The following is a 44446-nucleotide window of genomic DNA, read 5'->3' as shown; positions in this document are numbered from 1 at the left end:
TCACCAATACTTAATAACCGCATATAACAGTATTTTTAATTAAGAAATGGTATTAATAAATAATTAATCTAAATCCATTTTAAAATATGTTGAGTAACTCATGAAATTTATATTGCTCAAGTTAATACTATTCTAGAATGTTGACAATAAATGGTTTTAGCATAAAGCCGTATAGATTATGGCGTTAAAATGTATTTGATGGAGAAAGAGATATTGATTCATGTAAAAAATGATCCAGCCCTATTTTACAAAGTGCAGAAAAGCAGATACTTTTTTAGATAGAGATTGTTATTTAAAATAAAAACGATATTATTCAGTTATCTTTATCTTGTGAGTTTACAGTTTTCATGACATCTCATATTACATATAGTTCTCTAATAAATCAATACTTTTTTTATGGTTTATGTTATTTACAAGTTCTAAAGATGTAATGCCACTTTCCATTTCTATAATTGAAGGGTTAGCCCCGTTTACAAGCAATAATTCTGTTATTTCTAAATTATTATAGCGAATACTTTCTGATAGAGGAAGTGCCATAACTTCGGGATGTTGATAATTGGGATCTATACCCGATTTGAGATAAAATCTCACCAGCTCTACATCATTTTCCTGAACTTCTTTAAACATTGTTTTCCAATCTCCTCCTGACATTTTTAGTTTTGTTTTGAATGAAATATGTCTATAAGGTACTAATTATTAATGTTGTAGAAAGACTTACAATAAGATAATTAGCATTAGAATCATTTTACATAAATCATATTACTGTATAAAAGATAACAATGCATAATGCAGCTTGAAGTAATAATTGCTAATGTTGATAGTATTAGGAAGCCAGCAAAAATAAATTGCTAGCAATGCGTTTTTAAATTCGTTTTAAATTCCAAAAGTTTATTTTTCTTCTGGTTGTAAACCCTAATTTTTCATAAAGTCTGATTGCTCCAATATTCGATTCGGCAACGTGTAGATATGGTATTTTATTTTCATTAAATATTTGGTTGGCGGTGTGTGTTATTAATTGCTTTGCATAGCCTTTTCCTGTATGTTCTGGATGAGTTACAACTGCACTTATTTCTGTGAATGTATTCATTTTCATTCTTTCTCCTGTAACTGCAATTAATTCATCGTTTTTATATATTCCGAAATACTTCCCTAAATCCGATGTTTTATCATTGAAGTATCCGGGCTGAACCAAATTTACTAAATTAAACAAATCAGTTTTTTGATCTTTCGATTTTAATTCGATGATTTGCTCATTTGCTTCAATATTAATAAGCTTTTCAAGAATCATTTGATTGCAAACCAATTTTTTGTTTAAAGTTAGCAGATCACTATATGTAGGTTCTTCTCCAACGACATAAAAACTATCAATCAAGTTGGAATATTCATATATACCTTTTTCTAAATTGTTAGTTTTTAGAAAACCCCCAAAAGGACAATACTCAGGGACATAAAATTTAACTCCATTGTAGTCTATAGATAATTTTTTATGTGTTTCATTTAAAGAATTCCAAACAGGATTATCTAATTTGTTTTCCTCAGTCATTGCATTGTTTTTTGAGTTAAGTACTGAAATTCGTGTTACTGAAGCAACTCTCCTTTATTCAGAAACTCTATATGGTTTTAATTCTTCGAAGAAGATATCGTCATTAGGCACATCAAAATCTATAGTTGTTATCTTTAAGTTATTATCAGTATTAAACTTTACTGTCCCAAAACTAAACCAGGCATGTTTTTGATCCCATACAATCTCCCAAACATCATGATGCCAGTGTTTTAATGTAGCAGATAAATCCGGGGTATGTTCAAAATTCATACGTAACTGATCTTTTTCTAGCGAAATTTTGATTTCGCCGTAGATATCTGATTTATAATTTCCTGCTATCTGGGTTGGTGCAACAGAAGGTTTGGTGTTTAGTACTCTCTTTTCTTTTATTTTTGAGATACGAGTATCTTTTTTATTGTTGTTATTTGTTTTTTCTAAAAGTTTGGAAGACCAGTTAGTAACAGGTTTTGCATCCAAAAACTGGTCCAGCGCATAATATGTTGCTGCAGTAATTGGGCTTTTCATGCCATTGGTTAATACGACAACACCCAGATTTTCATCAGGGATCAAGGTTACTGCTGTAATCATCCCATCAAACCCACCTGTATGCGAGACTTTAAGTTTTCCTCGATAATCACTTAATCCCCATCCTAATCCATAACCACTAAAATGCTTGTTAAAATCATTTTTTGTAGTATGATCTACGGTATAATTGTTATGAGGTGTCCAAATTGTATTTCTGGTATTTTTGGTAAGCAAGGTATCTTTATCGATACGACCGTGGTTTAGATTAAAGATCATCCATTTAGAAACATCTTTTACACTAGAAATAAGCCCGCCCAAAGCTCCTATTTCTTCCCAATCTACCCAGTCGATTGGTATGTTGATGTCTTTTTCACGACCATGCGGGGTTGCATAATTCTTTTTTATATCGAGTTTTTTGTACGAGGTTATAGTTCTATCCATTCCCAGAGGATTTAGAATACGTTCTTGTACATTTTGCCCCCAACTTTTTCCGGTTACTTTTTTTATGATTTCTCCTGCGGTAATGTACATTACATTAGAGTATCCAAATCCAGATCTAAAATCATGGGTTTTAGGAAGGTGTTTAACTCTTTTTATAATTTCTTCTGATGTTAGATTTGCTTTATACCAGATCACATCTCCACTAAATGTACCTAGCCCTACACGATGACTTAATATATCTCTTATAGTAACTTCATTACTTACCCATGGATCGTATAGCGCAAAATATGGTAGATGTTTCTTTACCTTATCCTCCCAGTTTAGCTTTCCTTCCTGAACCAACATCCCAATAATGGTAGCGGTAAATGCTTTGGAATTAGATGCAATGGCATACAGTGTATTTTCATCAGGTTTTTCGTTTTTCCCTATTTCTTTTACTCCGTAACTACCACTAAAAACCAGTTGTCCATCTTTAACAATCCCAATAGAAACACCAGGGATATCCCAGTCTTTGGTCATTTTGGCATAGTATTCGTCTAACTTTTTGAGATCAACTGTAGTGCCTGTTTGGCTTACTATATTCGTTGTAGAAATCAGTAATACTGTAAATAACAGCAGTAATTTTTTCATATTATTAATTTTAGATAATGAACTTGTTTAAACTTTTTCAATTGGCTAAAAAATTGTCCTTTTTCACCCACTTTTTGCCTTTTTTTCGTTCCATAGCATTGCTATGTAACTCAAAAAAGTCTTTGATTGGGCAAAAAAATGTCTAATTTTCGCTTGAATCCCAAAAGTTTAAATGAGTTCAATGCTTTGTGTGTTTTGAAAGGTAAATATAATTTATTTTATGGGGATAAGAATGTTATATCCTTTCAGAATAATATTCAATGATAATTGAGGGTGTCTAAAAAGTCAATTCTTCTGTCCTCTCGAGCGGAGTCGAGAGATAATTACCCTTGATTATCCATGCATTTCGACTCCGCTCAATGTGACAGTTAGTTCTAAAATACACTTTTTAAACACCCTCTTGTTTGATTACTAATTATGATAAGGGTATACAGGCAGCTATTTTTTTAAAAGTTTTTTAAACTTTTTCGCATCTCCGTTAAATATATCATAATCCACTTTTTCTTTCATCCCTTCTAATTGTTTGCGATCTGTTCGTTGCCAGATCAGCCACCCTTTATTTTTCCATACTTCAGGAACTTTAGGAGACGTTTTTGTGTACTCTGCAACCCATAATTGGTATTTATTAAAGTCGGGATGGTCCAGATATTTATCCCCAAAAGATGGATCCGAATATATAATAGGTGTAACACCAAGTTCTTTTTCAACAATTTTTAGCCAGAGCAATGTATTTTTTTGATAGGTTTCTTTATCTACTTGGGTTTTTATACCTAATTCTTCCAGGTCTAATACAGGAGGCAGATCACCGGGTACTAATTTCCCTACTGCTTCGATAAAATTTCGCGCTTGTTTTTCGGGATCTTTACCGGTTTCATAAAAATGATATGCCCCCCTGTAGATGCATTCACTTTGTGCAGCTGCATGGTTTTTTTTAAAATTGGGATCTTTATAATGTGTGCTTTCTGATGCTTTGATAAAAACAAAATTAACACCATCTTCCTTGATATCTTCCCAGTTGATATCGTTTTGAAAATGAGAAATGTCCATTCCTAAAATAGAAGGTTCTTTTTCGAGTCTTTTATTTTCAGAATAACATGGATTGTTTTTGTCTGATCCACAAGAAAATAGTATTGTTAAAGTTATTAATAAAAGAAGGATAAATTTTTTCATTGGAAATTTTTGGTTAGGGTGTTACCGGTATTGGTCGTATAACTATTTATGGTTATTGGTTAGGTCTTGTGCAATTTTTTTCAGATTGTCTTCCTGGGTTTTTTCTATAGTACTTAACCCGGAAAAATGGAAGAATTTTTTGAGCAAAAAACTCATTATATAGAAGTACAGTAGGGGTAAGATTAAAAAAAGAACAATTAGATTGCTAATCATATTTATGATAAGTTTCATGATTTCTTTTTTACCTTCTTTTAATACTTCAAAAGCTTCAGAAAACCCTTCTTCTACATCTACGCCAATATCTTCGACTTTATCTACAACAGCATCTTCTACTTTTCTGAAAATACCAATGCCTTTATGACCTTGCTCTTTGGATTTTTCTAATTGTTTTTCTTTTCTTTCTTCTTGTTTTGTTTCTACTTTTTTTCTTTTTTCCTGATATTTATCTTTAATAGAAGAAAGGTGTTCGTGCAGGGAGGATCCCAGATCTAATTGCATGGTGTCCGACACATAGTGTATGCCATTTACATACAACGATAATCCCGGGTTGATTAGCAATGCGATGATTAGTAATTTTAAGGCGGTCTTATTATATTTTTTTAAAAATACTCCTATAAGAAAAACGAAGGGAAGTAATTTAAAAAACAAGGATTTTCCCATATTTACTAATATGGTTTGAACGGCAACAACAATATTAGCAAAGGTTAAATAACTAATTGCTCGTGTAAAGATATCTGAAAGCTCTGTTGCCACCCCTCCTACAAGAGGAATACCCGAACTATCGATACCGTAAACGATACTTTTTAGTTCCATCGCAACCCCCAGCCCCAGCATCATATTACTATTTATGTCTGACAAAAAATCTATTGCCGGCGTGACCAACAAATTACTAAATCCCAGAGAAGCAAGGATTAAAGTGAAAACAATAATCCAGATTTTATCTTTTTGAATTATATTGGATAACGTTTGGTTAATATCCATAGTAATACTACTTAAGTTGGTTTATACTTTTTGACTAACCTAAATATATTGTTTTTTTGTATAATTTCCCCGATACTTATCTCGAAAGAAGAATATATTTTCGGAACCATTATCATAAACACACTCTGGGGTTGATGATTTTTTCAAATCTAATTAACGTTGTTTATGGTACACCCGTATAATAATCGAAACTCGGGTTATAAGGCTTTTTTTATGAGGCGGTATTGAATATTGTAATGCAACCAAGTAATAATGCAGAGCGGTTTATTAGTGCCGCTATAAACAAAAGAGTTCAAAAGGGCATATTCAAAAACTAAATTGTCTGTCTTTGGATATTGAAAATTAGTATTAGTAAGATAACTTCGATACCCAGAGACAGACGAAAAAATATTTTTAATAGCACCTATCCGACTTTTACATCTTTAAAAATTGCCAGTCTGTCCAAGTTCCATTTTCTTTTCTTTTAAATTTTCCGTCTCGCTCCACAAAATTTAACTCATTATTAGTGTCAAATTCATATCTTCCTTCTCTCCACTCATATTCTGGCAAAGAAGTTCCTTGCTCTTTTAAATCAAAGTATATGTATATGGTTTTAGAAAGGATCTCATCATTGTTACCCAGTATTGCACTAGACTTAGCTAGTTTTTCGTTAAGGTATTCGTACTCTTTTGCATCCTTCTTGGTTTCATTGGTAGTTTTTACCCAGCTTTTTATCTTATCAAAATCGGTATATTGTATGTCGGTAACGGTATTTGTTTTTCTTCCTTTTCCAAAATTTAAAACCCTTTCGATCCTAAATTTATTCTCTTCTGGTTTTGATACGGTAATATTACGTTGTTTAGAGAACTCTTTGGATTTGTGTGGATACTCGCTCAAAGAGGCTTTAAATTTAGTAGGGGTACTCTCTAAGATAGTAGTTACTGTTTTTCCAAATTTTCCTTTTTTAAAGTATTTGGTTATTTCGCTCACTTTTCCGTTTTTATACACAAAATCAATCCATTGTATGTTTCCGTTAGAAAAAGGATTTTCGATTTTAGCTACATTACCTTCGGCATTTCTATAAAATGTGTAATCAAAGTTAGACAGGGATTCTGCACTTATTTTTTTTATAGCATCCCCTTCAAAAATTATATCTAATTTACTTCCTTCAGAATCTGCCCCGATAATTTTTCCTTCTTCCATTAGTAAGGATACTTTTTTGTATTTATCACCATCGCCTAAAGAATAGTATTTTTTTCCTGAGATCGTATTGTTTACTACAGTATATTCTCCTTCAAGCATAAAGCCAAAATCTCCAAATACAAGAAAAGCTGCTTCTATATCTTGTATTGCTCTTTTTGTAACAGGATTATCCTCGTAGCTTGAATCGCCTTCTGTACCAACTTGTGCTTTTTGTGAAAATACAGTGGTAGTGAATAAAAAAATAATAACAAAGTAAGGGGTAAGTAGTTTCATTGTATTCATATTAGTTTTAGTAGATAATAAAAAATTGAATTGTTTTGAATATTATCAAATGAGATTTCAAAATATTAAGTATAGTTTTTGGTATTTAATATATTAAAAAAAACTTTGTTTGCTTTTTTAGAAGAAAACCAAAATCAGGGTCAAATATAGTATATGGGTATCTTTTTGATCAAATATATTGGGTGATTTTTTCATCATATTAATGATGTTTGCGTTGGGTTTCTGTGGTAAAATGCTTATAGTAAATTAGTTGTGATTCTGTTTGTTGCTGATTATAGTAGTGAAGATTTATAAATATTGACTAATTTACATACAGTATTAAAACAAGCTAGCTTTCCTTATCTTTTATCGTAACTACATATTTTGATATTAAATACTTCAGCACTTCATGCCTGTATTGTGATATTCTTACTAAGTATGACCAGTATAGAATCTTAATTTTTTATAAAAAAATCATAAAGAATCATAAAAAAACACACAGTGTTAAAAAACGAAACTACAATAGTATATTCTTGTGTCATAAATAAATTATTAATTATAAAAACTAAGTACATTATGGCATTAGAAAATCTAATTAGCATTACATTTTCAGACGAAGAATTAAACAATCTTAATCAGTCTATTACTATGCTTAAAAAAGCATTGCATGGTAAAACGGTAAATCTTACTCCTGATCAGCGCGGGCAATATGGGCGAATTGCTAATCAAAACAAATTGATTGTAGACAAGGCAAAAAATTATATGGAGCAACATCCAGAGTGGATTCCTCGTTTTTTGGATAAAGAAGAGTTTGATCGCGATTTTACTGCCCGAAAACAAATAGAAACACAGGTGCAATTATTAGAAAACCTTTCGCAACAATTAATTGATACCAAAACTTTGTTGGATTATGATAACTATACAAATGCATTGAGTTTTTATCGTATGATGCGTTTTTTGGCAGGGGAGAATGAACCAGGAGCAAAAGCGGTATATCAGGACATGAAAGTGTTGTTTAAAAAAAATAGAGTGCAATCTATAGATGAAGGGGATACCGATTCTGAAGAATAGTACATCTAAGGTAAGAAAAAGGCTTTCTAAAAAGTGAATTTTTGTTATTCGCTTTGGTTTGTTCTCATAGAAAATCTAACTTTTATAGTATAGATACCCCATTAATCTTCGACAAACTCTGGTTAATAATTTAGTTTTGAATTTATTTTTTTAGATAGCCTCCTTTTTGACAGGGTAGTATTTACTAAAGTCTATCACTTCTTTTTTTGATATTAAAAAATTATATTCTTATTTGGTTTATTTCTGATAAGATAAACCTTTCAAATGATTCCAATAAGTTTCTAGCAGATATGGTGAAGGTTCTAGATACCTCTTTAGGTATTTCGAAGAGATAAAATTACCATTATAAGGGGTGTCGAGAGGGTTCGAAGCACCTACATAGGTGCTTCGAATTGATAAAATGACTCTTCGATCTGATAATTTATCAAACCGAAGCATAAAAATATCGAATGAAACAGATAAAATATCAACTCGAAACGATACTTTATCAAAAATAAACGCCAAGGTATCCTTTCGAAACGATAAACTATCTCCTCGAAGCTCCTCACGATCAATTAGAACCCTTGTTATATGGGGGGTACCCCTTATCGAAAGGGGGTGTTTGCTATTTTTAAAGGGTAAAGTTAAAGTTGCGTTAAATGGATATCATTAGGGATAGATTTTTTACATAAAAAATTACTGTTCTCCTTTCGTTAGACCGAATTGGTGTGATTTTATTGCGTCAAATTCAGGTTTGTAAATGCCATATTGCTAATGATGTTTTACCGGAATTTATTTTTAAAATTTCTATATTGCTTATTTAACCAGAACTACTAAAAATGGATAATATATCAACGATTATTTTAGCTATATCTCTTATTATAATAATGCTTGGTATGGGTTTATCTCTTGTTATAGATGATTTTAAACGAATATTTATTTATCCAAAAGCAATACTAATAGGATTAATAAATCAAATATTGATTTTACCAGTACTAGGATTTGCCATAGCGTCTGTATTTTCGATTGGACCAGAGATTGCTATAGGGATTATGATTTTGGCAGCATGTCCTGGCGGGCCTACTTCTAATTTAATATCTCATTTGGCAAAAGGAGATATTGCATTATCTGTTACTCTTACTGCATTAAGTAGTTTTGTTACCATTTTAACGATTCCGTTTATTATAAATTTTGCACTTCTTCATTTTTTAGAAAAAGAACAAACCATTAGATTAGATGTTGTTTCTACTATTATTCAAATATTAGTCATTACGGTTATTCCCGTAAGCATAGGTATGTTGGTAAGAAGATATAATCAAAATTTTGCTTTAAAGATGGCAAAACCGGTTAAAGTAGCTTCGGGAGTCGTTATTGTACTTGTTATTTTAGGGATTACTCTTAAGGAAAAAGATAATTTTGCATCCTATTTTCGGCAAGCAGGGCTAGTAGCTTTATGCTTAAATGTAGCTACGATGCTTATAGGATATTATTCTGCCAAATTATTTAAAATCAATACAAAAAGGGCTATTTCTATAGCAATAGAATCAGGTATTCAAAATGGAACCCTGGCTATAACCATAGCCGTTATTTTACTTAAAAATACTTCGTTTGCAGTTGCTCCGGCAGTATACAGCTTATTAATGTTTTTTACAGGAGGTATAGCCGTCTATTTTGGTATAAAAAGAAGCAAAGCTTCATAAATATATTCATCATACTTTGAATCCCTTATGGAGAGCCTGACCCCTCGGGGCTTTTTTCAAAATCAAAATATATTTTTAAGAATCTTACCTCATTATCTTACTCTGGGGTTGTGATTTTACCATTAAAAACAAAATGAACTGTTTTTTACTCTGGAGCAGAAATGGGAAAGGGTATTTTATTACGGTAAATTCATAATGTAAATCGTATAACTTCAAAAGTTTTTTTCATTTAAAATAGATATCTCTAAAGACATGCAGCCAATTTTTGTCAATCATTTTTCTGATAAAAATCAATCTTTGGGTTGATAAAATCAAGAATCTTTTTGACAATAAGAAAGTATCTTTGAAAGCTTTTGACCACAAAGCTATGACGAGTATTTTTAACGTAGAAATTCGATTTTTTACTAGAAAGATTAATGTTATTTTATGTTGATTTAGCCCTTATAGCCAAATTAAAAAATAAGGAAGTTTCTTTTGCAAAAATATTCTTGTACTGTTTTTATGATATGAATTTATTATAAAAAAAACAATTATTTGGATCTAAAAAAATATTCTTTAAACCTAATGTTTATAGTGTGTTTTGGTAAATAACATTTGATTTTTTATAAAAAAAAATAAAAACAACTAGGAGGTGATTCCATTTTATACGTCTTATATATTGTAAACTATATTTCTTGCTTATAGAACAAAATTAGAACTGCACCGCTTATCAAATTTCTTAAAATAAAAGACTACCATCTTTTATCAGATTATAATTTATTCTGATATAGAGTGATTTTTTGAAAAAAATGTAAACACAAAATCTTAATTAAACACAAACTCAACTTATGAAATCGAAGAAAAACTTATTATTTCTCGTCATTCTCATGTTTATGTCTATCATGCATATTGGATGGGCTCAAGAAGAACAATGTGGGGCAGAGCCTCCACAAAACTACAATAGCTTTATGCTTAACCGGCTTAAATCGATCGTTAATATTGGTAATCGTGCATTGTCTGCCCCTGTATCCTTACCGGTACAGCATCATGTATCCCGTAATTCAAACGGAAGTTCTCCATCTGTAAACAGTACAGAGATTCAAAATGTAATGGACGAACTAAACGCTACCTATGCGTCGATGAATATTTCATTTTACGAGTATTCTCCTGTTAAATATATAGATAACAGTAGTTGGAACTCTTCTTTTAATAAAGATTTGGACAACCAACTAGCTTCGTATGAAGTACCCCAGGCTATTAATATTTTTTATTTTTCTGGTGTACAAGGATCTGGTGGTTCGATATGTGGGTATGCAAAATTTCCGGGAACGGGTAATCGAGTAGTATTAAAAGTATCTTGTTCTCAAAATGGATCTACTGCATCACACGAACTAGGGCATTATTTTTCTGTTTTGCACACACATTCTACTACCAACGGAAGAGAACTTGTAAAAAGAACCAATTGTAATAATACTGGTGATTTTTTTTGTGATACCCCTGCAGATCCTAATATAAGCGGAAAAGTAAATAGTAGCTGTAATTATACCGGATCCTCGACAGACACTAGCGGAGATCGGTATACCCCAGATACACGTAACATAATGTCGTATACGCGCAAGTCTTGCCGTACCGGTGGTTTTAGTAACGAACAACAAAATGCAATTGTGGTATCTTTAGAATCAGACAGAGCATACCTTTTGGCAAACGATAAAGAAGCACCAAGTAATCCCACAGGGCTTATTGCTTCAAATACAACTACAAACAGTACAAACTTATCCTGGGCACCATCTACAGATAATATTGGTGTTACAGAATATGAAATATTTCAAGGAACTACCAAGATAAAAATATCAACTACCACTAGTGTTGTGGTTGATGGATTGTCCCCCGATACAGGATATAGTTTTACTATAAAAGCCAAAGATGCAGCAGGTAATATATCCGGAAGCAGTAATGTAGTAAATGTAACTACTCCGGGAATTATTTTGGACACAGAGGCACCTTCTTCCCCTACAGGATTAGTTGCATCTGCTATAACAGAAACCAGTGTTCATTTATCCTGGACAGCATCTACAGATAATACAGGGGTTACAGAATATTTGGTATTGCAAAATGGAATTAGTACCGGAGTATCTGCTACAACTAATTTTGAGGTAGCAGGTATTGCTCCTGATACCGTATATAGTTTTACCATAAAAGCCAAAGATGCTGCCGGTAATATATCCGAAAACAGTAATGCTGTAGAGATTACAACAGTTGCTGTTATTGAATATGTTTTGACAACAAATAGTGTTGGAAACGGAACTGTAAGTGGTGCAGGAACATATCCTAACGGAACAACAGTAGCATTAACAGCTACCCCGGGTACAGGATATTCTTTTATTGGATGGGGTGGAGATTTGAATGGAAATGCTAATCCGGCTTCTGTAGTTGTTCGTGCCAATACTTCGATTACCGCTACTTTTGCCGAAATAACAGAGCAGGTATTAACAGAAAACACCTCTGGTGGTGATAAAATAGAAGTTAATAAAGGGCAAAGTGGAGCCCAGTCTTTTCGCTATGATAATTCAAATTATAGTATAAGCAAAGTAACAGTATTCCTGTCCAGAGATTCAGAAGAACCTGCCTCAGGATTACAGTTTACTATAGGTACCGGGGTTAATTCTGGAGCAATTACAGGAAGTGATGTAATTATTCCACCTTCTCAAATTAAAAATACTTCTGAAGGAAGTAATTTTACTGCTTACGAAATTACTTTTGCTTCTCCTGTAGGTCCTTTGGATGCCGGGGTTACATATTATTTGAATTTTGAAAACAATAGTGCCAACGGTAAGAAATATTATTTAGAATATACAGGAGGCAATGCATATCCAAACGGAACGTATTATAAATCCGGATCCAATGATGGTAAAGATGCAAAGTTTCAGGTTTTTGGAAAAGAAATAAATAGTAACGCAGATACTCAACCACCTACCACTCCTTCTAAGTTAGAAGCAATAAAAGTAGAAAACACAAGTGTTACTTTGGCTTGGGAAGCCTCAGTAGATGACAGGAGCGCAGTTAATTATGAGGTTTTTAAAGAAGGATCGTTTATAGGGAATTCTTCTTCTACAAATTTTAGTATAGATGGATTATCTCCAAATACCACTTATAGTTTTACTATAAGAGCCAAAGATATAGCAGGTAATATGTCTGGAGAAAGTAACCAGGTACAAGTAACTACCCTTGGAGCTGCTATAGTAGAACAAGTATTGATAGAAAACACTTCTGGCGGAAACAAAATAGAAGTTACAGGAGGTTTAGACGGGGCTCAATCTTTTAAATATGGCACCAGTAATTATTTAATAAATAAAGTGAAGTTATATTTATCCAGAGATTCTGAAGCACCTTCGGCTGATTTACAATTTAATATTGGGACAGCTATAAATTCCGGGGCAATTGCAGGAAGTGATATTGTTATTACCTCTTCTCAAATAACAAATACTTCTGAAGGGAGTAATTTTACTGCCTACGAGATTGCTTTTGCTTCTCCTGTAGGTCCTTTGGACGCCGGGGTTACATACTATTTGAATTTTGAAAGCAATAGTGCCAACGGTAAGAAATATTATTTAGAATATACAGGAGGCAATACATATCCAAACGGAACGTATTATAAATCCGGATCCAATGATGGTAAAGACATCAGGTTTCAAGTATTTGGTACAGATATTAACACTCCGGATATTAAAGCACCCTCTATCCCTTCAGGTGTAGTTGCTTCTGCTATAACACATAATAGTGCAACTTTATCCTGGACAGCATCTACAGATAATGTGGGAGTAACAGGGTACGAGATATTTCAAGGAACTAACCGTATAGGAAGTTCTGCAACTACCTCTTTTGATATAACAGGTCTTACCGAGCTTACATCTTATAGCTTTACTGTTAGGGCCAAAGATGCAGCAGGTAATATTTCTGCGAGCAGTAATGTGGTTAATATAACAACAATACCCTCGCCGGATATACAACCACCATCTGCACCATCTTCATTGATTGCATCAAATACAACTACTAGTAGTACCGTCCTTTCCTGGACAGCATCTACAGATAACGTTGGTGTTACAGGGTACGAAGTATTTCAGGGAGCTACCAGTATAGGTAAAACAGCTACTACCGGTTTTAATGTTACAGGGTTATCCCCCGATACCGGATACAGCTTTACGGTAAAAGCAAAAGATGCAGCAGGCAATGTTTCTGCAAACAGCAATGTAGTTAATATTACTACATTAGCGCCTGTCCCGGATACACAAGCACCAACAATCCCCACGAATTTAATTACCTCTAACATAACTCAAACTACGGTAGATTTATCCTGGACAGCTTCTACAGATAACGTAGGAGTGACTGGATATGAGGTATTTCGTGATGCCACCAGTATCGGCACATCTGCTACTACCAGTTTTAATGTAACAGGGCTTACTGCCGAAACCAACTATAGCTTTACGGTAAAAGCAAAAGATGCAGCAGGTAATGTATCTGCAAACAGTACCGCTGTTACTATTACTACATTAGGCATTCCTGCTTGTACAGGTATCAATGGTTACCCGTATAGCGAAAGTTTTGAAACTAACTTAGGGGTTTGGACTAATGCTACTGGTGATGATATCGAATGGACAAGAGACTCCGGGGGAACACCTTCTACTGGTACAGGGCCTTCTACAGGACAAGATGGATCGTTTTATTTATATACCGAAGCTTCTACCAATGTAACTCCCGCAGGAAGCCCCAACAAAACAGCATTATTAAACAGTCCATGTATTGATCTTAGCAGTGTGCCCAATGGATCATTAGAGTTTGGATACCACATGCAGGGTACTGCCATGGGATCTTTGCAAGTATTGGTAAGCACCGATAACGGAGCAAGCTATACCTCTTTATGGTCACAAAACGGAAGTCAGGGAAATACCTGGAACCAGGCTAGTGTTGCACTTACTGCTTATGCCGGATCTGTAATCCAACTGCAATTTAAAGCTACTACAGGGTCAGGATGGAGCAGTGATATAGCTATCGACAATATAAAAATTATTTCTGTTGTTCCGGATACACAAGCACCTACAGTACCAACAAACCTAACAGCTTCTAATATCACAAATACTACTGCAGATCTTAGCTGGAATGCTTCTGCAGATAATGTAGGAGTGACTGAATATGAGATATTTCGTGGTACTACCAGTATCGGTACCTCTGTAACAACAAGTTTTACGGTAACAGGTCTTACTGCCGGAACAAGCTATAGTTTTACTGTAAAAGCCAAAGATGCGGCAGGCAATGTATCTGCAAATAGTACTGGTGTTAATGTAACTACCACCAATGTGGTACAATATACATTAACAACCAATACTACAGGTCAAGGTAGTGTTAGCGGTGGTGGTGTATATAACTCGGGGGCATCGGTTTCTGTTGTAGCAAAACCAGCATCTGGCTGGGAATTTGCAGGATGGACAGGAGATTTATCAGGCAACTCAAATCCGGCATCTGTTACCATGAGCTCTGATAAAACAGTAACGGCCAGATTTACCGAAACCCTTGTAATTAGTACTTCTACAGAAAAATACCGTTTAACATGGAGAGGAAACACCTCGACTACTATGGTAATAGGATGGAACCAAGTAAGGGGGACCAATCCTGTTGTACATTATGGCAGTATCGATTTTGGAAGCAATTATGCCTCTTATCCTTTAAGTAAAACGGTGGATAGAACGGTTTCTAGTAAAGGAATGAACAATCAATATGCACGATTAACAGGTTTGCAGCCAGATACTGCATATTATTTTGTAATAAAAGATAGTGAAGGGGTTTCTAAGAGATTTTGGTTTAAGACAGCTCCCAATGACCCTAATACCAGATTGTCTATTATAGCAGGAGGAGATTCCAGAAACAATCGTGTTCCCAGACAAAATGCAAATAGATTGGTGGCTAAAATACGACCCCATGCAGTATTGTTTGGAGGAGATATGACTAGTTCTTCTACAAGCTCTCAGTGGCAAAATTGGTTTGAGGACTGGCAATTAACCATTGGTGCCGATGGCAGAATTATTCCTGTAGTAGCAGCACGAGGTAATCACGAAAGTGCTAATGACATTCGAGATCTTTTTGATATTCCTACCGATGCAGGAGGAGAGTTTTATGCATTGAGTTTTGGAGGTAACCTGATTAGAACATATACCTTAAATACAGAGGTTACCCCGGCAGGTACACAAGGTAGCTGGCTTACAAATGATTTGGCAGCTAATTCTGCAAATCATACTTGGGCAGTAGCACAATACCACAGAGCAACCAGACCGCATGAACCAGGAAAAGCAGAGCAAAACGATCAATATGATGCATGGTCAAAACCATTTTATACCCACGCAGTACAATTGGTAATGGAAAGTGATTCGCACGTGGTAAAACGTACATGGCCAATCATTCCATCAACAGGAGCAGGAAGCGATCAGGGTTTTGTTAGAGCAGATAACGATCCTAACAGAGCAGTGTATGTAGGAGAAGGATGCTGGGGAGCCCCGTTAAGAAATGCCTCAGATACCAAAAGCTGGACAAGAGCAGCAGGATCTTTTAATCAGTTTAAGTGGTTATGGATAGATAAAACCAAAATCGAACTTAGAACTATCAAAGTAGATAATGCGGGCAGTGTTGGACAAGTAAATGATAACAACATGTTTGTATTGCCAATTAATATAGATGTCTGGAATCCGGCAGGAGGTAGTGTAGTAATAATAAATAACCCTCATTCGGCAACAACTACACAAAGAGCTACAGATATAGAGGATAGCAGTGCAAAAACAAAACTAAGTATCTATCCAAACCCAATAGAGTCCGGGGTATTACATATTAAATATCCAAACTATACAGAGGCACACAGATCAGAAGCTGTAATAAGAGATATGTTTGGGCGTGTTATTGATAAAGTCTTTTTTACTTCTAAAACAGTGACTTATGCTATAGATAAACTAAATGCAGGAGTTTATTTTGTAGTGATCAAAACAAGAAAAGGAGAAGTAAGCAAAAAATTTATTAAAAAATAGAAATATTTTTTTTAGTCCCCCCCTTTTTGGTTTTTCTGACTGCCCGAAAGAAATTTCGGGCAGTTAATCAATAACCTTGGGCAAGCTTGGGGATGCTTCCGAAAAGGTATTTTGTTTTTAAGTCAGGCCTTGTGGGAATTATACCCTAAATGAGGGATTAAAACAAATACCAGTATGGTAAATATTAAAACGGTACCAGTACTTGTAATTTTTAATTAATACTATATAAAGAAATCTGTTATTCCAAATTTTTTTCCCAGTATTCGTTTGCCTCAAAAGCATGAATACTGCATCCCTTTTTGTTGTAAAAACCACCTTGGGTATAATAGGTGAATTTTATACTCTGCAGGAATGTATTTTGGAATATAAATCAAATTAGTGAACATTTTTATAAATTTTAATAAACACAAATTCAACACATTATGAAACCAACTTTTTTTAAGTATTTAGTTGCTTCGGTTTTAATTTACGGGATAACCTCTTGTGAAAATGAGAGCACTGATATTCAAGATCAGGAAATTAATCAGGAGATGAATAAAAAAGGAGAAACATTTTTAGGAAATTCTTTTTACGGACGCTCGTCCGGATCAGATTGTCATTTTGAGTACGAAGGTTTATCAGGACCAGATTTTTGGGCAGATCTTTGCGGGGAGGACTGGAAAGATTGTGGCGGAAATTCACAATCCCCGATTAATATAAAGACCAGGGATGTAGGCGAGGATAACAATATTAATAACATTAATACTAATTATACAACCAGTACTACAAAGATTTTAAATAATGGGCATACCATTCAGTTTAATTATACACCAGGTAGTTCAGCTTCTTTAAACAACATTAATTATGATCTTTTACAATTTCATTTTCATACAGGTAGTGAGCATACAATAAATGGATACAGATACCCTATGGAGGTGCATTTGGTACATAAAGATCCAATTACAGGGTTGTTAGCGGTAATTGGCGTTTTCTTTACAGAAGGAGCAGAAAATCAGGTTTTAGCCCGGTTTATGAATGATCTTCCTGCACATGAAGGAAATCATTATATAAGCAATAATCAGTATCATATCAAAGACATATTACCTGATAATATGGATTTTTATACCTATAGTGGTTCTTTAACAACCCCTGCTTGTTCAGAGATTGTTACATGGTATGTGATCAAAAAACCAATTCAAGCATCAAGAAAGCAGTTAGAGAGATTTAAAGCTATTATGCATGAAAACTTCAGACCTGTTCAAAAATTAAACAATAGAGAAGTCAGTACCAATAAGAAGTAGATTTTAATGATTTTACTATCTGCTGCAAGTTTAATCCCCCAAGGTTATTGATTAAAACGAGAGCTGCCAAATGTGGCGGCTCTTCGTTGTTTTCTAATAAAATTTTGATACTTGAAAAACAAAACCTGTTTCAAAGTTAAAACGATATTAAACGGTATGATAATAAAAAAACAGTAAAACAGTATGATTAATTCAGATTCCCCCCATAAAAGGTATTTTTTTGACAACTCTAACGTTTTTGAAAAAATACCTGATAGTATTTATTCATTGTTAGAAGAAAACAAAATCCCGGTCAAGTTAAAAAAAGGGCAGGTGCTGTTTTACGAAGGTACGATTCCAAACGGGGTATATATATTAAAAAAAGGAAGAATAAAAAAGTACTCTAAAGGTATAAATGATAAAGAATATATTTTCCATCTGTTAAAAGAAAACGACATTTTTGGTCATCATGATATTTTGTGCAATGAGGTGTACTCTCACTCTGTGGCATGTTTAACAGATTGCTTGTTTTATTTGATCCCCAAAAATGTCTTTTTTTCTATTATAAAAAACAATCCTTTTATACTGGATAGTTTACTACAAAATATAAGCAGGGAGTTTGGGGTGTTTATAAATAATTCCAGAGTTTTGGCACAGCATAATGTTAGAGAAAGAACCGCTTTGTCGTTAATAAAACTAAACTATTTTTTTGACGATAACAACGAAATTATGTTATCCAGAAAAGATCACAGTAATATTATTGGCACATCAATAGAGTCATTAATAAGAGTGTTACATGATTTTAAAGAAGAAGGAATTGTAGAGGTAAGAGAAAGTAAGATCATCATTAAAAATGTAGAAAAATTGATTAAGATTTTTAATGTGGCATGAACAGGTATTTAATCAATTGAATAGTTGATATAAATCAATTTTTTGTTTGATAAATACACCAATTTGAATTGAATTTATCCAATACTTTTGTTACGTTAAAAACACAAATTCAAATTATTATGAAAACACAAATTTTTAAAGGCTTATTTATTTCAGCTTTAATTTTAGGTTTAGTTTCTTGTGAAAACGAGAAGATGGATGTTAAAGAACAAGAAATTAATCTGGAGATGACTCAAGAAATGACCAATAATGGCGAAACGGATTTAGGGAACGCTTTTTATGGAAAATCATCCAAATCAGATTGCCATTTTGAATACGAAGGTACTTCAGGACCAGAGTTTTGGGCAGATCTTTGCGGAGAAGAATGGAAAGATTGCGCAGGTAATTCACAATCTCCTATAGATATTCAAACAGGAAGAGTACAAAAGGACGGAGATATTAATAATATCAATACTAATTACACAAATACTACCATCAAGATTTTAAACAATGGGCATACTCTTCAATTTGATTATACACCGGGTAGTTATGCTAATTTGAATAATATTGATTATGATCTTTTGCAATTTCACTTTCATACAGGTAGTGAGCATACTATAAATGGATACAGATATCCAATGGAGGTGCATTTGGTACATAAAAATAGAAAAACAGGATTGTTGGCCGTAGTTGGTGTTTTCTTTAAAGAAGGAAGAAAGGATAATAGGTTCTTAAACCAATTTATAAACGAATTGCCAGAACATAAAGGACAATATTATATAAGCAACAAGGAGTACCATATTAAAGATGTATTGCCGGAAGAAATGGATTTTTATACCTATAGCGGATCTTTGACAACACCTGGTTGCTCAGAAATCGTAACGTGGTATGTTGTTAAGCAACCAGTTTATGCTTCTGCTGCTCAACTAGAAAGATTTAAAAAAATTATGCATGAAAACTTTAGACCAACCCAAAAATTAAATGACAGGGTTGTACGTTCTAAAAACGATTAATAAGCAATAAGGATAAGTTTTTCAATATTGCTTTATTTTTAAAGAATAAAGAGGTTGTCTGTGTAAAAGGCAACCTCTTTTGTTTTTATAGTGCATTCGAAATCATAATTTCTTTAACATTTAGACACTTTTATTCTTAAAAAAACGTTTACATTTTATACCATTTGTAGTTTGAGTTTACTGGAAAATGAAAAAAGAACATTTTATTACGGTAAATTCAAATTGTAAATGGTATTAATCCCCCGTTAAGGAGCTAATTCCCCAAGGATTGTCTCAAAAACAAAATAGACTTTTGGAGGCATACCCCGTGAGATTGTCCTAAGATTATTGATTTAGATGAAATTGAATTTTAAAAAAACAGTGTAATTCATTTACCATAACAAACAACGGTTTTGGTTGATTTGATTACTATTAACACCTTTTTAATAAATATAACCTCAATTATGGTCAATATCTTTTTTCCTCATAAGCGGTATTCATTTATTAATGAATCGTTCTTGCATTGTCTTCCGGATGATATAGTAAAAAGGATTGATGAAAACAAAACTGTTCTGAAACTTACAAAAAATCAGGCATTGTTTCATGAAGGATCTATACCAACCGGAGTATACATACTTAAAAAAGGAAAAGTCAAAAAATATACAACAGGGCTGAATGGAAAAGAGCATACTTTTCATTTGGTAAAAGAAAACGAAATCTTAGGACACCACAATGTACTATGTAACGAGGCATATTCTCACTCTGCATCTTGTTTAACAGATTGTGTTTTTTATTTGATTCCTAAAAAAATATTTCTTTTGATTATAGAAAATAACCAAAACATGTTTAATCATTTATTAAAAAACATGAGCCGTGAGTTTGGTGTATTTATAAATAATTCCAGAGTTCTTGCACAACATAGCGTTAGAGAAAGAACAGCACTGTCTATAATAAAATTAGAAGAGTTTTTTGATGATGAAGGCAAAATAAAACTATCCAGAAAAGACCATAGTAGTATTGTAGGAACCTCTATAGAATCCCTGGTTAGGGTTTTGTATGATTTTAAAGAAGAAGGAATTATAGATATCAAAGAAAATATTATAATTGTTAATGATATTGAAGAACTGATTAACATCACTAATTTAATATAACTTATCTTTTTTGCTTCCTAAGATGAGTATACAGGATTCATGTTAATAAGAATCACTTTAAGTTTTTTTGTATAGTAGACTTGTAGATTCCTTAAAAACCTCCCATCCCTTAACAACATTATTTTTTTTACTTCAGACAGGTTTCCTTTTTCGTTTCAGAAACATTCTTAACCTTAATTTTACAATTAATCAAGCCTATATTAAATATTTCTTAAACCATATATATTTACAAATAGTAAAATAATATTCATTTTTGGCTTTTTAAGTTTACTAATTGTAAAAAAAATAAACAATCATGCAAAATGTGATTTTATTTAAGGTTAATGAAAATCATAGTAATGTTTTATGAGAAATAAATGATTAAGTTTTATGGAGAAAATATATGAAAGTCTATACAAATAAAGTATTAAGAAGAAAGAGGAGCAGTACAGAGTAAAATGAAATTTTTTATTCAAAATAAAACATGCCAGTAACGAACCAATAAAAAAGCAGCCAGAGATTTGCAAAAATAATCCGGATGTCAGTAAATCATTATAAATGCAAACCAAATATTTTAATCTAAAATTTATAGCACATGCATCGATAGCCTCTTTTGGCGCTTACTTCTGCATGTACGCATTCAGAAAACCATTTAGTGTTGCAACTTTCGAAAACCTCTCTGTCTTTAATATAGATTATAAAATCATATTAATTATTGCTCAGGTATTAGGATATACCCTGTCTAAATTCTTAGGAATAAAAATAATATCCGAGTTAAAAGCAGAAAAACGAGTAGGGTATTTAATAGGATTAATCCTTTTGGCAGAATTAGCATTAGTGCTTTTTGCTATTCTGCCAAAACCCTATAATGTGATCGCTTTATTTTTTAACGGGTTGCCATTGGGTATGATTTGGGGTATCGTTTTTTCTTATCTAGAAGGCAGAAGATTTACAGAAATCCTGGGAGTAGCATTATGTGCTAGTTTTATAGTATCTAGCGGAATTGTAAAATCTATAGGTTTATACCTAATGAGTGTATGGCAAATTTCGCAATTTTGGATGCCGGCAGCTACAGGAGCACTATTTATACCACCATTATTGTTTTTTGCATGGTTGTTAGAAAAACTACCTGTGACAACACAAGAAGACAAGATAATGCGATCAGAACGTTTGCCCATGTCTGCAAAAGACAGAAAACAACTTTTGATGACCTTCCTTATACCTGTCGCCGGGATTGTGATCTTTTATACCGTATTAACAGCATTCAGGGATTTTAGGGACAATTTTGCCCGGGAGTTATGGGATAGTATAGGGTATAAAGGAGATGTATCTGTATATACAACCTCAGAAACTATTATTGCAGTAGTGGTACTTTTAATTTTAGGAAGCACATTTTACATCAAAAACAATGCAAAAGCATTTTATCTATATCACTTCTTGATTTTAACAGGGATCTTGTGTATCGGAGGTTCTACACTTCTTTTTCAATTAGAATTACTAAATCCATTTATCTGGATGGTTATATGTGGATTCGGCTTATATATCTGTTATGTACCTTTTAACAGCTTGTTTTTTGATCGGTTTATAGCCATGTTTAAGATAAAAGGAAATGCAGGATTTTTGATCTATATAGCAGATTCTTTTGGGTATTTAGGCAGTATTACAGCCTTGTTATATAAAAACTTTGGGCAAGCAAATTTAAGCTGGTTAGACTTTTTTGTGTACGGCGCATACAGTATAACCATATTAGGAGCAGTAATCATGTTGGGCTCATTACTATATTTTAAAAAAGCATACCGTGCTAAAGTAACAACTATACAAACAAAATTACATTATGAAAAAATATGACCTCGTTGTTGTAGGAGGCGGAGTGTTAGGTACTTTTCATGCATATCATGCATTACAAAACGGATTGCAAGTAGCCTTATTAGAAAAAAATAAAATGCCCCAAGGAGCAACTACTCAAAATTTTGGGCAAGTAGTTCCTTCAGGAATGAACACCAAATGGCAAGCCTATGGGCGAGAAAGCTTAAAAATTTATAAAAACATACAGCAACAATTTGATATAACCCTTCGGGAGAACGGATCTGTATATCTGGCTTCTAATCCGGAAGAGGTACAGCTTATTGAAGAATTACATCAAATTAATAACCGAAACCAATATCCCTCGGTATTATTAACTAAGGAAGAGTGTCTGAAAAAATACCCGGGGTTACGATCAGAGTATATACAAGCAGGGTTGTTTTTCCCGGAAGAAGTTACTGTAGAGGCTCGCGAGATGATACACAGATTGCAAAGCTTTATGGTAAAACACCTAAACTTAGATTATTTTATAAATAGAAATATAATTGCCTGTGAACAAGCAGGAGCTTCCGTAAAAATAACTTCCGCTTCGGGAGAAGTTTTTGAAGCAGAAAAAGTAATTATTTGTAACGGTAGTGAGTTTAAAAACTTATATCCAGAGTTGTTTAATACAAGTGATCTAGAGGTAACGAAATTACAAATGTTACAAACCAAACCGCAATTTAATTACCAATTATCCGGTAATATTTTAACAGGATGGTCTATTAGGCGTTACGAAGCGTTTGCAGAATGTGATTCCTTTGTAGATATTAAATCAAAAGAAAATGCAGAGTCCTTACAAAAAAGGTGGGGAGTACATATCCTGTTTAAACAAGCACCGGATGGATCTGTTATTATAGGAGATTCCCACCAATATGCCGATGTAAAAAATATAGAAAATCTGGGATATGATTTAGATATGGATATAGATAACTTTATGATAAAAGAAGCACAAAAAATTATAGACCTGCCAACGTATGATATTCAAAATCGATGGTTTGGTATGTATTCACAATGTAAAACCCAAGATATATTTCAAAAAACAATAGAAAGCAACATCCATGTAGTAACAGGAATAGGAGGAAAAGGGATGACAGGTAGTGCAGGATTTGCAAAAGAAAATATCACAAAAATTTTTAATATATAAATATGAATAAAAAGGTTGATATGGTTGTTTTTGATATGGCAGGAACCACCGTAAATGAAGATAATATAGTATATAAAACAGTACAACAGGTAATTAATGACGAAGGATTTAATATTAGTTTACAAGATGTATTAGAACACGGTGCAGGAAAAGAAAAATATCAGGCAATAATAGATATTTTAACAAAAGTAACCTCTTGCAAAAATCCGGAAAATATAGCGAAAAAAGCGTTTTCTAATTTTAAACCAATTCTCGAAAAATTATACCAAAACCTCGATGTAGTAGCTTTTGACAGGGTAGAAGAGTTGTTGGATGTATTAAAAAACAATAACATAAAAGTAATCTTAAATACAGGATATGATGCAAAAGTAGCAAATCAACTTCTTAAAAAATTAGGGTGGAAAAAAGGAGTGAATTATGATGCATTACTTACAGCAGATGACGTAATAAAAGGCAGGCCGGACAAAGAAATGATATGTAAAGCAATGAAGATATTTAAGGTAACAGATGCATCCAGAGTATTAAAAGTAGGCGATTCTGCAATAGATATAGAGGAAGGTAAAAATGCCAATTGCGGTATCACTGTAGGAGTTCTTACAGGAGCACAAAGTAAAGAGCAAATAGCAAAAGCATCTCCCGATTTTATAATAAAAGAGTTAATAGAATTAACAAAAATTATATTCTATTAGATTAGCATTTTAATCCACATTGTGGAGTTTAATTTTCCGAGGCTACCCTCGAAAACAAAATGTATTTTCAGAATCATATCTAATGATCTTGCTCCGAAGCTATTGATTTATTTTGTTTACAAGCCGCTCTCGGGCAGTTTTTTAGTTTTCTTTATCCAAAAAGAAATACAAAACAATCATTTTTGAAGACATAGTGCTACGATTAACAGGCACATGAGGTATTCTTCCATCAAAAAAAATAGAATCCCCTTCTTTTAAAAGAACCTCTTCCTCTCCAATAATATAAGAACACTCTCCGCTAAGTATATATTTAAATTCGTATGCATCAGTTTCAACTTTGCCTCTTTCAGAACCTGGTTGCACTTCTAAAAAAACAGCTTCAAAGCCAATAGAATTAAGTTGTTTGCCAAAAATATATTTGTAACTAAATCCCACAGCATCATCCTCTTTTTCAATAATATTATATTCTGAAGCTCTTGTAACTAGAAATGTAAAATTAGTTTGCGTAGGGATACCATTAAAAAAAGTAGGAATTTCAATTTGCAGAGCGGTAATAATATTTAATAAAACAGGTAAAGAAGGAATCGTTCTGCCATTTTCAATTCTAGAAATAAGACCATTACTAACCCCGGCTTTAGAGGCAATATCATTAATGGTTTTGCTATTGCTTTTTCGAATCTCTTTTAAACGTTTACCAATACCAATTAAATAATTTTCCATCTGTTTACAAATAGTAAGTAATACAAATATTACTAAAAAAGATCAGACTAAGGAAATATTTTACTGTATATCCAGATAAGTAAACCAAGCATCATGATTTATTGTTACAATGTTTATCGTTTGTTAAATACAAAAAATAGGATATTATGGATTATATATTTATAACCAGTGTTATAAAATGGATACTGTTTAACGTTATGCAAGTATTTGGATTAAGAAAATAAAATTAAGATATTGCTGTTTCATTAGAGATTATCTAATATTCAATTTTAATAAAGTATCGTGTATACCAAAACCTGTTACATTAAACTATCCAAACCTATCTCGCTTAGGGTAAAGGGTTATATAAATATAAAATCTCCTTTTTCATAATATTCTTAAACAAGTCGTTAGAGCTTTTTTCTGTTAACAATATTAAAACAACAAGTTGCATATAATAGCAAAAAGGCAAACAACTTTAGTGTAAGAATTAATATCGGTTTCAGTGATTTTGCATTTACATAAAATGCAAAAGGACAAGAAATATATATAACCATTTTATGTAATTGAAGAGTAACCATGAATAGAAAAGAATTATTAGAAGCCATAGATAAAAAGTACGCCGCAATGGGGCAGGATCCGGATGTACATTTAGCAGGATTATTATATGCAGAACCTATGCAATATTGGGACTTCATACAAGTAGATGCCCTGTTAGGACTACAAACCCAACGGACCCAATTGCCAGACGAAATGGTGTTTATAATGTATCACCAGATCAACGAATTACTTTTTAAAATGATACTTTGGGAAATGAACCAGATTTCTCATACCAAAAATATAGAACCCTCAAAATTCGAAATGCACCTAATGCGCGTAAGCAGGTATTTTGATATGTTATCCAACTCCTTTGATATTATGAGCGAAGGTATGGAGATAGAACAGTACATGAAATTTAGAACCACACTTACTCCTGCAAGTGGTTTTCAATCTGCACAATACCGAAAAATAGAAATAGCCTCTACAGAGTTGATTAACCTGATAGACTTTAGATTTAGAAAAACCATAAATAGAAAAACTCCCTACGCACATGCCTTTGATAATATGTATTGGCAAGCAGCAGGCAAAGATCATGCAACAGGAAAAAAGAGCAAACTGATGATTAATTTTGAAGACAAATACAAAAAAGAATTAATCGAATGGATGAAAGAATACAATACCATAAATCTTTGGACTAAGTTTAAAGAACTACCAAGCGAGTACCAGCAAAACAAGCAGTTAATAGAAGCTATGCGCCATTATGATCATACCGTTAATATTGATTGGGTAATGCATCATTACAACGCAGCAGCAAAATATTTAGATTCTGGTAACGTAAATGTAGAAGCAACCGGCGGGAGTGATTGGCATAAATATATGCACCCAAGATACCAACGAAGAATATTTTTTCCAGAATTGTGGAGTACAGAAGAATTAGAAAACTGGGGAGTTACCAATCTCGAGGGATATAAAAAAAATACTTAAGAATATAAAAATCAAAATTCCCAAAGGGCAGCCTTTGGGAATTAAATTGAAAGTGTAAATAAAATAGTCCCTATAATCCAAAAAGCAAATAATTTATATCAAATTAATTATGAAATGTCGTATAAAACAGAAAATAGATACCTTTAGGTGCGATATTTTATGGTTAATTAAATTACTTTGCCCAGCATTAATAATTCATTACATACAATCTCTGTTATATATCGTTTTTGCCCTTTTTTATCCTCATAACTGCGAGATGTAAGTTTACCTTGTATAGCAACCTCTTGTCCTTTATTAATATATTTTTCTACAATATCCGCAGTTTTTCCCCAAGCAATAATATTATGCCATTGGGTATCCGTAATTTTATCTCCTTGTTTGTTATAATAATAATCATTGGTAGCAATAGCAAATTTTGCAAGCTTTTTACCAGATTCAAGATTTACAATTTCTGGTTCTTGTCCCAGGTTTCCAATCAACTGTACTTTGTTTTTTAGCGTGTTCATAATTTTAGTTTTTCGTGTTATACCAAATTAATTATGAAATGCCGTATAAGAAACGAAATTGCTTTTTTGTTTTATAACGCTGTGATTGATTTGCATAGCAGTAGCTATGGAAATCATGAACAAGAAAATAAAACAGAAAATGAATAAGTTTAGATGCGACATTTTATGGTTAAATTAGTATTAAACAGTTAATACAATACCTCCATATCAGGAGGCGGTTATAATTTATAGATACTTTATATTGTTATTTAAAACTCGTATATAGAGTTTGTTACTAACAACACTACAAACGTATAGCAACCCTTTTGTAGATTCGGTTAAGAAACGCTTAGTTTCGCTTGTATCCGTTTGTAGTCGCTTATAATTGGTTAAAAACACTAAGAATCAATTGTTTATGCTTATTAAAGGTTTTTGATCTTTTATACAAAAGAGTGTCTTTTTATTTTTTGATTAGAAAAATACGATACAAAGTGATTTAAAATTTCCAGTTTGCTACCTGTCAAAGGATTATATTATGTATATTTCATCTATAGGATAGATATTTGTTTAGTGAACAAGGAACAGCATATTAAAAATAAACTCGGTCAGCGCATCATTCAACTAAGGCATCAAAAAGGTTGGAGTCAGTTAGATTTAGCCCAAGTATGTAATAAAGATATGCAATCTATTATCGAACTGGAAAATGGCAAAGCAGACCCTAGTATGTATTTGCTTTTAGAAATTTCAAAAGCTTTAGGAGTTTCATTAAAAGAATTAGTTGACTTTTAAATCTTCTATAAGAAGGCAATTACAAGAAGCTGCTATAGGGAGCTTGTCGAAGTGTTGTCGAAATAGAGAATACACCACACATAATTTGATTTGTCATTCCGTTGCAGAACGGAATCCAATACCCATACTATTGAAGTAGACATTTACGTATATTTTATCCTGAGAATTTGTCGAAGTGTTGTCGAAATAGAGAATACACCACACATAATTTGATTTGTCATTCCGTTGCAGAACGGAATCCACTACCCATACTATTTAAGTAGACATTTACGTATATTTTATCCTGAGAATTTGTTGAAGTATTGTCGAAATAGAGAATACACATGCACATAATTTAATTTGTCATTCCGTTGCAGAACGGAATCCACTACCCATACTATTGAAGTAGATATTTACGTATATTTTGTTCTGTCTTTTAAATGAAGCTATCACTCTGAGGTGTCACGCTGAGGTAGAAATCATCAGCTATCGAACCCTGAGGCACTCGAATGGGTGAGCTTCGAGTGCCTCAGCTCCCTGGTATCCAGAAGGGTAAAGTGCCAGAAAATCGGACTTCGAGAACCTCAGTCCACCTAAATTCTAATATTCCCAAAGAGTAAGCCTGAAATCATCAGCTATCGAACCCTGAGGCACTCGAACGGGTGAGCTTCGAGTGCCTCAGCTCCCTAGTATCCAGAAGGGTAAAGTGCCAGAAAATCGGACTTCGAGAACCTCAGTCCACCTAAATTCTAATATTCCCGAAGAGTAAGCCTGAAATCATCAGCTATCGAACCCTTAGGCACTCGAACGGGTGAGCTTCAAATGCCTCAGCTCTCTGGTATCCAGAAGGGTAAAGTGCCAGAAAATCGGACTTCGAGAACCTCAGTCCACCTAAATTCTAATATTCCCAAAGAGTAAGCCTGAAATCATCAGCTATCGAACCCTGAGGCACTCGAATGGGTGAGCTTCACCACAACGTTTCTTAAAAGTAAAATAAATATAAAATTAACCCTTCTGTACGGATTTCCGTAATTCTATTTCTAAAAAGTAATTTACTTTAGAGCTTTAAAAATATAGAGGTCACTATATTTCTAATAATAAAGAGATATGGGGCTTGGGAACTGTGTAATGTTGTTGGCAAGCATACAACTGAACCAAGTATTTGCTATACTGACTACTGAAATGTCTTTGTTTTTCTCCTTCTTTTTGAGCTCGTTTGCGGAAAATTTTATTTAAAAAACAAAAACACTAATAGTATTAAGTATTCTTTATGAAATTCTTATAATTGTAATATATTTCACAGATTTTGAAAAGACCAAGAATAAATAAGAATATTAAAAACACAGAAGTTATTGAAGATCCTTTAGAATTTAAACCTAATTGTGCTTCCCAAAATGCTCAATGTATCCACAAATATGACGAACTTAAAGTTGAATTGTGGTGCGACAAACACTATCATCACAGGAGAACATTTGGTGATGGTAATGGAAAAAGAGATGGTATAGAAATTGACGGAGTTCAAGATTTAATTATAATTTCTTTTAAATATTTATTAGATATTTACCTACGAGGCATTTCTTTTAAATTTGTAAATTATTTTGACCCAAAAAAAGCAATTAATAATTTTCATAGAATTGTTCTTAAAACGCCAATAGAACACGGAATTCTAAATGTTGTAGCTGAAATTCATTATTTAGAAACTAGTAAATTTGAAATAACAGTAATAACAGCAATGGTTATTGATGGCTTTAAAGTCGCAGATGGTCAATACTCTTTAATGGTTGCAGCTAATAGGGTTACCTTGAGTAGAAATGTTCAAAAAAGAATGAATGAAATTTATAGGTTAGATTTTTAAGCCGACATTTGTTTTTTTGGCATATTTTTTGTAATTTACTAATTGTTAATACGTCTAAATAAATCGAGTATAACTTACAATTATAGATAACATTTATTGTTTTTGCTGTTTGAATTAATTCTAAATTACGCGTTATTTATCGGATTTATGTTAGTATTAACATACAAATAATAGAAAAATAATACATTTGTACAAAGCATTAAAGACAGGACAGGTGAATCTGGACAGCGAGAGCAGGATTACAAAGTCTGAACAGTCTTATTAAATTAGACTCACATTATTTATGTGGGTCTTTTTTTATACAACTATAAATCAGTTTTGCTTCCGACTGTCATGGATCAAGCAATTTACGGATCAAGTCCAATTGTTGTGGGATTTAGCATTTACCTTCCCTCAAAAAATAAAATTTTCAACATGTCAACGAACATCTGAACTGATTTGAAAGTACAGTTGCCAACAACGATAACCACTGCACAAGTCTCTAATTTCTTATAAAAACAACTCATTTTAAGCCTCTTTATCGAGGCTTTCATTATTATATGTCTTATGTGATATGTTATTTTAAAGGTATTCATATAGAACCTAAAGAGTTGATAAAAGATTATTTTTATAGATTCAGATAAAATAACGGATGCTATACCGTTTTTTTTCGTTTTGCTTATGAATTTTAAGAGCTTTTTCTGTTACTTATTTAGGATTAAGAATGAAAAAAAAATAGAGGAGGTTTAGAAAATTTTAATTTAGCATAAGTTATTTGAGAACTAATTGTTCGTTCAGTTCTTCAAAATAAACAGATATGAATAAGAATAGATTTAGATAATGTAGATACAATTTTCCAAAATCAAAGCAACAAAAAGCTTCTTGCAATCGCTCTTCACACGGATTATGAATTCAGTTCATTGAAAAATACATAAACTTTCATGAATATATATTATTATCATTATTAGAGGTTATCTATATTTACATAAAACCATACTTATTTATATGAATTACATACGAGAACTTAAGGGGATTCTAACCTCTACTCATTATAGTGTACAAAGAATGCAACAGAAATTAGACCATTTGGCACATAATAGCTTGCCTTCAGATATTCATCCCAATAGTAAAAACACATTTAATATTTTAAAACGAAAAGTAGCGTATAAAATAAAACAACTTGAAAGTAAATTACAAACTGCAAGTGGTGGGGATAAAAAGGACTTAGAGGCTCGGCTAAAAGAATTAAAAAGTGTTCAAAAGGAGTTTAAAAAAATAGAACAATCAGCTACAATGTATTCTTTTGTTCAATCCACAGAGCCATATTTTGATTATAATGCGATAGGTGATACAGGGACTGTTTTTTATGATGGTACTTTGGGGTCTCTAATAAATGAGTTAAAACACGTTTTTCAATTTGAAACAGGTCAATTAGAGTTTATAGGAGTAGGAGGTACATCAATGCCAGGTCTTACATATGATATCTTTGATGAATTAGAAACATACAAGCGACAATATGCATTTGATGGATTGCTGAAATTAAATATTTCACTTTCTGAATCAGATGTTATGGGTTTAATGATGTCAACAAACACAAAAGATATGGGAAGGATAGAAATAAAGAAAATGAAAGATATAAAAGTTGCTATTATCGCAAAAGTAGCAGATAGCTTTCTCAAAGATGGATTGTATGAAAGAATTTCGAAAAAGAAATTGGATATAAGTAGTAGTGCAAAAGATGTTTTTAATGCTAATAAACAAAACAGATTCGATAGAATTTTAAATATTAGTTTAGGTTCAGCAGATAAGAAAAAATCTTATATTGAATATATTAAAGTGTTTATTAAGGAAAAACCAATTATCTATGCGAAATACTAGTCTTACAATTTTTCTGTTATTTATATTTAATAGCTGTTCAGCGCAAAAGCATATAATTGGCAAAAGTTATAATTACCATTATACAGGTAAAATTAATAGTTCTGTATTAAATAATACAGTTTATTTTGAAAGCGATTCAACGACGATTATATATGGTGGAAAAGGTGCTTATAAATATTCTTCTCATCCAAATTATAAGATATTAAATGATTCTATGTATTATGTATACTACCCAAATGTTAAACGTATCATGCCATCTAAAAAAGAATTAAAAGATACTATAATGATAAAGGTACAAATGACAGATGTTGAAAACGATACTATCTATTGGAAAAATAATAAAGAATTTATATTTAGAGAACGACTTTTTAAGCTTTATGAATATAAAGGTGTTCCATTAGAAGACCAATAAATAATCCACCTATATTCGAATTAATAACTCTAATGGATATAATGCAACAGTCGATTTAATTGGAGATGCTTGGCTACAAAATGCGATACATAAAGCAATAAAAGATTTTAGATTTGAATATAACTACAAAAAAAAACAGGGGTATGGAGTGGAAAAAGTTGGTAATGTTAATCAGTGTCTGTTCTATTCTTGTTGCATGTAAAAATTATTATCATCATGTAGATGGTGGCTATAGACCTAAAAAACCAAAGTTTACCTCACTTAAAAAACCTTATGAATTAAAAAAAGAAGACATACTGAATACAAAGAGCATTTATATTTCAACAGATACTTTAGAATATGGTAATAAAAAATATAAAAGTTTGTTTTTTATAAAATTTTATAACAATGGACGTAGTTTTCAAAGTAGTATTGATGCAAAAATAAATGTAAACGAACAAAAACTCACGCCCACTTATATAGGTTATTATACTATCAATAAAGGAAATTTGTTAGAAATAGAAACATTTTATGTTAAGCATAAAGAAAAAGGTGTCTATATTAAAGAATATGGTTGGATAAAACAAGACACTCTGTTTATGTTTAAATCTTTGCCTAAAAAGGATATGTTTCCTAATCCAGATAAAAGTAATAGTACTATATATGTACTAAAAAAAGTAGAATCCCTTAGTGAAATTCCAGATTGGTAAAAGAAAACATTTTATAATAAGTATGTTTATATTCGTATATCCTTTAAAGAAACACTCAATACCTTAGGAAGTATTAGATTAAGAATTACTTTTTTGTTCTCAAGATCATTAAATAGTTTAAATGTATACTGATTTTTAAAAGAAATGTCCAGTCGATCCTTAATATTGGCAAGTCCAAAACCAGTATTCAACAATTCTTCTAAAGGTTTATTTAATAACTGTCCATTATTTTTAATTTGTATAAAAAGAGCAGTGTTTGTTTCTTCTCTTATGGTTATCTCTATCAAAATCTCTTCATGTTTTATAGAGTACGAATGTTTTATAATGTTTTCAATAATAGGTTGTAGAATAAGTGGAGGAACAAAAAAGTAAAAAGTATTTTCATCCACTTTTTTTTCTATTTTCAGATTTTCATGAAACCTGTTTTGAACGATATTAATATACATATTAAGAATTTCTAACTCTTTACTCAATGTAATAAACTCTGCATTTTTGATTTCTAATGTTCTGATTAAAAAGTTGCTTAAATCTGCAATCATATTTTTAGACCGTTCTTTATCAATATCAATTAATGCCGTAATATTATTTAGTGAATTAAAAAGAAAATGTGGCTGTAATTGGGTTTGTAACATTCTTGCTTTGGCCGTTTCAAATTTATTTTTCAATTTTATTTTGGTAAGCTTGTCCAAATTGGATATTTGAAAATAGTAATAGGTATGAATAATCCCGACTAACGAGAAGTAGATTAAAAAATTTAAATCTATAACATTCATGTAATAGTATATTATAGTATCTAAGCGCATATTTATTGCGTCAGCCAATCCAAAAAGCTTCTGAATGGATAAAATTCCATAAAAAATGAATATCCCTAAAAAAACAGATAAGGTAATATGAACTAAAATGATTTGTATCCATTTTAATTTTTTAACAACCATGTATTTAGTGATAATAAGTGTAATTGACATGAAAAAAATCACCAACAAAAAATCAACCAAATAAACCCCTAAGAACATATAGCTCCACGTATTGTTTGTAAATCTTTCTCCTATACTTTTAAAATACACCATTTTTACAAGAGCAAAGACAGAGAAAACGGCATAAAAACCAATTACCAGTAATACCAACTTTTTATCAAGGTAAAACTTTAGTTTTTTTAATAAATCCATGATTTGTTACATTTATATAAATAGGTTCATATTTTCTCAAACCTCATCCTTATTTTATTATATATTTTTCTATACTTCAAGATAAATGCTTTTCGAAGCATATGTAGCCTCTTTAAATCTTCTTATTCCTGAAAAAACAATCTTTTATATACTTTTGAAATTCAATAATCTATTGAAACTAATAATTTCATTATAATGATTTTTGAGTTAGCCAAAAAAGCCAGAGGAGTCTGGCTTTTTAATTTTTCTATACTCGATTTTTATACTTCCTGTATGTAAGCGCTATTTTATATATCGAGTACAATCATGCTTATATCCCCAATTTTTGAAAAAACTCTTTTTTATAGCCTTTACTTACTCTAAACAATTCATTGTTTTTCATCTTTACATCCAGTTCCCCAAAGCTAGAATACACCAATTCTTGAATAAACTCAAAACTTATAATCGTTGATCTGTGAATACGGGCAAAAGGATAATTCTCTAGTTGATCCGTTAGGTTAGTAATTGAATCTCGTAGCACATATTTTTTATTCTCGGTATATATCTCAGAGTAATACCCCGAAGCTAGAATGTAAATTATCTCTTCGGCAGGAACTAAATGAATTTTGTTTCCGAGTTTAACAGGAAGTTTTTTTGAAAAAAAGACTTCCGATTTTTTTGGTGTACTAAAATGGTTAACTAAATTTTTGAATTTTTCATTATATGCAGACTTGTCTTTGTCCAAAAAAAAAGTTTGTATACGCTCAATACATTTATAAAACCGAGCATCTTTGAATGGTTTCAAAAGAAAGTCAAAAGCAAAATAATCAAAAGCTTTTATAGCATGTTTGTCATAAGCCGTAATAAAAATAACCAATGGGTTGTGCTTAATGTTTTTCAAAACATCAAATCCAGTCATCTGGATAAGGTTCACATCCAGAAAAATCAAATCAGGATTCAATTCATTTATTTTTTCGATCGCAATATTGCCATCAGTACAAAAGCTTATAATATCAAACTCTCGAAATTCTTGAAGTAATAGTTCGACTCGCTTGAGAGCCAGAGACTCATCATCAACCAAAATAGTTCTGACTTTTTGCATTAATGTGTTTTTTTGATTTTAAAGTTAAAAATATTAAGATAATAGCAATACTCAAATTGTATGTTTTAAATCAGAAAACATTGTGTTTATAGCATGATAAACATCATTTACTTCATTATAAAACCTTTTCAAATCATTATGTAAATCAAGAAATAATAGATCAAACTTGATGGAACACGCTTTGGATCAATTCACCTGAGATATAATAGTTTAAAATCATAAAACAGGTCTTTCACTTCATATAAAAAAACTTAAGGATACAATCCTTTTATTTTTAATCAAAACTAAATTAACATTATTTTAATATGAAAAACAATCATTTAAAGCTCATTATGGCATTATGCTGTTTTTTTTGCTATACAGTACAATCGCAAGAGAAAACGGTAAATGGTAATGTCAAGGATTCTAATGGCATACCACTCCCCGGAGTAAACATACTCGTTAAGAGCACAACAATAGGAGCTCAAACTGACTTTGATGGAAATTATTCTATTACAGGCGAAACAGGACAAGTTCTGGTCTTTACTTATATAGGTCATAAGAAAGAAGAAAAAACTATAGGTAGTAATAGTACTATTAATCTACAAATGGAAGAAGACACTCAATCACTTGAAGAAGTGGTAGTGACCGCTCAAGGTATAAAAAGAGAGCGGCGTTCTTTGGGGTATGCAGTCAGCAAAATTGCAAACAAAGAAATTGAGGATCGACAAGAAGGTGATTTAGGGCGGGTGTTAAGAGGTAAAGCCGCAGGAGTTAATATCACTGCAACCAATGGGATTTCAGGATCAGCAACCAATGTTGTTATTCGTGGTTTTACGTCAATAACAGGTAGTAATCAAGCTTTGTTTGTTGTAAATGGCGTTCCTTTTGATGGATCATCTAATCAAGAAAATGTTTTTTTTGATAATCAAACAGAGTCCAGTAGATTTTTGGACTTAGATCCTAATTCTATAGAATCTGTAAATATATTAAAAGGATTAAGTGCATCTGTTCTTTATGGAGAACGAGGAAGAAACGGAGTAATCTTAATAACAACCAAAAATGGAGCAACCAAAAATATAAACAAAAAAACGGAAATTTCTATTTCGCAATCTACATTTTTTACAGATCCGGTATTGCCAAAATATCAGGACAATTACGGAGGCGGTTTTCATCAAAACTTTGGGTATTTTTTTAGTAACCACGGCGCCTCGTTTAATCAAAATGAGTTGAGCAATCAACTTCTGGAAAACAATAATCTATTTATACGTAGAGAAGGAGGAACAGCATTATTAGTAAATCCAATGTCTCAATTAAGTGATCAATCTTTGGTTATAGGTTATGAGGATATTGCAAATTCAGAATATGAATATAAGCCATATAATAGTGTAGATCAATTTTTCAATACAGGAGTAGCAAATAACACCTCAGTAAATATCCGTGGAGGAACAGAAAAGATCAATTTTAACATGAATTATGGACATCTTGAGGATAAAGGTTTTACTCCCGGCAATACACTCAAAAGAAATACCTATGGCGTGGGAGGTAATGCTATTTTAAACAACAGATTTACCGTAACAGGAGCTCTTAATTTTTCCAGAACTGATTATAAAACTCCCCCTGTAGCGGCCTCTGCAGGCAGTGGTACTATTAGTAGTGGTAGTTCTGTTTTTGGTGACGTATTATATACACCCAGAAGTGTTGATTTGTTTGGACTTCCTTTTCAGGCGTCGGATGGTCGAAGCTTATATTATCGCTCATCAAATGATATACAAAATCCAAGATGGACTGTTGCCAATTCTAAGGTTACGCAACTTACCAATAGAATATTTGGAAATTTTAATATAAACTTTGAAATCAATAACTGGATCAATGCCACATACCGGTTAGGGTTGGATTCGTATACAGAATTCAATACGTATGGTCAGAATAAAGGAGGAGTTGACGGTGATGTAACAGGTATTTTTAGAACAATTAATAAAAAAAATACCGTTTGGGATCACAGTTTTATTTTAAATGCAGATAAAAATTTAACAGAAAACCTTAACCTAAAAATGATTTTGGGAGCAACCTCTCGTAGAGATTTGTTTGAGCAAGATGGTGTCGAGAGCACGCAACAAATTGTTTTTGGGATTTTGGAACATTTTAACTTTGTAAATAGTTCTACATCCAGTAGCTTTTTTAGTGGAAGCGCTTTAAGTTCCAAAAATGAAGTAAATACTATTGGAGTTTATGCCGATGCTACTTTGGGATATAAAGATTATTTATATTTTAATGGAGCGATTAGAAATGATTGGTCATCAACCTTAGAAAGAGATAATCAAACCATACTATACCCGGGAGGAAGCCTGTCTTTTATTCCTACCAGTGCTTTTGAAGGGTTGGTTTCGGATAAGGGGCTGAACTATCTAAAAATACGATTGGGATACGGAACATCTGCCGGATTTCCCAACGCCTATGGAACAAGGAATACATTAGATCTAACATCAAGATTATTTATAGACAGGAGCGGTAATACTATTTCTGGTAATGAAGTGTCAGATCGTCTGGGAAATCCTAATCTAAAACCAGAAACTGTTTCAGAAATAGAAGTAGGTATAGATAGTAAATTTCTGGATAATAGGATAGGTCTTAACGTTAGTGTTTTCAAAAGAATCTCTAATGACCTTATTACAGATCAGAGATTAGATCCTTCATCCGGTTCCAGAAGAGTTCTTATTAATGCCGGAGAGTTAGAAACCAAAGGGATAGAGGTTGATTTTGATATCAACCCTATAAGAAATACAAATGGTTTAAACTGGAATATTAGTGGTAATTTCTATGCAGATGAAAGTTTGGTAACCAAACTTCCTGAAGGAACAGAAAATATCGCTTTAACACCTATTATTGTTGGTTCTCCCGCAAACTATGCGGTAGAAGGAAAACCATTTGGTGTTCTTTTAGGTACTACAGTAGATCGTACAAATGGGGAGTTAACCGTAGACAATAATGGGGATTATGTCGTAGGAACAAGCACGACCGATTATCTTGGAGATCCTAATCCTGATTGGACTGCTACGATAAGCAATGGATTACGTTTTAGAGATTTTTCTTTTAATATGAGCTGGCAATATCGACATGGCGGAGATATATACTCACAAACCTCTGCTGCTTTGATAGGTAGAGGCGTTGTAGATTCAGACAGACCGCTGGATAGAGAAAGAACTTATATACTGCCAGGTGTTAAACAAGACGGTTCGCCAAATGATATACAGTTGACAACCACTCGAATTTATTTTAATAATCTTGGATTTGGAGCAAACGAGTTTAGCATATATGATGGATCTACATTAAGACTTAGTGAGGCTAGTCTACAATATAATTTACCAAAAAAGGTATTAGACAAAACACCCTTAGGAGCTCTTTCTTTAACTATATCCGGTTCTAATTTATGGTATAAAGCATTTAATTTTCCTGATAATGTAAATTTTGACACCAATAGTCTTAGTACAGGTGTGGGTAACGGTCAGGGAATTGATTTTATATCAGGGCCATCAGCCAAAAGATATGGATTAACAGTAAAAGCTTCTTTTTAAAAAACAATAAAAACTAAAAATATGATAGCACATATAATCAAGAAATATTTCTTAAAGAACACTCTCTTTACTATGCTGATCTTAATAAGTTCATGTGAGACTCTGGAATTAGAAATACTCAACAATCCTAATGCAGTTTCACCAGAACAATCTAATGTTGATTTTTTTCTAAACAATATTCAGGCTGGTTTTATTATTCAGTTCGAGGGTACTCCTTTAGACACTCAGGGATTGACAAAATTCGGGATGGAAGTTACTAGAATAATGCAAATGTCTGGACCCACATATCAAAATGCATATTCTCCTGCAAACTTGAATCAAATATGGAGATCCACCTATTCCACTGTTTTACCAGATATTCGAACCATGATACCATTAGCCGAAGAGAAAGAGCTTTTTACCCATGTTGGTATCGCCAAAGTATTAGAAGCCATGTTGATGATTAATATAGTAGATTTTTTCGGAAATGTGCCATATTCGGAAGCAACAGACGGGATAAAATTCCCCAACCCTAATGTTGATTCTGGAGCAGAAATCTATGCTGCAATGGAAGTGTTATTGGATGAAGCCATAATAGATTTTAATAAAAAAGAATTAGCATTACCAGCTAATGACCGTTTTTATAATGGAGATGAAAGCTTATGGATAAAATTAGTTAATACGATAAAACTTAAAATCTATCTGCAAACCCGATTAGTAGACACTAATGTTGCATCCAAAATAAATTCGATTATCAGTAGTGGAAATTATATCATAACCAAAAATGAAGATTTTGAAGTAAAATGGTCTTCAAATGATTCAAATCCTGATAGTAGACACCCGGAGTTTGGTTCTAATTTTGATAATGGAACAGTCGAATATATGAATACCACATATATGTATTGGATGGTTGAAGAGAAAGGAATTATGGACCCCAGGACCCGTTATTATTTTTATCGTCAGGCCGGGCAAAATACCACAAATGTAAATGAGCAGACCTGTATTACCCAATTCCCTCCTCAACATTTTGGATCTCAGGATATTTTCTGTAATTTCTCTAATGATGGATACTGGGGTAGAATACATGGAGACGCAGACGGGATTCCCCCAGATAATGCAAAAAGAACAACATTTGGGCTATATCCAGTAGGAGGATTATTTGACAATAACTCTTTTAAACCTATTACCGGAAGAAATATCAGCACGAAGGGAGCAGGGATATCTCCCATAATGTTATCTTCATATGTAGATTTTATGCTAGCAGAATCAGCTCTTTTTCTTGGAACTACGGGAGACCCTAAAATTCATCTAGAAAAAGGTATTCGCAAATCTATAGATAAAGTTATCACATTTAATCCAGAAAATGTAGATAATACTTTTGCGCCCACAACACAAAATATTGAAAATTACATAGCAAAAGTATTAAGCCTGTATGATGCTGCTACTACCAATGAAGAAAAAATGGCTGTTATTGCAAAAGAGTATTTTATAGCACTTTGGGGTAATGGCGTAGAAGCTTATAATACATACAGAAGAACAGGACAGCCCAATTTACAGCCTACAGAACTAGCAGAGCCGGGAGCATTTATTCGTTCCTTTTTCTATCCAGCAATATTTGCAGACCAAAACTCTGTAGTAGATCAAAAACCAAATGTAGCAGTACAAGTTTTTTGGGATAATAATCCTACTGGTTTTATAGACTAACATACAACTTAAAAGATATACATAATGAAAAATATACTTAAACCAATAATATTACTCTTACTAATATCAATATTTGGATGTAAGGATGACGATAAACTTATTTTCGAGTCAATTACAGATGATATAAAAACAGCAGGAGGACTAAGAACAATAAATTTATTATCCCCATCTGTTAATCTTCTTGATCTAGATAATTCCAAATTTTCTGTTGAAATAGAAGAATGGGATGCCCAGAATGGAAAATTATTAGAATCTGTAGATGTATTTGTACAATTTCAAGACAATACTCCGGATAATGGGGATAGTAGCGTTTCAGAAGTTAATGTAGTAAACCTTACTGCGGCAGACTTTATAATAAACAATGAATCAGGACTACCAAGAACAATCATCGATGTGACTGCTTTAGAAGTGGTTAGTCTATTAAGATTAAATGCCAATACAGATATAGACGGAGGGGATGTTTTTAGATTTCGTTTGCAATTAAATTTGTCAGATGGCAGTGTTTTTTCTTCAGGAAATCTAGAAGGAAATATAACAGGTCCATTCTTTAACTCTCCTTTCTCGTACCCTATACCTGTTGTACGTTCTGGAAATTAAACATTTCTTGCAGGAGAATATAGCATGGTAAGTCAAACTTCGTTAAGAATAGGAGTAGCCCTGTTTAGTGAAGCTACGGTAACAGTTACCGCTATTTTAGATATTAGAAGACAAATTAATGTAACGTATGGTAAAAATGGAGGCTTTTGAAATCGTCTCATACCATTTCAGTTTGATTTGATATGTTCTACCGTCATAGTACCTTCAAATCAGGTATCGGGATTGGCATGTTCCTTAGGGATTTGTTTAGGTACAACCAAGATTTCTGATAATGCAAAATTTGATACAACCCGATGATAGTACCATAACAGGTATAAGCTTTACGGTAACAAAAAATTAGTTGCTTTTATTTTTTTGATTAGCCATCAGATCTGTTCTAATGATTTGATGGCTTTTCTTTTAAGTATCATTCATTTTAACGTTGAAATCGTGCGCATAGAAATTGAGTTCAGTTTTTCAATCTCCATTATGGAGTAATTCGGCTTGCTCAAAATGAAAGCAAAAGTTTCCTCTTGTGGGCTTGCCTCCCTGATCTGGTATCAAACATAATCAATTAACAGTCCTTATAAATATTTCCATAAAACAAGAATTATACATTTCAACAGATAACCGTATCTTTGGGATAATACCATTTAGCATTTTATAGAGTACATATAATGAGCACTACCAAAAAAAGAAACATTTCTGTCTTAGGACCAACAACCCATACCGGCATCACCATAAAAGAACCAGCAACCTATGCAGCAGGATTGCCAGCAGTAAAAGTAGCATTACAACATGCCTTTAAAGAAATGGGAGTAGTAAAATCTATGCACATACTCTCCAAAATGAATCAAAAAGAAGGATTCGATTGCCCGGGTTGCGCATGGCCGGATCCCGATAGTCCATCAAAACTAGGGGAGTATTGTGAGAATGGAGCAAAAGCAATAGCAGAAGAAGCGACCAATCAAAGAGTAGATAACGAGTTTTTTGCCAAATACTCTGTAGAAGACCTGTCCCATTGGTCAGACTATCAAATAGGTAAAAGCGGTAGGCTCACACAGCCAATGCTCCTAAAACCAGACAGTATACATTACCAACCCGTCTCTTGGCAAGATGCCTATACCATAATAGCCAAAGAACTTCATGCTTTAGACACTCCGGACGAAGCAGTTTTTTATACATCAGGTAGATCCAGTAACGAAGCAGCATTTTTATATGGCCTGTTTATAAGAGCATTTGGCACCAATAATATGCCGGATTGCTCCAATATGTGCCACGAATCTAGCGGAGTCGCACTAAACGAAACACTAGGTATAGGAAAAGGATCCGTAAAGCTCGAAGATTTTGATAAAGCCGAAATCGTTATGGTAATCGGGCAAAACCCGGGCACCAATCACCCCAGAATGCTATCTGCATTACAAAAATGCAAAGAAAATGGAGGCAAAGTCATAAGCATCAATCCATTAGAAGAAGCAGGATTAATCCGATTCAAAAACCCACAAGAAATAAAAGGAGTACTAGCCTCAGGAGCCGCACTAACAGATATACATCTGCAAGTAAAAATAAACCAGGACGTAGCCCTGCTAAAACTCCTTATCAAAAAACTAGCAAAACTAGATCAAGAAAAAGGAAATATCTTCGATCACCAATTTATAAACACCCATACACAAGGATATGAAAACCTTCTCGCAGATGTAGAGCAATATTCAGAAACAGAGCTATTAGCATCCTGTGGGGTAGACCAAAACCTAATAGACCAAACCGTAGAACTGTTAGCAAGCAACAATAAAATTATTATATGTTGGGCAATGGGGCTAACACAACACAAAAACGGAGTCGATAATATAAAAGAGTGTGTAAACCTGTTACTGCTTAAAGGCAGTTTAGGAAAACCAGGAGCAGGAACCTGTCCCGTTCGGGGGCATAGTAATGTACAAGGCGATAGAACCGTAGGGATTATGCACCACGTTTCACCCGCATTAAACACAGCAATACAAAAAACCTTTGGGTTTACACCACCAGACAAACAAGGACTGGATACCGTACACGCTATACAAGCAATGCATCAAGGCAAAGCAAAAGTATTTATAGCATTAGGAGGTAACTTTTTATCCGCAGCATCCGATACAGAATACACAGCACAAGCCCTTCAAAACTGTGACCTAACCGTATCCATAAGCACAAAATTAAACAGAACCCATCTCGTTACAGGCAAAACCGCTCTAATATTACCAACACTAGGCAGGTCAGAACTAGATACCAAAAACGGTAAGCCAAGATATTTTACCGTAGAAAACAGTATGGGCAAAGTACATCAATCCAAAGGACTGTTACAACCAGCCTCAGAAAACTTAAAAAGCGAACCCGAAATCATAGGCGGTATTGCAGATGCCTATTATAAAGGAGATCATATCGTAGATTGGAAAAACCTGAGCGAAGACTACGAGCAAATCAGAGAAAAGATCCAACAAGTTTTTAATGGATTCGAAGATCTCAATAACAGATCCAAAGGATCAGGATTCTATCTGCCCAATAATGTAAGAGAATTAGACTTTAGTAAACTACCAAATCAAAAAGCACAGTTCAGTATATGTCAGTTACCAGAACATGATATAAAAGAAAACGAATTTATATTAATGACCATTCGTTCACACGATCAATTTAATACCACCATTTATGGATTAGACGATCGGTATAGAGGTATATATAATGAGCGAAGAATCGTTTTGATGCATAAAGACGATATGAAAAAACAAAACCTGCAAAAACTAGATCCGGTTAATTTGATAAGCCATTATGATAATAAAGAAAGAAAAGCACCCAATTTTCTGGTTATACCATATAATATACCCCAAGGAAATTTAGCAACCTATTTTCCAGAAACCAATGTATTAGTTCCATACAATCACTTTGCCGACAAAAGCAATACCCCAATTAGTAAATCTATAGTAGTTACTGTAGAAAAAATATAATATACAGAAATCAGATTATTGGTCATTCTTGCGTGTCACATTAAGCTTGTCGAAATTAAAAACGGAAGCCATAATACAAAAGGGGTTACTAAAGAGTAATAATTTCAGTATTTCTATTTTCTCTTTATATATATTATAGTAGTATTTTCTTATGGCGTGTCCCTTTGGGTCGGGCTATCCGTTACAACTCCTCGCATTTCGTACCTCAAGCTGCGGGGTTTTCTCTTCTATCCCTCACGCAAGGATTTTGTTTTATCTTTATCCTTAATAAATAAGAACACCATTTTATTCCACAAGTAATTTTCATTCAGGTATACAGAGCCCTTATACCGGGAGTTTTTTCAGGTATTCTGGGGTAATTTCCTCAAAAAAGCGATGTACCAGACCAGTAACCCAGTAGAAGTTAAAATAAAAAGGGATGTAAACACAATAATATCAAGCAGTTGTTAATTTAAGGTAAAAAAAAGGTAAAATAATAGTTGTAATACTATAAAACAGTCGTATGTTTGCACCCGCAAAACGGGATATTGTTTTGAGTTCATTGATAAAGATTACAAGTTGTTTTTAAAGGAGGGAAAAATCTCAAAAAAACTTAAAAAAAGACTTGCCGGAACAAAAAAAGGTTGTAGGTTTGCAGCCGCAAAACGAAAGAAGGTTTTGAGTTCAT

At 32.8% G+C, this 44446-nt stretch carries 31 protein-coding genes; 21 read left to right on the top strand and 10 right to left on the bottom strand.

Annotation, left to right across the window (positions count from 1 at the left end):
- Nucleotides 1–360 precede the first annotated feature (360 nt).
- The 6 genes from ACZIYX_RS17900 to ACZIYX_RS17875 form a co-directional block, all read right to left on the bottom strand.
- On the bottom strand, nt 361–651 hold the full coding sequence (locus ACZIYX_RS17900; protein WP_462683627.1) for a hypothetical protein: 291 nt from the start codon (nt 649–651) through the stop codon (nt 361–363).
- A 211-nt stretch (nt 652–862) separates the two neighbouring features.
- Entirely contained in the window at nt 863–1543 is a 681-nt protein-coding gene (locus ACZIYX_RS17895) for a GNAT family N-acetyltransferase (RefSeq protein ID WP_462683626.1), read from the bottom strand.
- Between the two features lie 54 nt (nt 1544–1597).
- Nucleotides 1598–3139: a serine hydrolase gene (locus ACZIYX_RS17890; RefSeq protein ID WP_462683625.1), complete on the bottom strand. Its 1542-nt coding sequence runs from the start codon at nt 3137–3139 to the stop codon at nt 1598–1600.
- Nucleotides 3140–3577: 438 nt separating this feature from the next.
- Complete coding sequence (locus tag ACZIYX_RS17885) at nt 3578–4309, bottom strand: GH25 family lysozyme (protein WP_462683624.1); 732 nt, start codon at nt 4307–4309, stop codon at nt 3578–3580.
- A gap of 42 nt (nt 4310–4351) precedes the next feature.
- The gene (locus tag ACZIYX_RS17880; protein ID WP_462683623.1) at nt 4352–5290 is read right to left on the bottom strand and encodes a hypothetical protein; all 939 of its coding nucleotides are present in this window, start codon (nt 5288–5290) and stop codon (nt 4352–4354) included.
- Between the two features lie 414 nt (nt 5291–5704).
- Nucleotides 5705–6745: a hypothetical protein gene (locus tag ACZIYX_RS17875; RefSeq protein ID WP_462683622.1), complete on the bottom strand. Its 1041-nt coding sequence runs from the start codon at nt 6743–6745 to the stop codon at nt 5705–5707.
- A 564-nt stretch (nt 6746–7309) separates the two neighbouring features.
- Here ACZIYX_RS17875 and ACZIYX_RS17870 point away from each other — a divergent pair.
- From ACZIYX_RS17870 to ACZIYX_RS17825, 10 genes are all read left to right on the top strand, one after another.
- Nucleotides 7310–7804 carry a hypothetical protein gene (locus ACZIYX_RS17870; protein ID WP_462683621.1) on the top strand — a complete coding sequence of 165 codons (495 nt, stop codon included), beginning with the start codon at nt 7310–7312 and terminating at the stop codon, nt 7802–7804.
- Between the two features lie 818 nt (nt 7805–8622).
- Entirely contained in the window at nt 8623–9483 is an 861-nt protein-coding gene (locus tag ACZIYX_RS17865; protein ID WP_462683620.1) for a bile acid:sodium symporter family protein, read from the top strand.
- 827 nt (nt 9484–10310) lie between these two features.
- Entirely contained in the window at nt 10311–16526 is a 6216-nt protein-coding gene (locus ACZIYX_RS17860; RefSeq protein WP_462683619.1) for a fibronectin type III domain-containing protein, read from the top strand.
- A 422-nt stretch (nt 16527–16948) separates the two neighbouring features.
- Nucleotides 16949–17806: a carbonic anhydrase gene (locus ACZIYX_RS17855; RefSeq protein WP_462683618.1), complete on the top strand. Its 858-nt coding sequence runs from the start codon at nt 16949–16951 to the stop codon at nt 17804–17806.
- Between the two features lie 183 nt (nt 17807–17989).
- Nucleotides 17990–18676, top strand: a complete 687-nt coding sequence (locus ACZIYX_RS17850; protein WP_462683617.1) for a Crp/Fnr family transcriptional regulator — start codon at nt 17990–17992, stop codon at nt 18674–18676.
- A 119-nt stretch (nt 18677–18795) separates the two neighbouring features.
- Nucleotides 18796–19668, top strand: coding sequence for a carbonic anhydrase (locus tag ACZIYX_RS17845; RefSeq protein WP_462683616.1), 873 nt, complete (start codon nt 18796–18798; stop codon nt 19666–19668).
- Nucleotides 19669–20111: 443 nt separating this feature from the next.
- Nucleotides 20112–20798 carry a Crp/Fnr family transcriptional regulator gene (locus tag ACZIYX_RS17840; RefSeq protein ID WP_462683615.1) on the top strand — a complete coding sequence of 229 codons (687 nt, stop codon included), beginning with the start codon at nt 20112–20114 and terminating at the stop codon, nt 20796–20798.
- A gap of 537 nt (nt 20799–21335) precedes the next feature.
- Complete coding sequence (locus ACZIYX_RS17835; protein ID WP_462683614.1) at nt 21336–22625, top strand: DUF5690 family protein; 1290 nt, start codon at nt 21336–21338, stop codon at nt 22623–22625.
- Complete coding sequence (locus ACZIYX_RS17830) at nt 22612–23766, top strand: TIGR03364 family FAD-dependent oxidoreductase (protein ID WP_462683613.1); 1155 nt, start codon at nt 22612–22614, stop codon at nt 23764–23766. The genes ACZIYX_RS17835 and ACZIYX_RS17830 overlap by 14 nt, the downstream gene beginning before the upstream one ends.
- Before the next feature lie 2 nt (nt 23767–23768).
- Nucleotides 23769–24455 carry an HAD-IA family hydrolase gene (locus ACZIYX_RS17825; protein ID WP_462683612.1) on the top strand — a complete coding sequence of 229 codons (687 nt, stop codon included), beginning with the start codon at nt 23769–23771 and terminating at the stop codon, nt 24453–24455.
- A gap of 141 nt (nt 24456–24596) precedes the next feature.
- Here ACZIYX_RS17825 and ACZIYX_RS17820 read toward each other — a convergent pair whose 3' ends face one another.
- The gene (locus ACZIYX_RS17820) at nt 24597–25175 is read right to left on the bottom strand and encodes a helix-turn-helix domain-containing protein (RefSeq protein WP_462683611.1); all 579 of its coding nucleotides are present in this window, start codon (nt 25173–25175) and stop codon (nt 24597–24599) included.
- A 558-nt stretch (nt 25176–25733) separates the two neighbouring features.
- On the opposite strand from ACZIYX_RS17820, the gene ACZIYX_RS17815 reads away from it, so the two are divergent.
- The gene (locus ACZIYX_RS17815) at nt 25734–26678 is read left to right on the top strand and encodes a tryptophan 2,3-dioxygenase family protein (RefSeq protein WP_462683610.1); all 945 of its coding nucleotides are present in this window, start codon (nt 25734–25736) and stop codon (nt 26676–26678) included.
- Between the two features lie 167 nt (nt 26679–26845).
- Here ACZIYX_RS17815 and ACZIYX_RS17810 read toward each other — a convergent pair whose 3' ends face one another.
- A complete protein-coding gene (locus tag ACZIYX_RS17810) occupies nt 26846–27184 on the bottom strand; it encodes a single-stranded DNA-binding protein (RefSeq protein WP_462683609.1) in 339 nt (112 codons plus the stop codon).
- A gap of 549 nt (nt 27185–27733) precedes the next feature.
- On the opposite strand from ACZIYX_RS17810, the gene ACZIYX_RS17805 reads away from it, so the two are divergent.
- From ACZIYX_RS17805 to ACZIYX_RS17785, 5 genes are all read left to right on the top strand, one after another.
- Nucleotides 27734–27952: a helix-turn-helix transcriptional regulator gene (locus ACZIYX_RS17805; protein WP_462683608.1), complete on the top strand. Its 219-nt coding sequence runs from the start codon at nt 27734–27736 to the stop codon at nt 27950–27952.
- A 1285-nt stretch (nt 27953–29237) separates the two neighbouring features.
- Nucleotides 29238–29786, top strand: a complete 549-nt coding sequence (locus ACZIYX_RS17800; protein ID WP_462683607.1) for a hypothetical protein — start codon at nt 29238–29240, stop codon at nt 29784–29786.
- Between the two features lie 984 nt (nt 29787–30770).
- Entirely contained in the window at nt 30771–31643 is an 873-nt protein-coding gene (locus tag ACZIYX_RS17795; protein WP_462683606.1) for a hypothetical protein, read from the top strand.
- Entirely contained in the window at nt 31630–32055 is a 426-nt protein-coding gene (locus tag ACZIYX_RS17790) for a hypothetical protein (RefSeq protein WP_462683605.1), read from the top strand. The genes ACZIYX_RS17795 and ACZIYX_RS17790 overlap by 14 nt, the downstream gene beginning before the upstream one ends.
- A gap of 143 nt (nt 32056–32198) precedes the next feature.
- Nucleotides 32199–32744, top strand: coding sequence for a hypothetical protein (locus ACZIYX_RS17785; RefSeq protein ID WP_462683604.1), 546 nt, complete (start codon nt 32199–32201; stop codon nt 32742–32744).
- Between the two features lie 26 nt (nt 32745–32770).
- Here the strand turns inward: ACZIYX_RS17785 and ACZIYX_RS17780 are convergent, their stop codons facing one another.
- On the bottom strand, nt 32771–33910 hold the full coding sequence (locus ACZIYX_RS17780) for a sensor histidine kinase (protein WP_462683603.1): 1140 nt from the start codon (nt 33908–33910) through the stop codon (nt 32771–32773).
- Nucleotides 33911–34220: 310 nt separating this feature from the next.
- Nucleotides 34221–34991, bottom strand: a complete 771-nt coding sequence (locus tag ACZIYX_RS17775) for a LytR/AlgR family response regulator transcription factor (protein ID WP_462683602.1) — start codon at nt 34989–34991, stop codon at nt 34221–34223.
- Nucleotides 34992–35296: 305 nt separating this feature from the next.
- On the opposite strand from ACZIYX_RS17775, the gene ACZIYX_RS17770 reads away from it, so the two are divergent.
- From ACZIYX_RS17770 to ACZIYX_RS17750, 5 genes are all read left to right on the top strand, one after another.
- Nucleotides 35297–38545: a SusC/RagA family TonB-linked outer membrane protein gene (locus ACZIYX_RS17770; RefSeq protein WP_462683601.1), complete on the top strand. Its 3249-nt coding sequence runs from the start codon at nt 35297–35299 to the stop codon at nt 38543–38545.
- Nucleotides 38546–38566: 21 nt separating this feature from the next.
- Nucleotides 38567–40228, top strand: coding sequence for a SusD/RagB family nutrient-binding outer membrane lipoprotein (locus ACZIYX_RS17765; RefSeq protein WP_462683600.1), 1662 nt, complete (start codon nt 38567–38569; stop codon nt 40226–40228).
- Between the two features lie 24 nt (nt 40229–40252).
- A complete protein-coding gene (locus tag ACZIYX_RS17760) occupies nt 40253–40825 on the top strand; it encodes a hypothetical protein (protein WP_462683599.1) in 573 nt (190 codons plus the stop codon).
- A gap of 24 nt (nt 40826–40849) precedes the next feature.
- Nucleotides 40850–40975, top strand: coding sequence for a hypothetical protein (locus tag ACZIYX_RS17755; protein ID WP_462683598.1), 126 nt, complete (start codon nt 40850–40852; stop codon nt 40973–40975).
- 506 nt (nt 40976–41481) lie between these two features.
- The gene (locus ACZIYX_RS17750) at nt 41482–43779 is read left to right on the top strand and encodes an FdhF/YdeP family oxidoreductase (protein ID WP_462683597.1); all 2298 of its coding nucleotides are present in this window, start codon (nt 41482–41484) and stop codon (nt 43777–43779) included.
- The last annotated feature ends 667 nt before the right edge of the window (nt 43780–44446 follow it).

The sequence above is a fragment of the Aquimarina sp. genome (genome assembly GCF_977115655.1).
This window is presented reverse-complemented; position numbering and strand designations above follow the sequence as displayed.

Coding starts and splice junctions, on each gene's coding strand:
- ACZIYX_RS17900 (WP_462683627.1), bottom strand. CDS start 651: ATGTCAGGAGGAGATTGGAAAACAATGTTTAAAGAAGTTCAGGAAAAT.
- ACZIYX_RS17895 (WP_462683626.1), bottom strand. CDS start 1,543: ATGACTGAGGAAAACAAATTAGATAATCCTGTTTGGAATTCTTTAAAT.
- ACZIYX_RS17890 (WP_462683625.1), bottom strand. CDS start 3,139: ATGAAAAAATTACTGCTGTTATTTACAGTATTACTGATTTCTACAACG.
- ACZIYX_RS17885 (WP_462683624.1), bottom strand. CDS start 4,309: ATGAAAAAATTTATCCTTCTTTTATTAATAACTTTAACAATACTATTT.
- ACZIYX_RS17880 (WP_462683623.1), bottom strand. CDS start 5,290: ATGGATATTAACCAAACGTTATCCAATATAATTCAAAAAGATAAAATC.
- ACZIYX_RS17875 (WP_462683622.1), bottom strand. CDS start 6,745: ATGAAACTACTTACCCCTTACTTTGTTATTATTTTTTTATTCACTACC.
- ACZIYX_RS17870 (WP_462683621.1), top strand. CDS start 7,310: ATGGCATTAGAAAATCTAATTAGCATTACATTTTCAGACGAAGAATTA.
- ACZIYX_RS17865 (WP_462683620.1), top strand. CDS start 8,623: ATGGATAATATATCAACGATTATTTTAGCTATATCTCTTATTATAATA.
- ACZIYX_RS17860 (WP_462683619.1), top strand. CDS start 10,311: ATGAAATCGAAGAAAAACTTATTATTTCTCGTCATTCTCATGTTTATG.
- ACZIYX_RS17855 (WP_462683618.1), top strand. CDS start 16,949: ATGAAACCAACTTTTTTTAAGTATTTAGTTGCTTCGGTTTTAATTTAC.
- ACZIYX_RS17850 (WP_462683617.1), top strand. CDS start 17,990: ATGATTAATTCAGATTCCCCCCATAAAAGGTATTTTTTTGACAACTCT.
- ACZIYX_RS17845 (WP_462683616.1), top strand. CDS start 18,796: ATGAAAACACAAATTTTTAAAGGCTTATTTATTTCAGCTTTAATTTTA.
- ACZIYX_RS17840 (WP_462683615.1), top strand. CDS start 20,112: ATGGTCAATATCTTTTTTCCTCATAAGCGGTATTCATTTATTAATGAA.
- ACZIYX_RS17835 (WP_462683614.1), top strand. CDS start 21,336: ATGCAAACCAAATATTTTAATCTAAAATTTATAGCACATGCATCGATA.
- ACZIYX_RS17830 (WP_462683613.1), top strand. CDS start 22,612: ATGAAAAAATATGACCTCGTTGTTGTAGGAGGCGGAGTGTTAGGTACT.
- ACZIYX_RS17825 (WP_462683612.1), top strand. CDS start 23,769: ATGAATAAAAAGGTTGATATGGTTGTTTTTGATATGGCAGGAACCACC.
- ACZIYX_RS17820 (WP_462683611.1), bottom strand. CDS start 25,175: ATGGAAAATTATTTAATTGGTATTGGTAAACGTTTAAAAGAGATTCGA.
- ACZIYX_RS17815 (WP_462683610.1), top strand. CDS start 25,734: ATGAATAGAAAAGAATTATTAGAAGCCATAGATAAAAAGTACGCCGCA.
- ACZIYX_RS17810 (WP_462683609.1), bottom strand. CDS start 27,184: ATGAACACGCTAAAAAACAAAGTACAGTTGATTGGAAACCTGGGACAA.
- ACZIYX_RS17795 (WP_462683606.1), top strand. CDS start 30,771: ATGAATTACATACGAGAACTTAAGGGGATTCTAACCTCTACTCATTAT.
- ACZIYX_RS17790 (WP_462683605.1), top strand. CDS start 31,630: ATGCGAAATACTAGTCTTACAATTTTTCTGTTATTTATATTTAATAGC.
- ACZIYX_RS17785 (WP_462683604.1), top strand. CDS start 32,199: ATGGAGTGGAAAAAGTTGGTAATGTTAATCAGTGTCTGTTCTATTCTT.
- ACZIYX_RS17780 (WP_462683603.1), bottom strand. CDS start 33,910: ATGGATTTATTAAAAAAACTAAAGTTTTACCTTGATAAAAAGTTGGTA.
- ACZIYX_RS17775 (WP_462683602.1), bottom strand. CDS start 34,991: ATGCAAAAAGTCAGAACTATTTTGGTTGATGATGAGTCTCTGGCTCTC.
- ACZIYX_RS17770 (WP_462683601.1), top strand. CDS start 35,297: ATGAAAAACAATCATTTAAAGCTCATTATGGCATTATGCTGTTTTTTT.
- ACZIYX_RS17765 (WP_462683600.1), top strand. CDS start 38,567: ATGATAGCACATATAATCAAGAAATATTTCTTAAAGAACACTCTCTTT.
- ACZIYX_RS17760 (WP_462683599.1), top strand. CDS start 40,253: ATGAAAAATATACTTAAACCAATAATATTACTCTTACTAATATCAATA.
- ACZIYX_RS17755 (WP_462683598.1), top strand. CDS start 40,850: ATGGTAAGTCAAACTTCGTTAAGAATAGGAGTAGCCCTGTTTAGTGAA.
- ACZIYX_RS17750 (WP_462683597.1), top strand. CDS start 41,482: ATGAGCACTACCAAAAAAAGAAACATTTCTGTCTTAGGACCAACAACC.